The organism is Mesorhizobium sp. Root157 (assembly GCF_001427385.1).
Lineage (GTDB): Bacteria > Pseudomonadota > Alphaproteobacteria > Rhizobiales > Rhizobiaceae > Mesorhizobium.
Window position 1 is genome coordinate 1 of the sequence record NZ_LMGJ01000036.1, and the last position, 55000, is coordinate 55000.

48 protein-coding genes, 1 tRNA gene, 2 rRNA genes and 1 pseudogene (1 of these 52 cut by a window edge) are annotated in these 55000 nt (G+C 62.1%); 13 read left to right on the forward strand and 39 right to left on the reverse strand.

Annotated elements, in window-relative coordinates; genetic code table 11:
• The first annotated feature begins 566 nt into the window (after positions 1 to 566).
• Both ASD64_RS17615 and ASD64_RS17620 read left to right on the forward strand, forming a co-directional pair.
• Entirely contained in the window at positions 567 to 2855 is a 2289-nt protein-coding gene (locus tag ASD64_RS17615; protein ID WP_056107681.1) for an ATP-binding protein, read from the forward strand.
• Between the two features lie 170 nt (positions 2856 to 3025).
• Positions 3026 to 3862 carry a GNAT family N-acetyltransferase gene (locus tag ASD64_RS17620; RefSeq protein ID WP_244480848.1) on the forward strand — a complete coding sequence of 279 codons (837 nt, stop codon included), beginning with the start codon at positions 3026 to 3028 and terminating at the stop codon, positions 3860 to 3862.
• A 12-nt stretch (positions 3863 to 3874) separates the two neighbouring features.
• On the opposite strand, the gene ASD64_RS17625 is transcribed toward ASD64_RS17620, so the two are convergent.
• Both ASD64_RS17625 and grpE read right to left on the reverse strand, forming a co-directional pair.
• Positions 3875 to 4507, reverse strand: a complete 633-nt coding sequence (locus tag ASD64_RS17625) for a trimeric intracellular cation channel family protein (protein ID WP_056107687.1) — start codon at positions 4505 to 4507, stop codon at positions 3875 to 3877.
• Between the two features lie 165 nt (positions 4508 to 4672).
• Positions 4673 to 5320, reverse strand: a complete 648-nt coding sequence (grpE, locus tag ASD64_RS17630) for a nucleotide exchange factor GrpE (protein ID WP_274533369.1) — start codon at positions 5318 to 5320, stop codon at positions 4673 to 4675.
• A 230-nt stretch (positions 5321 to 5550) separates the two neighbouring features.
• Between grpE and ASD64_RS17635 the strand changes: the two genes are divergently transcribed.
• Together ASD64_RS17635 and ASD64_RS17640 are read left to right on the forward strand one after the other, a co-directional pair.
• Complete coding sequence (locus ASD64_RS17635; RefSeq protein WP_056107690.1) at positions 5551 to 5736, forward strand: hypothetical protein; 186 nt, start codon at positions 5551 to 5553, stop codon at positions 5734 to 5736.
• Positions 5737 to 5857: 121 nt separating this feature from the next.
• A complete protein-coding gene (locus ASD64_RS17640) occupies positions 5858 to 6880 on the forward strand; it encodes a fatty acid desaturase (protein ID WP_056107693.1) in 1023 nt (340 codons plus the stop codon).
• A gap of 30 nt (positions 6881 to 6910) precedes the next feature.
• Here the strand turns inward: ASD64_RS17640 and ASD64_RS17645 are convergent, their stop codons facing one another.
• From ASD64_RS17645 to ASD64_RS17700, 12 genes are all read right to left on the reverse strand, one after another.
• Positions 6911 to 7450 carry a DUF934 domain-containing protein gene (locus ASD64_RS17645; protein ID WP_056107696.1) on the reverse strand — a complete coding sequence of 180 codons (540 nt, stop codon included), beginning with the start codon at positions 7448 to 7450 and terminating at the stop codon, positions 6911 to 6913.
• A gap of 171 nt (positions 7451 to 7621) precedes the next feature.
• Complete coding sequence (locus ASD64_RS17650) at positions 7622 to 8386, reverse strand: phosphoadenylyl-sulfate reductase (protein WP_056107700.1); 765 nt, start codon at positions 8384 to 8386, stop codon at positions 7622 to 7624.
• Entirely contained in the window at positions 8361 to 10031 is a 1671-nt protein-coding gene (locus tag ASD64_RS17655; protein WP_056107703.1) for a nitrite/sulfite reductase, read from the reverse strand. The genes ASD64_RS17650 and ASD64_RS17655 overlap by 26 nt, the downstream gene beginning before the upstream one ends.
• 85 nt (positions 10032 to 10116) lie before the next feature.
• Positions 10117 to 10416: a DUF2849 domain-containing protein gene (locus ASD64_RS17660; RefSeq protein WP_056107705.1), complete on the reverse strand. Its 300-nt coding sequence runs from the start codon at positions 10414 to 10416 to the stop codon at positions 10117 to 10119.
• Positions 10413 to 11861, reverse strand: a complete 1449-nt coding sequence (gene cysG / locus ASD64_RS17665) for a siroheme synthase CysG (RefSeq protein WP_056107708.1) — start codon at positions 11859 to 11861, stop codon at positions 10413 to 10415. The genes ASD64_RS17660 and cysG overlap by 4 nt, the downstream gene beginning before the upstream one ends.
• A 165-nt stretch (positions 11862 to 12026) precedes the next feature.
• Entirely contained in the window at positions 12027 to 12776 is a 750-nt protein-coding gene (locus ASD64_RS17670; protein ID WP_056107711.1) for an SDR family NAD(P)-dependent oxidoreductase, read from the reverse strand.
• 188 nt (positions 12777 to 12964) lie between these two features.
• Positions 12965 to 15205 (reverse strand): transglycosylase domain-containing protein, encoded by a 2241-nt coding sequence (locus ASD64_RS17675; RefSeq protein ID WP_056107714.1) that lies wholly within the window; start codon positions 15203 to 15205, stop codon positions 12965 to 12967.
• Between the two features lie 349 nt (positions 15206 to 15554).
• Positions 15555 to 16001 (reverse strand): hypothetical protein, encoded by a 447-nt coding sequence (locus ASD64_RS21130; RefSeq protein ID WP_156460207.1) that lies wholly within the window; start codon positions 15999 to 16001, stop codon positions 15555 to 15557.
• Positions 16002 to 16329: 328 nt separating this feature from the next.
• Positions 16330 to 16980, reverse strand: a complete 651-nt coding sequence (locus ASD64_RS17685; RefSeq protein ID WP_082550048.1) for a hypothetical protein — start codon at positions 16978 to 16980, stop codon at positions 16330 to 16332.
• A 493-nt stretch (positions 16981 to 17473) separates the two neighbouring features.
• Positions 17474 to 18529 carry a tellurite resistance/C4-dicarboxylate transporter family protein gene (locus ASD64_RS17690; RefSeq protein ID WP_244480841.1) on the reverse strand — a complete coding sequence of 352 codons (1056 nt, stop codon included), beginning with the start codon at positions 18527 to 18529 and terminating at the stop codon, positions 17474 to 17476.
• Between the two features lie 412 nt (positions 18530 to 18941).
• Positions 18942 to 19391, reverse strand: a complete 450-nt coding sequence (locus ASD64_RS17695) for a universal stress protein (protein ID WP_056107723.1) — start codon at positions 19389 to 19391, stop codon at positions 18942 to 18944.
• Positions 19392 to 19631: 240 nt separating this feature from the next.
• Positions 19632 to 20057, reverse strand: coding sequence for a hypothetical protein (locus tag ASD64_RS17700; protein WP_056108091.1), 426 nt, complete (start codon positions 20055 to 20057; stop codon positions 19632 to 19634).
• A 269-nt stretch (positions 20058 to 20326) separates the two neighbouring features.
• Here ASD64_RS17700 and ASD64_RS17705 point away from each other — a divergent pair, with 269 nt between their 5' ends.
• Positions 20327 to 20629, forward strand: coding sequence for a DUF982 domain-containing protein (locus ASD64_RS17705; protein WP_056107726.1), 303 nt, complete (start codon positions 20327 to 20329; stop codon positions 20627 to 20629).
• Positions 20630 to 20693: 64 nt separating this feature from the next.
• On the opposite strand, the gene ASD64_RS21410 is transcribed toward ASD64_RS17705, so the two are convergent.
• From ASD64_RS21410 to ASD64_RS17725, 5 genes are all read right to left on the reverse strand, one after another.
• A complete protein-coding gene (locus ASD64_RS21410; protein ID WP_156460209.1) occupies positions 20694 to 20840 on the reverse strand; it encodes a hypothetical protein in 147 nt (48 codons plus the stop codon).
• 22 nt (positions 20841 to 20862) lie between these two features.
• Complete coding sequence (locus ASD64_RS17710; protein ID WP_056107729.1) at positions 20863 to 21117, reverse strand: GlsB/YeaQ/YmgE family stress response membrane protein; 255 nt, start codon at positions 21115 to 21117, stop codon at positions 20863 to 20865.
• 100 nt (positions 21118 to 21217) lie between these two features.
• The gene (locus tag ASD64_RS17715; RefSeq protein ID WP_056107732.1) at positions 21218 to 21427 is read right to left on the reverse strand and encodes a hypothetical protein; all 210 of its coding nucleotides are present in this window, start codon (positions 21425 to 21427) and stop codon (positions 21218 to 21220) included.
• A 53-nt stretch (positions 21428 to 21480) separates the two neighbouring features.
• The gene (locus ASD64_RS17720) at positions 21481 to 22104 is read right to left on the reverse strand and encodes a ribonuclease D (RefSeq protein ID WP_056107734.1); all 624 of its coding nucleotides are present in this window, start codon (positions 22102 to 22104) and stop codon (positions 21481 to 21483) included.
• 7 nt (positions 22105 to 22111) lie between these two features.
• On the reverse strand, positions 22112 to 23497 hold the full coding sequence (locus ASD64_RS17725) for a M20/M25/M40 family metallo-hydrolase (RefSeq protein ID WP_056107737.1): 1386 nt from the start codon (positions 23495 to 23497) through the stop codon (positions 22112 to 22114).
• Between the two features lie 418 nt (positions 23498 to 23915).
• On the opposite strand from ASD64_RS17725, the gene polA reads away from it, so the two are divergent.
• Both polA and ASD64_RS17735 read left to right on the forward strand, forming a co-directional pair.
• A complete protein-coding gene (gene polA, locus ASD64_RS17730) occupies positions 23916 to 26912 on the forward strand; it encodes a DNA polymerase I (RefSeq protein ID WP_056107740.1) in 2997 nt (998 codons plus the stop codon).
• A pseudogene (locus tag ASD64_RS17735) lies at positions 26875 to 27510 on the forward strand (LysE family translocator); the annotation flags it as partial. The gene polA and the pseudogene ASD64_RS17735, both read left to right, overlap by 38 nt.
• A 37-nt stretch (positions 27511 to 27547) precedes the next feature.
• On the opposite strand, the gene ASD64_RS20765 reads toward ASD64_RS17735, so the two are convergent.
• The 12 genes from ASD64_RS20765 to ASD64_RS17790 form a co-directional block, all read right to left on the reverse strand.
• Positions 27548 to 27952, reverse strand: coding sequence for a Fur family transcriptional regulator (locus tag ASD64_RS20765; RefSeq protein ID WP_082550049.1), 405 nt, complete (start codon positions 27950 to 27952; stop codon positions 27548 to 27550).
• Between the two features lie 219 nt (positions 27953 to 28171).
• Entirely contained in the window at positions 28172 to 29200 is a 1029-nt protein-coding gene (mgrA, locus tag ASD64_RS17740) for an L-glyceraldehyde 3-phosphate reductase (RefSeq protein ID WP_056107743.1), read from the reverse strand.
• Positions 29201 to 29252: 52 nt separating this feature from the next.
• Positions 29253 to 30395, reverse strand: a complete 1143-nt coding sequence (locus ASD64_RS17745) for a Gfo/Idh/MocA family protein (RefSeq protein WP_056107746.1) — start codon at positions 30393 to 30395, stop codon at positions 29253 to 29255.
• Positions 30396 to 31151: a sugar phosphate isomerase/epimerase family protein gene (locus tag ASD64_RS17750; RefSeq protein WP_056108094.1), complete on the reverse strand. Its 756-nt coding sequence runs from the start codon at positions 31149 to 31151 to the stop codon at positions 30396 to 30398. It lies immediately after the preceding gene.
• Positions 31152 to 31353: 202 nt separating this feature from the next.
• Positions 31354 to 32979 (reverse strand): copper resistance CopC/CopD family protein, encoded by a 1626-nt coding sequence (locus tag ASD64_RS17755; protein ID WP_056108097.1) that lies wholly within the window; start codon positions 32977 to 32979, stop codon positions 31354 to 31356.
• 57 nt (positions 32980 to 33036) lie between these two features.
• Complete coding sequence (locus ASD64_RS17760) at positions 33037 to 33564, reverse strand: YcnI family protein (protein WP_056108099.1); 528 nt, start codon at positions 33562 to 33564, stop codon at positions 33037 to 33039.
• 38 nt (positions 33565 to 33602) lie between these two features.
• Positions 33603 to 34049, reverse strand: coding sequence for a copper chaperone PCu(A)C (locus ASD64_RS17765; protein ID WP_244480849.1), 447 nt, complete (start codon positions 34047 to 34049; stop codon positions 33603 to 33605).
• Between the two features lie 188 nt (positions 34050 to 34237).
• Positions 34238 to 34618, reverse strand: coding sequence for a DUF2946 family protein (locus ASD64_RS17770; protein ID WP_320410202.1), 381 nt, complete (start codon positions 34616 to 34618; stop codon positions 34238 to 34240).
• A 148-nt stretch (positions 34619 to 34766) separates the two neighbouring features.
• On the reverse strand, positions 34767 to 35954 hold the full coding sequence (locus ASD64_RS17775) for a Gfo/Idh/MocA family protein (RefSeq protein ID WP_056107749.1): 1188 nt from the start codon (positions 35952 to 35954) through the stop codon (positions 34767 to 34769).
• A 51-nt stretch (positions 35955 to 36005) separates the two neighbouring features.
• Positions 36006 to 37064: a sugar phosphate isomerase/epimerase family protein gene (locus ASD64_RS17780; RefSeq protein ID WP_056107752.1), complete on the reverse strand. Its 1059-nt coding sequence runs from the start codon at positions 37062 to 37064 to the stop codon at positions 36006 to 36008.
• A 178-nt stretch (positions 37065 to 37242) separates the two neighbouring features.
• Entirely contained in the window at positions 37243 to 38883 is a 1641-nt protein-coding gene (locus tag ASD64_RS17785) for an acyl-CoA synthetase (protein WP_056107753.1), read from the reverse strand.
• Between the two features lie 105 nt (positions 38884 to 38988).
• Positions 38989 to 40632, reverse strand: a complete 1644-nt coding sequence (locus ASD64_RS17790) for a GMC family oxidoreductase (protein WP_056107756.1) — start codon at positions 40630 to 40632, stop codon at positions 38989 to 38991.
• 300 nt (positions 40633 to 40932) lie between these two features.
• Between ASD64_RS17790 and ASD64_RS17795 the strand changes: the two genes are divergently transcribed.
• Genes ASD64_RS17795 through ASD64_RS17815 form a run of 5 tightly spaced genes read left to right on the forward strand, consistent with a single transcriptional unit; the run spans position 40933 to position 45509 of the window.
• A complete protein-coding gene (locus ASD64_RS17795) occupies positions 40933 to 42138 on the forward strand; it encodes an ABC transporter substrate-binding protein (protein ID WP_056107759.1) in 1206 nt (401 codons plus the stop codon).
• 20 nt (positions 42139 to 42158) lie between these two features.
• Positions 42159 to 42935 carry an ABC transporter ATP-binding protein gene (locus ASD64_RS17800; protein ID WP_056108105.1) on the forward strand — a complete coding sequence of 259 codons (777 nt, stop codon included), beginning with the start codon at positions 42159 to 42161 and terminating at the stop codon, positions 42933 to 42935.
• Positions 42928 to 43635: an ABC transporter ATP-binding protein gene (locus ASD64_RS17805; protein ID WP_056107761.1), complete on the forward strand. Its 708-nt coding sequence runs from the start codon at positions 42928 to 42930 to the stop codon at positions 43633 to 43635. Before ASD64_RS17800 ends, ASD64_RS17805 begins: the two co-directional genes overlap by 8 nt.
• 7 nt (positions 43636 to 43642) lie before the next feature.
• Positions 43643 to 44530, forward strand: a complete 888-nt coding sequence (locus ASD64_RS17810; protein ID WP_056107766.1) for a branched-chain amino acid ABC transporter permease — start codon at positions 43643 to 43645, stop codon at positions 44528 to 44530.
• 1 nt (position 44531) lies between these two features.
• Positions 44532 to 45509, forward strand: coding sequence for a branched-chain amino acid ABC transporter permease (locus ASD64_RS17815; protein WP_056107770.1), 978 nt, complete (start codon positions 44532 to 44534; stop codon positions 45507 to 45509).
• Between the two features lie 85 nt (positions 45510 to 45594).
• Here the strand turns inward: ASD64_RS17815 and ASD64_RS17820 are convergent, their stop codons facing one another.
• From ASD64_RS17820 to ASD64_RS17840, 5 genes are all read right to left on the reverse strand, one after another.
• Positions 45595 to 46524: a carbohydrate kinase family protein gene (locus ASD64_RS17820; RefSeq protein ID WP_056107773.1), complete on the reverse strand. Its 930-nt coding sequence runs from the start codon at positions 46522 to 46524 to the stop codon at positions 45595 to 45597.
• Positions 46525 to 47547, reverse strand: a complete 1023-nt coding sequence (locus ASD64_RS17825) for an SIS domain-containing protein (RefSeq protein WP_056107777.1) — start codon at positions 47545 to 47547, stop codon at positions 46525 to 46527.
• Positions 47544 to 48389 (reverse strand): carbohydrate ABC transporter permease, encoded by an 846-nt coding sequence (locus ASD64_RS17830; protein ID WP_056107780.1) that lies wholly within the window; start codon positions 48387 to 48389, stop codon positions 47544 to 47546. Before ASD64_RS17830 ends, ASD64_RS17825 begins: the two co-directional genes overlap by 4 nt.
• Positions 48389 to 49273 (reverse strand): carbohydrate ABC transporter permease, encoded by an 885-nt coding sequence (locus ASD64_RS17835; protein ID WP_056107781.1) that lies wholly within the window; start codon positions 49271 to 49273, stop codon positions 48389 to 48391. Before ASD64_RS17835 ends, ASD64_RS17830 begins: the two co-directional genes overlap by 1 nt.
• 133 nt (positions 49274 to 49406) lie before the next feature.
• Positions 49407 to 50642, reverse strand: coding sequence for an extracellular solute-binding protein (locus ASD64_RS17840; RefSeq protein WP_056107784.1), 1236 nt, complete (start codon positions 50640 to 50642; stop codon positions 49407 to 49409).
• Between the two features lie 321 nt (positions 50643 to 50963).
• Between ASD64_RS17840 and ASD64_RS17845 the strand changes: the two genes are divergently transcribed.
• Positions 50964 to 52178 carry an ROK family transcriptional regulator gene (locus ASD64_RS17845; RefSeq protein WP_056107788.1) on the forward strand — a complete coding sequence of 405 codons (1215 nt, stop codon included), beginning with the start codon at positions 50964 to 50966 and terminating at the stop codon, positions 52176 to 52178.
• 96 nt (positions 52179 to 52274) lie between these two features.
• Here the strand turns inward: ASD64_RS17845 and ASD64_RS17850 are convergent.
• From ASD64_RS17850 to ASD64_RS17860, 3 genes are all read right to left on the reverse strand, one after another.
• A tRNA-Met gene (locus tag ASD64_RS17850) sits at positions 52275 to 52351 on the reverse strand.
• Positions 52352 to 52482: 131 nt separating this feature from the next.
• Positions 52483 to 52597: ribosomal RNA gene (gene rrf, locus ASD64_RS17855) — 5S ribosomal RNA — on the reverse strand.
• A gap of 75 nt (positions 52598 to 52672) precedes the next feature.
• Positions 52673 to 55000 (reverse strand): 23S ribosomal RNA (locus tag ASD64_RS17860); it runs 482 nt beyond the window's last position.

Genomic DNA, 55000 nt, shown 5'->3' on the forward strand with positions numbered 1-55000 from the left:
CCGGACTTGGGGGCTCATCACCCAGCCGCACACCGTCATGCGACCAATCCGGCACCGACGCTTCCCCTCGATACCCGGTGCGCACCGAGTTTCCCGCAGAAGCGACGGCACGGATTATGGGAGAGGTACAAAGAGAGTGGATAAGGGCGGTGACAGGTTTTTGCTCGAAGTGAGCAGGATCAACGGGTTGGCGGGCGAGATGGGTGGCAGGTAGGTGGATCCATCCCCATTCTCGACCGCGGATGACCACGTTCTGGACCCTGGCACATTGCCGCGAGGTCACGGCATGGATACCGGCTCGCCCTCGCTGCGCTCGGTTGGCCGGCATGACGAAGCCTTAGGGTTTGCCGGCATGACGAAGTTTTACTTTTGACGCCGCGTACCGGCTTCCGGGGTGGCGCGGTTTGAAAGTTCGGGTCGACAATCGATTTCGAGTGCCTCAAGACAGAATTTGGAAGCAAAATTACCGTTTCCGTTACCACGGCAACACGGTTCCCCGCGTGATCGCTAAAATTCGACCGATCCGCCGAAATCTTCTCTAATGTCTGTGTGCCAAGCATTGTGGCATGAATGCACGGCCCACGCTCGAATTGGTGAAGCAGATCGAAAGCAGCGGTGCAAACACGCCGCCGCTGATGCGCCGCCTGCAAGTCGAGCCGCCACCGCAGGCGCCTAAGCTCCCGCGCTACATTCCCCATGCGCTGCCGCTCTTGACCTACACCATCATCCTGGCCCTGTCCGGCCTGGCCCACCTGACCGGCGCATCGCCGCTCGTCACCATCGGCCTGTTGGTGACCGCCGCTTGCGGCCTTGCCATGCACTTGCGCGTGCGCCATATCGAGAACCGTGCCGACCTGATCCGCGACAACAACGTTGCCCGCAGCCGCGCCGAGGTCGAGACGCTGGCCGACCGCATGTGGGAGATGCAGGAAAGCGAGGAGCGCTTCCGCGGCCTGATCGATGCTCTGGGCGACCTCGTCGTTCACCGGGACCGGCAAGGCAACATCGTTTACGCCAACAAGGTGTTCGCCGATCTGGTCGGCGTCGACCCGCACGACCTGCCCGGCATGATGCTGGCCGAACTGGGCATCGATATCGGCATCGTTCCCGATGCCGCCTTTTCCGACCATGACTGCCTCAGTTCCACCGATGTCGGCATCCGCACGCCGAACGGCCAGCGTTGGTTCTCGTGGATCGAACTGTCGGTGCGCGACAAGGAGAGCGGCGCTGTATCGCACCGCGCCATCGCCCGCGACATCACCGACCGCAAGCGCGCCGAATCCTCGCTGATCACGGCGCGGGAGCGGGCCGAATTCGCCAGCCAGGCCAAGTCGCGGTTTCTCGCCACGGTGAGCCACGAGATCCGCACGCCGATGAACGGCATCATGGGCATGGCGAAGCTGTTGGTCGACACCGACCTGTCGCCGGAACAGCGCACCTATGTCGGCGCGGTCTCCACCTCCGCCAGCGCGCTGCTGGCACTGATCGAGGATCTGCTCGATTATTCCAAGATCGAGGCCGGCCGTTTCGATCCCGAGCCGCAGACGATGTCGGTGCGCGAACTGGGCGACAACATCATCGAACTGCTCGCCGCGCGCGCCTATGCCAAGGGCATCGGCCTTGGCAGCCATGTCGCGCCGGACGTGCCGCAGACGATCAGCGCCGATCCGGGCCGGGTGCGCCAGGTGATGCTGAACCTGATCGGCAACGCCATCAAGTTCACCGATGCCGGCGGGGTATCGCTGAACATCACCCGCGTGATCGGCGACGGCACCGACCGCATCCGCTTCTCCGTAACCGATACCGGGCCGGGCATGCGCCAGGTCGACCTGGAGCGCATCTTCGAGGAATTCGAACAGGTCGATGGCACCTCGACCCGCAGGCACGGCGGCGCCGGTCTCGGGCTTGCCATTTCCAAACGGCTGGTGGCGGCGATGGAAGGCACCATCTCGGTGTCGAGCACGGTCGGCAAGGGCGCGGAATTCATCTTCGAAATTCCTGCCACCGCCGCGACCGATGTCTCCCACAGCCGCGACAACATGCTTGCAGGGCGCAAGGTGGTGATCGTTTCGAAGAACACCGTCGAGGCGGAAGCAATTGCCAGCACCGTCCGCGCCTATGGCGGCGTGGCGAGCCTTGCCGAAACGCCCGCCAAGGCAGCAACGCTGGCAGACGACAGCAATGTGCTGATGGTCGACGCCGCGCTGGAGGAAAGCGATGGGCGCGTGCTGCGACAATTGCGCCAGACCGGTTTTTCGGCCTGCGAAGCCATTACCTTGATTGCGCCGACCGATCGCGGCCGGCTCGGCGAATACCGTGCCAATGGCTACGCCAGTTTCCTCGCCCGGCCGGTTCGCGGCGAGACCTTGCTGCGTGTCCTCGTAGCTGGCCAGACAGCGGTGACCGACACGAAAGAGCCACAGAAGCGGGGCGTCGCCCGCGGCAAGGCCCCAGCGCGACGCCGGCCCGGCCTTTCCGTTCTCATAGCCGAAGACAACGAGATCAACGCCATGCTGGCCCGCGCCACCTTGCTGAAGGCGGGACACCGGGTGGAGGTGGTCGGCAATGGCAAGGAAGCGGTGGAAGCGCTGGTCAGGATCGGCCACCGCAACCGCTACGACGTCGTCTTGATGGATCTGCACATGCCGGTCATGGACGGCATGGATGCCATCGCCATCATCCGCCGGCATGAGGAAGAACAGGGTCTGCCGCCGATCCCGATCATGGTGCTGTCGGCCGACAGCCAGGAAAAGACCCGCCACGCGGTGCTTGCCCACGGCGCCTCCGGCTTCGTCACCAAGCCGCTCGACCCGCAGGCGCTGGTCGACGCCGTCCAGGAACAGGTCACGGCCTGAACCCTTTCCGTTTGCCGGCGAATCATTGCTCCCCGCGCCTGATCACGCTACTGTCGCAATCCTGTTGCACCACCATCGTATCCCCGCGCCAAGAGGGATGGCCCGAAGGAGATTCACTCGTGCAGTCAGCGATTCGGCAAGGTGACTCGAAGGCCAAGGCCGGCCCTGCGCTGGTACCAAGGCAGAAACCCGCGACCATCGCGCCGGGCGCGACGCTCGGACGCATCGGCAACCTGGAGGTGCGTCTGGCCCGCAACGAGGCGGAGATCAAAGCCGCACAGGAAGTCCGCTACCGCGTCTTCTACGACGAACTCGGCGCCGGCAAGGACCGCCCGCATCTGCTCGACCAGCGCGATGCCGATCAGTTCGATCCGCTGTGCGACCATCTTCTGGTGTTCGATTCCAGCCTTCCCGGCCCCGAGCATCGCCGCATCGTCGGCACCTACCGGCTGCTGCGGCAAGAGGCTGCGGCCGCCGCCGGTGGCTTCTATTCCGAAGGCGAGTTCGAATTGACCAGGCTGGTCGCGCGCCATCCGGGCCAGCGCTTCCTCGAGCTTGGCCGCTCCTGCGTGTTGCCGCAATACCGCTCCAAGCGCACCATCGAGGCGCTGTGGCAAGGCATCTGGGCCTACATCAACCACTACGACATCGGCGTCATGACCGGCTGCGCCTCGTTCCCCGGAACGGTGCCGGCCGCCCACGCCGAGGCGCTGACATATCTCGCCCACCATTGCCGCACCAACCCGGCCTGGGACGTACAGGCGGTGCCGGACCGCTATTGCTCGATGGAACTGATGCCGGTCGAGGCGGTGAATGCCAAGGCGGCGATTGCCGCCATGCCGCCACTGGTCAAAGGCTATCTGCGCGTCGGCGCACGTATCGGCGACGGCTGCGTCATCGACCATGATTTCTCGACCGTCGACGTGTTCGTGGTGATGCCGGTGAAGGAGATCGGCCAGCGCTACGTCAACTATTACGGCGGCGAGGGCCAGCGCTTCGCGGCCTGAGTTGCGCAAGCGCTATGGAATGTCTTCGGGCTTGCGGCCAGGGCGGCTCTTGTAGGCAGGAAACGACCAGCCGAACTTCAGCGCGCCGCCGCGCACGATAAAGGCCGCCACGAAGCCGCTAAGTTCGGCAGCGAGCGTGGACAGGCCTGCGAGATCGCCGGCCGTGTAGACGCCGGCGCCGACAAGGGCCGCCGTGACATAGACCTCCGGGCGCAGCAGCACCGATGGTTCGCCGGCCAGAAGATCGCGCAATATGCCGCCGAAAGTGGCCGTCAGTATGCCGGTGATGAGAGCGACCAGAGGCGAGCCGGTGATCGCCAGCCCCTTGGCGGCGCCCATGACGGCAAAGGCGGCAAGGCCGATGGCGTCGAGCCACAGAAGAAGCTTGTAGCGGGATTCGACCCGATGCGCCGTGAAGAACACCAGCACGGCGACCGCCGCACAGATCAGCACATAGTCGCCATTGCCGACCCAGAACACCGGGACGTTGAGGATGAGGTCGCGGAAAGTGCCGCCGCCGATGCCCGTGACGCTGGCCAGGAACAGAAAGCCGATGATGTCGAGTTGCTTGCGGGAAGCCGCCAACGCCCCGGTCGCCGCGAACACGGCAACGCCGGAGTAGTCGAAGAGCGTGATCGCGTTCATGGACGCCGCCAGTAGCGAGTAGCGAGTAGCGAGTAGCGAGTAGCGAGTAGCGAGTAGCGAGTAGCGAGTAGCGAGTAGCGAGTAGCAGGAAACGCGTTGATCCGCGACGCGTCAATGCTTAGGCGCGTCGCGGATCAACGGATTCATGCGACGCGCTTTTCGCTTTCAGGCGTCCTTCTCGGCCTGCTCGTTGACCGGGCCGGGTTCGGCAGCGGCGTCGCCGGCAGCCGGATTGGGGCCGCCCCTGGAAACGCCGACCATGGCCGGGCGCAGCACCCGCTCGCCGATCGAGTAGCCGGGCTGAACGACCTCAACCACCGTGCCGGTGGCGACGTCGGGGTTCGGGACCTCGAACATGGCCTGATGGAAGTTCGGGTCGAACTTCTCGCCCTGCGGTGCAAGCTTCTTGATGCCATGCCGTTCCAGCGTGGAGAGCATGCCGCGTGCGGTAATGTCGACGCCTTCGATCAACGCCGTGAAGCCAGCATCGCCCGAGGCCTTGGCCTCGGCTGGAATGGCATCCAGCGCGCGCTGCAGATTGTCGGCCACCTGCAGCATGTCGCGGGCGAAATTGGCGATCGCATAGGCGCGCGCGTCCTGCACGTCGCGGGCCGTGCGGCGGCGCAGGTTCTCCATCTCGGCGGCCGCGCGCAAGGCGCGGTCCTTCAGTTCCTCGTTTTCCTTCAAAAGGCGCATCAAGGCCTCGTAGTCGCCCTCGACGCCACCTTCGGTGCGCTCGGCAGCGGCTTGCGTGGCCTCGATCTCTTCGGGCGCGCGTTCGTCTTTTGCCTGGTCGCTCATCGCGTTATCCATCATCTCAACGGTTTCGGAAGTTGGGCCCGATATCGAGGTTCGGCAGCCAAAAATCAAGGGGTAGCGTCACAGACGGCACCAAGCGTGCGTCCAATTCGGCGGCAGCGCATGTCATTCGGTATTAATTCAAATTTTACCGTACCTGCCGGTGTGATTTGCATTCGTGCGGCAATGCGGGAACCATCTGCGATCACAGGGAGTTTCGAAACCACGCATAAGGATTTGAAACGATGACCCGTACCGCGAGCGAGAAGCAACAAGACCTCGCAAGCACCATCAAGCGCCAGGCAGGCGCGCAAGCAACGCGGCGCCTGCTCCGCTCCATGCCCACCTTCAAGGTCGTGACCGAGATGCCCCGGCATCTTCAAGACCTGCTCGACGAGCTGAACGAGGTGGAGAGGAAGGCCGAGACATAGGTCCTGGTCCGGGCTTGCAACCGGCACTCGGGAGCTGCTTGCCGGCCGCGCGTGACAAAAAGCCCATTTGCCGATTAATGTTTCATCTTGTCGTAGACAGCCTGTCTGTCTAAGCTTTCTGATGAACATGATTTCCCCGGAAGCGGTTGCGAGCAGCAAGCTCGCGTGGCTCAAGATTCTCGCGCGCTACAAGAAGCCTGACCGGCGGCGCAGCGTGATCGAGCTTGCCATCACATTCATCCCCTTTGCGGCCATCTGGGCCCTGACCTGGGCCGCTTATGCCTATGGCTACTGGTGGGGCCTGGTGCTCATCATCCCGGCCGCCGGCTTTCTCGTGCGCTTGTTCATGATCCAGCACGATTGCGGCCACGGGTCGTTCTTCGCCAACCGCCATGCGGACGACTGGACCGGGCGCGCGCTCGGCGTTTTCACCCTGACGCCTTACGATTGCTGGCGGCGTGCGCACGCGGTTCACCACGCCAGCGCGGGCAATCTCGACGAACGCGGCATGGGCGACATCAAGACGCTGACGGTGAGCGAGTATCAGGCGCTTCCGCTGCGCCGCCGGATCGCCTACCGGCTGTACCGGCACCCGCTCGTCATGTTCGGCATCGGCCCGACCTGGCTGTTCCTTTTCGAGCAGAGACTGCCGGTGGGAATGATGAAAAGTGGCTTGACGCCATGGGTTTCCGCCATGGCCACCAACCTTGCCATCGCATTCGCCATTGCCTCTATCGCCTGGTTCGTCGGCCTCGGCGCATTTCTGATCGTCCATGTGCCGATCGTGGTTCTCGCCGGCTCCATCGGCATATGGCTGTTCTACGTCCAGCATCAGTTCGAGGAGACGGAGTGGGCACGGGAGCCGGATTGGGAATTCCAGCATGCAGCGCTTTACGGATCGTCCTACTACGACCTGCCTGCGGTGCTGAACTGGTTCACCGGCAATATCGGCATCCATCACGTGCACCACCTGTCGGCCAAGGTGCCGCACTATCGGTTGCCGGAGGTGCTTCGCGACCACCCGGAACTGCGAACCATCGGCCGCATCACGCTTCTGGAGAGTTTCCGCTTCGTCAAGCTGGCGCTATGGGACGAAACGCGGGGGAAACTCGTGTCCTTTCGCGAAGCGCGCATGGCAAGCTGACGCCCGTTCCATGCGGCCCATCGACGCCGATCAGGCGCCGGGCGTGCGCCGCCAGGAATATTTGCCGCCCGCCGCAGCAGGTTTTGCGGCGGGCTGGTAATGGAGCGGCAAGCCGCCAACATCGCCGCTGGCAAGCCGCTTCAACAAAACCGGGTTGGAAATCTCGAACTCGCTGAAGCCGACGCGCAACATGTGCGGCAACTGGTCGACCAGCACCTGGCCGACGGCGCGCACCGCACCCTCGAAGCCATGGCGGCTGCGCAAAAGCTCAGCCTTGGAATAGCTGCGGCCGTCGGTGAAGGCGGGAAAGGCCAGCGCCACCAGCGACAGCGTGTCGAAGAGGCCGGCGATCGCCTCCAACTGGTCTCCCGGCTGCAAGAGCACGCCGAGCCGCTCCTTGGCCAGTTCGCGCTCCTGCGGATCGAGGTCGAGGAAAACCTGCAACGGAAGGATGAAACGGCCATTGCCGACAAGCGCGTCAGCGCTTTCGGCATGGGTCCACTCATCCTCGCGGAAACCTTGCGGGGTCCAGAGGCGGACTTCTGTCTCCGGTTCTTGGTCCGTGGTCATACAAACGTCCCTAATATTGCTTGCGCATGATCTTGCCCGAAAACCGGTGCCCACTTTTCGGGATCATGCTCCATATTCGCTTGAGCATGATCCTATCCGAAAACCGGTGCCCACTTTTCGGGATCATGCTCCATTATCCGAAAACCGGTGCCCACTTTTCGGGATCATGCTCTAAAGAGATGCGTCGGTCAGCGACTTTTCCAGCCCTGAAAGATGGATGCCGCATTCGGTCTTGGCATGGCCCGCCCAGCGGCCGCTGCGCGCATCCTGGCCCTGCTCGACCGGCTTGGTGCATGGGAAGCAGCCGATCGACAGATAACCGTAGGCAACCAGCGGGTTGGCCCGCAAGGCATGCGCCCGCATATAGTCGGCCTGATCCGAGGTCGTCCAATGGGCAAGCGGATTGATTCGGATGCGCGGACCGACCGCCTCGAAAGCCGGCAAGGCGGCTCGGGTCGAAGCCTGATGGCGCTTGCGGCCGGTGAACCAGGCACGGAACGGCTCGACGCCGCGCGCCATCGGCTCGACCTTGCGCACGTCGCAGCAGGCATCGACGTCGGTTTCATGCAGACGGCCGGCCGCATCGACGCGCGCCAGTGCCGCCGCGTCCGGCGTGACGACGCGGATGTTGGTCAGGCCGAAATCGGCGGCCAGCGCATCGCGGTAGGACAGCGTCTCCTCAAAATGCTTACCGGTATCGAGGAACACGATCGGCAGGCTGCGGTCCACTTGCGCAATCAGGTGCAACAGCACCGCCGAATCGGCGCCGAACGAGGAAACCGCCGCTATTTCGCCGTTGAACAGGTCGGTGATCGACCGCTCGATGATTTCGGCAGCCGAGAAATGGCCATAGAGCGCATCGAGGCCGGCGGCGGCGGCAACAACGCCGGATTCGGCTTCCGCAACGCCATCAAGCGGCCTTGGCTTCTGCTCCATAGAGGACCTCCTTGAACGGCGCCGGGCCAACCCGGCGATAAACGTCGAGGAAGCGTTCGGAATGATCGCTGCGGATGGCGAGATAGGTCTCCACCAGTGCTTCGACCGCATCGACGATCTCGTCCGGGCCGAAGCCGCGTCCGATGATCTCGCCCACGGTGGTGTTCTCGTCCGCCGAACCGCCAAGCGTGATCTGGTAGAGTTCGGCACCCTTCTTTTCGACGCCGAGAATGCCGATATGGCCGACATGATGATGGCCGCAGGCGTTGATGCAGCCCGAAATCTTGAGCTTCAACTCGCCGATGTCGCGCTGCCGTTCCAATGAGGAAAAGCGCCTGGCGATCTGTTGCGCCACCGGAATGGAGCGGGCATTGGCGAGCGCGCAATAATCGAGGCCGGGGCATGCGATGATGTCGCTGATCAGCCCGGCATTGGCGGTCGCCAGGCCGATTTCCACCAGCCCGTCATAGACCGCCTTGAGGTCGGCGCGCGCCACATGCGGCAGGACCAGGTTCTGCTCGTGCGTGACCCGCACCTCGTCGAAGGCGTAGCGTTCGGCCAGATCGGCGATCGCCTCCATCTGGCTGTCGCTGATGTCGCCGGGAGTTTCGCCGATGCTCTTCAGCGAAATCGTCACCGCCGCATAGTCGGGGTTGCGGTGGGTGGTGACGTTCTGGCCGAGCCATTCGCCGAATGAACGGGAATCCAGCCGCGCCACGCGCACGGCCTCGTCGCCTTCCGGTCGGGCGGTCAGGGCCGGCGGGGCGAAATAGGACCGGATGGCGCTAACGTCCTGTTCCGGCAGCTTGAGTTCGCCGTCCTTCAGCGCCTGCCATTCGGCCTCGACCCAGCTTGCCAGTTCTTCGGTGCCGGTTTCGTGAACGAGGATCTTGATGCGCGCCTTGAACTTGTTGTCGCGGCGGCCGTGCAAATTGTAGACGCGCAGGATCGCCGTGACATAGGACAGAAGGTGCTCCTGCGGCAGGAAATCGCGGATCTTCTTGGCCACCATCGGCGTGCGGCCAAGCCCGCCGCCGACATAGACGGCAAAGCCGAGTTCACCCTCGTCGTTCTTCTTCAGGTGCAGGCCGATGTCGTGCGTCTTGATGGCCGCGCGGTCGCGCTCGGCACCGGTCACCGCGATCTTGAACTTGCGCGGCAGGTAGGAGAATTCCGGGTGCACCGACGACCATTGGCGCAGGATCTCGGCATAAGGGCGCGGATCGGCGACCTCGTCGGCGGCGGCACCGGCGAAGTGATCGGCGGTGACGTTGCGGATGCAGTTGCCGCTGGTCTGGATGGCGTGCATCTCGACCGTGGCGAGATCGGCCAGGATCGCCGGCACGTCCGACAGCGCCGGCCAGTGGAACTGGATGTTCTGGCGCGTGGTGAAGTGGCCGTAACCCTTGTCGTAGGTGCGGGCGATATGGGCGAGCATGCGCAACTGGCGCGGATGCAGCGTGCCATAGGGAATGGCGATGCGCAGCATGTAGGCGTGCAGTTGCAGGTAGACGCCGTTCATCAGCCTGAGCGGCCGGAACTGGTCCTCGGTGATCTCGCCGGCCAACCGGCGCTCCACCTGGTCGCCGAACTGCGCGACGCGGGCCTGAACAAATTCGTGGTCGAACTCATCGTAGCGATACATGGTCGTGTTTCCGTGGCCGTTTGTTTGCTGCGTTTCCCGAGCATGACCTTGTCCGAAAACCGGGGCCACTTTTCGGGGTCATGCTCTAGGCGGCTTGTTGGATGCGGGCCTGCTTGCCGAGGTCGTTGCGAATGGTCGGGCCGGCGGCGCGGATACGCTCGCGCAGCCGGATAGGGTGGATTGAGCCGTCGACGATTTCGATGTCGATCAGGTTGACGTCGACGACGAGATTGTCGGCCAGCGCCTGGTTGCCGATAGATTCGAGCGCTTCCTGGCTACCCTTGTCATGGGCGATCAGCGCCTCGGCGATCGTCTCGACCCATTGGCCATCGGCGTACCAGACGGCTTCGCCGTCGCTCAGCCGGTTTGCGGTCAACAGCTTCATGCATCCACTCCTTCGATCCTGGGGTGAGCGTGCTGGAGCTTGCCAAGGGCAAGGGGTTCGGAATGCTCGAAATTGGCGCCGGCGACGGCATCGCCGATGATGGTCATCACCGGGCCGGAAAGATCGTTTCGCGCTTCCAGCGATGGCAGGTCGGCCAGCGTGCCGTGGAACTTGCGGCGATGGCCAAGGCTGGCGTTCTCGACCACCGCGACCGCCGTATCGGAGGCAAGGCCGGCTTCCATCAAGCGCCCGGCAACCTCTGCGGCAACCGAGCGGCCCATATAGACGGCGACGGTGGCGCCCGAGATGGCAAGCTTGGCCCAGTCGGGCAGCGAATTGCCTTTCAGGTCGTGGCCGGTAGTGAACACCAGCGAGGAGGTGACGCCGCGCAAGGTCAGCGGCAACTCGAAATCGGCGGCGGCGGCGAAAGCTGCGGTGACGCCCGGCACGACCTCGTAGGAAATGCCGGCATCGCGCAGCGCAGCCATTTCCTCGCCGGCACGGCCGAACACCAGCGGATCGCCGCTCTTGAGGCGCACGACGCGCTTGCCCTCGCGGCCAAGCTCGACCAGCAGGGAATTGATCTCGGCCTGGGTCTTTGAATGGCAGCCCTTGCGCTTGCCGACCGAGACGCGCTCGGCATCGCGGCGGCCCATGGCGACAACGGCTTCCGGAACCAAAGCGTCGTAAAGGATGATGTCGGCATCCATCAGCAGGCGCTGCGCCCGAAGCGTCAAAAGGTCTTCCGCGCCGGGACCCGCGCCGACCAGCGCGATGTGGCCGGTGGATCGTGTGGTGGAAACAAGCAGGCGCGAGGCCGCATCATGGGCCTCGGCAAGCCGACCGGCAGCGATAGCGCGCGCAGGCGCGCCGGAAAAGAAATCGCTCCAGAAGCGCCGCCGCGCCGCACCCTTGGGCAGCAGCCGCTCGGCGGCATGGCGGAACGAAACGGCAAGCGTTGCCAGCGAGCCGAGCGAAGGCGACAGCAACTGGTCGATACGGGCGCGGATCATCTGGGCAAGCACCGGCCCTGCCCCTTCGGTGCCGATGGCGATGGCGACCGGCGCGCGGTTGACCAGCGCGGGCGTAAAGAAATCGCACAGGTCGAGACGATCGACGGCATTGACCGCAATACCCTGCCGGCGCGCATCTGCTGCAACGCGGCGGTCGAGATCTTCCTCGCCGCTAGCCGCGAACACCATGATGGAACCAGCAAGATGGGCCGGCGCATAGGGTGCAGCGATATGGACAGCACCGTTGGCAGTGATCCAGTCGAGCAGGTCGGCCGAGGCTTGGTGCGCAATGATGCTGAGCCGGGCCGATGACTGGCTAAGCAGCCGCGCCTTGGCGAGCGCTTCCTCGCCGCCGCCGACGATGGCCACGGTCTTGCCCTCAACCCGCAGGAACACGGGGAAAGCATTCAGCTTGGGAGTGTCATGCGCCATTGCGGTAAAACCCTGAACAGGCTGACATTTTTAGCCGTGCTCAGGGAAGATCAGAAGAAACGCACTCGCGCGCCGTTTGACTGAATGCAATCGCTTTTCTGAAAGCGGGGAATGGCGAAGAATAAATTTTCAGGTTGGCGAGCGGCGTGCGCTGGACGCGCAACTTCAGACGTGCTGGCCGCCGTTGATGTGGATTTCCGAACCGGTCACGTAGGAGGCCTGGGTGGAGCACAGGAAGAAGATGATGTCGGCCACTTCCGCCGTCGTGCCGAGACGGCGCAACGGGATCGTCTCGACGATCTTCTCCGTTCCCGGCGACAGGATAGCGGTGTCGATCTCGCCCGGCGCGATGGCGTTGACGCGAATGCCGTGCGGCCCGAAATCGTGCGCCATCTCGCGCGTCAGCGAACCGAGCGCCGCCTTCGAGGTGGCGTAAGCCGTCCCGGCGAAGGGATGCACGCGCGTGCCGGCGATGGAGGTGACGTTGACGATCGAGCCCTTGGCCGTCGCCAGTTCCCGAAACAGGCCGCGCGCCAGCATGATCGGCGCGAAGAAATTGACCTGGAACACGTCGCGCCAGACATGCATCGGCGTGTCGATGGAATTCATGCGGCCGCTGCCGGGAAGTTTGGGTGAAATGCCGGCATTGTTGACCAGCGCGTGGAGCTGGCCGCCATGCGCTTCCAGCCGGTGGCGGATTTCCGATACGGCGACGCCGACATCCTCCTGGTCGGCAAGATCGACCTTGATGTGATCCTCAGGCCCGGCCGGCCACGGGCAATCCTCGGCGAACGCCTGCCTGGAACAGGTAATGACGCGCCACCCTTCGCGCGAGAAGCGCTTGACTGTGGCGTGGCCGATGCCACGGCTGGCGCCGGTCAAAACGATGGTCTTTCTTGCGTCCATATCGGCCATTCGATGTTCTCCGGGGCACACATGTAGCCGAACCGACCGGCACTGGCGAGAGGCACGCGACCTTGTCACAGCCGGCGAGTCGCGGGTGGCCCGAAGAGCGCGAGGGAGCCAGCAAAGTCAAGCGACCGAGCGTCGCCGCTGCCCGTCGCTCATCTGCCTGCCTGCATTCCTGCAGGAAGGCAGACAGATCAGCCGCCGGTGAGCAGGTCGAAGATCGAACCGCCGTTCTTCTTCATCGGCCCGCCGACGTCGCCGGGCGGCACAGGCCGCTTGATCGAGGCGGTCGAACCGCCATCGCCGGGCATCGCCAGCTTGCCGCCGCCGTTTTCGGCCACCGGCACGTTGCGTACCGGCCTGTTGGCGGGAACCAACGGAACGGGATCGCCACCGACATCGGCTGGCGGGGCCTTGCGGATCGCGCCACCGTCGACGACTGCATCAGAGGGCTTCGATTTCCACGTTCCCGGCAATGGCGCGACCGGCACACCTTCGTGTGCTGCGACCATGAATTCATGCCAGGCCTGCGCCGGCAGCGCGCCGCCGGTGACTTTCTTCATGGGCCGGCCATCGTCGTTGCCGAACCACACGCCGGTGGTGAGATTGGCGGTGTAGCCGACAAACCAGGCGTCGCGCGAATTCTGGCTGGTGCCGGTCTTGCCTGCCGACGGCCATGCGAAAGCGGCCTTGCGCGCCGTTCCCGTTTCGACCGTACCGGTCATCATGGCGTTCATCATGCCGACGATCTCGGGCTTGATGACGCGCGGCGCGCTGCCGGCCGAATTCTCGTAGAGCACCTTGCCCTTGGCCGTCGTGACGCGGCGGATGAAATGCACCGGCGGGCGATAGCCGCCGTTGGCGAACGGCACATAGGCGGCCGTCAGTTCGAGCGGCGTGACTTCAGACGTGCCGAGCGAAATGGTGACGTTGTTCTGCAATTCGGACTGGATGCCCATGCGTCGGGCAGCCTCGACCACGGCATCGGGTCCGACCTCCATGGTCAACTGCGCCGCCACCGAATTCAGCGATTTGGCCAGCGCCGTCGCCAGCGTGACCTTGCCGTAATATTTGCCGCCGTAGTTTTCCGGCTTCCACTTGCCGATGCGGATCGGCGCGTCGTTGCGCACGCTGTCGGGCGTGCGGCCCGACTCCAGCGCCGCCATGTAGACGAACGGCTTGAAGGCCGAACCCGGCTGGCGGCGCGCTTCGGAGGCGCGGTCGAACTGGCTGGTCGAATAGTCGTAGCCCCCGACCATTGCCCTGACCGCGCCGGAATTGTCGATCGAGACAAGCGCCCCCTGGCTGACGTCGAGCTTGTTGCCGTTCTCGTCGATCAGCCGGCGGATCGACTTTTCGGCAAGCCTCTGCAGGTTGAGATCGATGGTGGTGTCGACGATGATGTCGCCCTCGACCTCCCCGATCAGGTCGGGCAGTTCCTCCATCACCGTATCTGCGACATAGTTCTCCGAACCGGTCCAGTAGGAAGGCGAGCGCGTTGCCGGCGCGCTCATGGCAAAGGTGAGTTCCTTCGCCGAGATCATGCCTTCGTCGCGCATGGCGGCCAGCACCAGTTGCGAGCGCTCCTCGGCGGCCTTCGGATCGCGCGCCGGCGACAGCCGGGACGGCGCCTTGAGCAGGCCGGCGAGGAGTGCCGCCTCAGGCAGCGACACGTCGCGCGCGCCCTTGCCGAAATAGCGGCGCGAAGCCGCCTCCACGCCATAGGCGCCCGAGCCGAAATAGACCCGGTTGAGATACATTGCCAGGATCTGGTCCTTGCTGTGCTTGTGCTCGAGCCACAGCGCAAGCAACACTTCCTGCACCTTGCGCTCCAGCGTGCGGTCGGGTTTGAGGAACAGGTTCTTGGCAAGCTGCTGGGTGATCGTCGAGCCGCCCTGCGAGAAGCGGCCGTTGACCACGTTGGTCGCCATCGCCCGGGCAAGCCCGATCGGATCGATGCCGAAATGCGAATAGAAACGGCGGTCCTCGATGGCGATGACGGCTTGCGGGATATAGGGCGACATGCCCTTGAGGCCGACCGCCTCGCCGCCGCTCATGCCGCGATTGGCGACGAGCTGGCCATCGACGGAAACGATCTTGATGTTGGGCGCGCGTTCGGGGATCGCCCAGGTGGTGGCCGACGGCATCTTGGCGCCGTAGTAGACCACCAGGCCGGCGCCGGCGATGCCGCACCAGATGGCGAGCACGAAGCACCAGTAGGCGAGCCGTGCGAAAATGCCCAACAGGCCGCGCCGCGACTTGCGGCGGCCACGCGGCGATTTTGCCTTGGTTGCCTTGGCCGGCTTGCGTTTGGCAGAGGTCTTGCGGCTGGGCACGATGCGATCCTCCTCACGCACCGCAAAGCCCAACGACGCGGCACCGCGTGCCGGTTCGTCGAAGCTGGGCTCGATGCGTCTGTCCCTGCGGTTCGCCATGCCCCGATATTGCCCGTCCCCTGCCGATGGCGATCGAGTGGAGGCTAGATGCGGCGATTTAAGGGCGGGTTAAAATCGCGCAATTTAAAGCTATTTGTTTTCAACCGTTTGGGCGGCATCTGTTACCGCTCTGAGCACGGGTGGCCTGACCAGCTTTTTTCCGAAAACCACCGACACGCGTCGTGACACTTGCATCGAAGGTGCTCAATCCGGTTACCGGCGTAGCTTCTTGGTCAGGCCATGCCGCGGCCGTGATATGGGCCCAAGGCGGCCGGCGAAACGGCGATGAAGGGATTGACGCGGGGCGTTCATTCGCAAAACCGCGCCCTACCGAAGGCGGCTGCGCAGATTAATTTGCCGCTTTTTCCATTTCGAGCCTCAGTGCGCGAAGGCGGGCAGTTTTCCGTTCGCGTTCACGGCGCTCTGACAGAATATGTTCTCGCGCAACTCTGTCTGCTCTCGCGTGCCTGTCTTCCGGCCTCTCTCGCTGTGCTGCTATCATCTTTCTTTTCTCCATATTGCATTTCCAATATGGGATTTTTATCTTTGATTTAAAAGTGCGGGCGACGAAAGGTCGCCCCAAAGACCGCAGTAAGACCAGATCCAAAAGGCGCACGAAGGCGCTACGATCTGGCTCTCCGGCAGTATCACTAATTTTAAAATTCAAAACATCCACATGAGAAAACGGAGAAGTTTTTCTTGCGGTTTTGAGAATGTCCTCGACGTGATCTTCTGCCGAGTATTCGGCGTCAACGTCAATTTTTACCGTCAAAGTGACGTGAACGCGCTTTTTCACTTATGCCCCCGCTCCCGAAAGCTGTCCAAGCCAAGCTCATTTGGAAACGCTAATCAAGCGGCTGCTTGATACGGCGATGAAGGGCGTCACGCTCACCGAACGCGCCCATAATGGATTCGACACTTTGGCGCTTTCACAAGCAACTGCCGCGGTACATGCAATACCGCGGCAGCGTTTCGTGTTGCTGAGCCTAGAGCGCGTCGCGATCTTTCAGATTCGCGGGCTGCGCTCCAAGTACCTGTTTCCATGCATGTCGTTATCCCGAAACCGGTTCCCACTTTCGGACGACATGCATTAGCCGGACCCGGGAGAATTCAGACCCGCAGCCTCAGAGCTTGGCCATCTGCAATATCTTGCAAAGCTGGGCCAATTGCGCGTCGTAGCTGCCCGGATTGCCGAGGACATCGATGCACCGCTTGCGCAGCATCCGGACCTGGCTGGGCGACATGTTGGCGATGACGCCGGGGACTTTGCCCAGGCCAGGATTTGTCGGACCCGTCGGCCCGGCTCCCGGGCCGGTCGGTGTCGGTGTGGGCTGGCCAATCCCAATGTTGACGCCGATCCCCGACGGTCCGCCAAGGCCCACGCCGACACGAGCGGAGACCGCTTGCTCGCCGCCGACGCTAAGTCCGGTGCCCGCATTGAGCCCGCTCTTGCCGCCAACCGACGCACCCAGACCTGCCGAAACAGCGCTTGTGCCGCCAACATTGGCGCCAACGCCCGCATTGACGCCGTCCTTGCCGCCGAGAGAGGCCTTGGCGCCGACGTCGAGGCCCTTGCTGGTTCCCACCCCGACGCCTGCATTCAGACCTTTGGAGCCGCCGACAGAGACCCCGACGCCCAGTCCGCCATTCTTGCCGCCGACACTGACGCCAAGATCTTTGCCCCCAATTTCCAGCGCCTGGACCGGGAAGGCCAGAGCCAACGCGAAAGCAGATGCGCAAAGGAACTTTGCCCGTGAGTTGCCCGAGTATGCCATGTTGATGCCTCCGTTACTCTGAATCCATGGATAGATCAGAATCATTGATTCAAGTTAGTGCGAGGCCAGTGTCACAGCTTAGGAATAAATAAACAAGAAAACCTCTGCTTATGTTTTTAGTATAAATTTTATAGTGTGTTAGTATATAAGGTAATACACAAATGAAGCTTAAATACATACAATCCTTATCTACATTAGAGTAGACTAAATATCGCAATTCATGCAACTGAAATCTCGCTCGAATTTTTGAACTTGTATTTTCCCGACGATGCTTCGACGCCGGAGCGTCACGGTCCTGGATCGCCTCCATGCGGGCGCGTGAGGCCCGGCAATCACATGATGTATTCCGCGGGAACGAGCAGGCCGCTCAGACAGCGCTTTGCAACGGTTTAGGTCGTGGACTCATGAACGTGATCGAAATGGCACCTTCCGGCGCTCTTTCTCCGCGTATCCGAACAGATGGCCTCACACCATTTCGACCAGATTTATGAGTTCACGACCTGGCCGGCCGCTTGCGCACCAATCCGTAAAGCATGCCGAGGAAGGTCATGCTCCAGGCGACGATCGCGGCAAGGAGAAAGACCCACGCGAGCAGGCCGAGGAAATAAAATTCCATGGCGCGGTCGATCTGGAAGGTGCAGGCAGCATACATGCCGAGCGGAAACACCGCGCCCCAGTAAAGCGGGTCGTAAGTGACCGGGAACCGCCCATAAACGTAACGCCAGACGCCGAGCAGAAGCAGCATCGGTATCCACCACGTGCCGGTGGCCCAGTAAAGCACGGTAAAGCCTTTGAGGAAGGGCAACAGCGACACCAGAAAAGGCGCGCTCGACGCATTTTCGATCAGGAGGGAACCGGCAAGCGTCGAGATCGCCATGGCGCCCATGTTGATCCAGTAAGGCGGCTCGAGATCGCCGGGTGAGAGCGAAAAGAACGTGTAGCGATAGAAGATCAGCGCCATCAGCCAGATGTAGAGCATGCCGCCCCACAGCCACATCGACAGGGCCAGCAGATTGAGTTCCAGCCGCCAGGGCTGGTCCAGTTGCGCCGCCAGAAGCGCGCTCGACACGGCAACCGACTGGGTCGCGACGACCGCAAGCAGCCAACCGCCGTTGATGCCGGTGCCGAGCGTCGGTTTTTCGCCCTTGACGGTAAGCGCGGTGAAGATCGTGTAGGTCAGCCCGACCCAAAGCACGGCCGTGGCGAGCCATAGCACGGTGCCGACGCGAACATCCTGCGCAAGAATGATGAATTGGCTGGCCAGGATGCCGGTTCCGGCAACCACGGTGAAATAGCCGGGACCGGAAAGGTGGGCGATCATGTCGCCGAAGAAGCGACGCGGATGATACCAGGCGCGCAGGACATACAGCACCCAAAGCACGCCATATTGCGCGACATTGAGGTAAAACAGAGCTTGGGCAAGGCCGGGAAGGCCCATCATGAAGGCCGATAGCGACACAATTCCGGTGGCCATGACCAAGCCGAAATAGCCCGGCGACATGTCCGCCAGACGATCAAGCCAGCCTGCCCCGGTATGCGACGGTATCACTGCACGAATCTCCCCCGTGTTTCCTAGAGCCTTTCATGGCTGCACGGAAGCGTTCTGCCGGCTTGTCGCCTGAGGCAGGCAGGACATCGCCGCCATAGCTTGGCAAAACAGTACCAGGGACCCCTCGGACAGGAGCCTGACGCACCAAAGAAAAAGCCGCCCGAAGGCGGCTAAAGAGGGTTTGGGAGTTGCTGCATCAAGAGGAGGATCAGCAATTTCTGATTATGCATATTTCCTGACAGGAAGCAAGTTTTCATTTCAAGATAATTTTCCAAGCAGAGCCAGCCATTCCGAGAGTGCCATTTCAGGCAAAAAAACGCCATCGCACCGACCTCACGACGCGCGGCAAAACAGGGTTCACCACGCAGGGAAAATCGGCGTCGACCGCTTTACGGGAAACCGACGGCCAGTCCTATCGAACCACGAGGACGGGGATTTTACTGTGCGCGAGAACCTCGGCGGTCTGGCTGCCCAGGATCAGGCGGCCAAGGCCGCGGCGGCCATGCGAAGCCATGACGATCAGGTCGCAATCCCGCGCTTCGGCAACTTCGACAATTGTGTCCGCCGGCCAGCGATCGGCGACATGAAGGGTATCGGCCTTGACGCCTGCCCTGTCAGCAGCCGCCTTGGCCGACACAAGCACGCCCTTGGCAAAGGCTTCCTGGCCCGCTTCGTAGCGGGCGATGTCGTCGGGACCGGCTATCCATCCGCTTGCGGTTGCCCCGGCAAGCAGCGGGAACGGTTCCGTCACGGTCACGATCGTGACCTTGCTCGACAGGGCGTTGGCCAGCGACAGGCCGTGGTCGAACCCGCTCTTCGCGACGTCGGATCCGTCGGTTGCGATAAGGATATGGGTGTACATGGCTTGCCCTCGCTTTCTTGGTCACGAGGAAACCAGAGCCAACCGTTCACGGCAAGCTCGACGCTCCCCAAAAATGGGGCGAAGGTTGATGTGGCGCAAGCATTCAACGACCAAGGGCGGCGCAGGGTGACAAACCTGCGCCGTCTTGCGCCTACCGGACTTCGGGAACCTCGTCTTTGGGCAATGCCTTGATCAAAGTGCCGGAGCGTCCTTTGTGCGTCCATAAAGACGCACGGCGCCCTAGCGGAAGCTTTCCCGTAGTCCTGCGAAGAAGCCACGTCCTGCCACTGACGCCCTGACGGACGCTGCAGCCCTTGAAGCCTGCATCGTCGCGCCGACATGGCAATAGCAGACGATTTCGTGGAGCTGATTGTCGGTCAGCTCGAAGAAGCGCTTTGCCTCGCCATAGGTGTCGTCCTGCAACCCTTGATCGCGCAAAAGCTTGTCCTCGAAGGCAACCGAGATCGGCGAGTTGTCGCTGCGCATGGCATCACGCTCCAGCGTCGCCCGATACTCTGTCCCGGTAAGCGCGGTCAGCAATCGCGCAGGTTGGCAGTCAAGAAGGTCCGACCAGCGGTTGAGGCGCTGGGTACGGTCCAATACCGGTATCGGATCAATGTGGACCTCGGCTACCGCATGCAGCTGGTCCATCGTTTGATGTCTCATGGCGACCTCCTTTCGAAAGGTGGTGGCCCCAAGTCCATGGCTGAAAGTATAGCGCGAACGCGCCGAAACGTCATCAGTATTGGCGATCACATTCAGCTTCCCCTGCGTGCGGAGCGCTGGCGCAGGCGACGTCCGACCTGTCTGGCGGGCTGCCAGCGGCCACGTACTATTTTTGCCATTAATCGGCTTTTGATTGGAACCTACGGACGACCCTGGCGTTATATCGGGTTACCCATCGTATCAGTGTCGGTTACCGAAGGAGGTGTTGGATGGATCGCCTGCAATTCTTCTCGCCTGTGCGCGTGTCGCGGGATCACGGGCATGCCGTCGAGGAGATCGATAACGTCGCCGAGGCCATGGTGTTTTTGCGTGAATGGCCGGTCGGCCGGCGCGGCCCGGTCTATCGTTGCGCATTGAATTGCTGTTCGGCGGCAATGGCGGCCCAGATGAGCGCCGAAGAGGCGAGAAAGTCATTTGCCGGCTTTGCCCGGATCACCGGGCTTCTGGTGGATGGAGGGCCATCGCCAGTCGTGGCCGAAAGACATATGGCGCCGCGTCGGGCGGCAAATTAAACTCTGCAAATCGCGCTTTGATGCGCGTGCGACATCGCCGTCCCAAGGGACGGCGATGTCATTTTCAGTTCTGCTCGATTGAAATGCCGTTGTTGTCGATCTTGAGTTCGACGCCAGCCGGCTTGGATTCTTCGCGGTAGACGTAGACGCCGAGCGCGATGACCGCGACGACGAGCGCGCCAATGATGAGGTATAGCGTATTCCGGTTCACAGGCGCGCTCCTTGGCGAAAAATCAGGCCGACTTCACCAGCCGGATAAGGAAGAGCAGGATCACCGCCCCTAAAGTGGCATGAATGATCGAGGCCACTATGCCGCCGCCGAAAGCCAGGCCGATCACCGGGAACAGCCAGCCGGCAATGAAAGCACCGACGATACCAACGACGATATTACCGAGCAGGCCGAAGCCGAAGCCCTTGACGATGAGACCGGCCAACCAGCCGGCGATTGCACCGATGATAAGGAAGACAATCAGACTTTCCGCACCCATGGCATTCCCTCCGTGCAACGGTTGAAGCGAAGCAGCACTTCGAATCAACCTCCAGTTTCAACGAACACAAGGTATGAGAAAGCGGCCAGTGCCGCCAGCACTACTCTTCCTCGTCATCGGAAGAAGCCGGACGCCAACTTGTCGGCTCGATTTTCTTTTGCGTCCTGCTGTCGGTGTAGGCCCACCATGCCCGATCTCCGGCATCCCAGCGCGCCAGGGATTCGTTCATGACCCCATCGCCATCCGTCCAATAGACGGTGACCCGGGAACCATCCTTGGGCGCGGTTGTAATCGGCTGACGTTCAGGCATGGTCCCCCCTCTTGTGACCGGCATAACGCTGGCGGGCGAAAGAAGTTCCGCCCTCAACTATGCGCGAAGATGTCCTGTTCGTCCCAGCCCATCAGGTCGAGCTTTGCCCTCGTCGGCAGGAAGCGGAAACAGGCTTCCGCCTCCCTGGCGCGACCGTCCCGGTCCAGCCGTCCGGCCAAAACGTCTCGCAGCCGGTGCAGATAGAGCACGTCGGACGCGGCATATTCGAGCTGTTCGGCACTCAGCGTCGCCGCCGCCCAGTCCGACGACTGCTGCACCTTGGACAGGCTGACGCCGATGAGTTCGCCGCAGATGTCCTTCAGCCCATGGCGGTCGGTATAGGTGCGGGTGAGGCGCGAGGCGATCTTGGTGCAGAACACCGGCTCCGGCATGACGCCGAAGGCATGATAGAGCACCGCAAGGTCGAAGCGGCCGAAGTGGAACAGCTTGGTGATCTTGCGATTGCGAAGCAGGCTGACGAGGTTCGGCGCACGCTTCTGCCCGGCCTCGATCTGGATGACGTCGGCACTGCCGTCGCCCGGTGAAATCTGCACCACGCACAAACGGTCGCGATGCGGGTTCAGCCCGAGCGTCTCGGTGTCGATGGCGACGGCATCGACGTTGTAGTGGCCGAGATCGGGCAGGTCGTTCTTATGGAAACGGATATTGCTGCTCATGACGACCTCAGCGTGTCAGCGCATCAAGGATGCGCGCCCAGGAGCGTTGCCCCTTGTGGAAAGAAGAAAGCTCGTACTTCTCGTTCGGCGAATGGATGCGATCGTCGGAAAGCCCGAAGCCGACCAGCAGCGACTCCATGCCGAGATAGGTCTGGAAATCGCCGACGATGGGGATCGAGCCACCCATGGCGATCATCACGGCAGGCTTTGGCCATTCATCCGAAAGGGCCTGCTTGGCCTTGGTCAGGAAGAGCGAATCGTAGGAAAGCTGGATGGCCGGCGAGCCGCCATGTTTGTGGAACTCGACCGAGCAGTCGGCCGGCAGCCGCTCTTCGACGAATTTGCGGAAGGCGGCGCGGATCTTGTCCGGGTTCTGCTTGTGGACGAGCCGGAACGACACCTTGGCCGAGGCCTGCGCGGCAATCACGGTCTTGAAGCCCTTGCCGGTGTAGCCGCCGGTGATGCCGTTGAACTCGGCGGTCGGCCGCGCCCAGACCAGTTCCAGCACCGAACGCCCCTTCTCGCCGGCCGGAACCGACAGGCCGATGGGGCCGAGGAAGTCGTCGGCGGTTTCGCCAAGCGATTCCCATGATTTCAGCACCTGCGAGGGGGTTTCCTCGACACCATCATAGAAGCCGGGAATGGTGACGCGGCCGGTCTTGTCATGAATATCGGCAAGGATCCTTGCCAGGATGCGGATCGGATTGGCGGCGGCGCCGCCGAATTCGCCAGAATGCAGGTCGCGGTCGGCGGCGTGGATGGTGATTTCCTCACCGACCAGCCCGCGCAGCGCTGTGGAAATGGCCGGCGTATCGCGGTCCCACATGCCGGTGTCGCAGACGAGGGCGAAATCCGCCTTCAGTTCAGCCGCGTTGGCTTCAAGAAACGGCTTCAGCGACGGCGAGCCGGACTCTTCCTCGCCCTCGAACAGAAGCGTGATCTTGCACGGCAAGCCGCCATGAACGGCCTTCCAGGCGCGGCAGGCTTCGACGAAGGTCATCAACTGGCCCTTGTCGTCAGCCGAACCGCGACCGGTAATGACTTTGTGACCGGGGCCGACTTCCTTGATGGCTGGCGCAAACGGGTCGCTCTCCCACAATTCGATCGGGTCGACCGGCTGCACGTCGTAATGGCCGTAGAACAGGACATGCGGACTTCCGGCAGGGCCGTCATGATGCGCAACCACCATCGGATGGCCGGGCGTGTCGCGCACGCTCGCCTCGAAGCCGATCGTCTTCAAATCGGCGACCAGCCATTCCGCGCCCTTGCGGCATTCGGCGGCGTAAGCCGGATCGGTCGAGATCGACTTGACCCTCAAGAGGTCGAACAAACGCTCGAGGCTCTTGTCCAGTGACTGGTCGAGGCGATCGAGGACGGGAGAGAGTACGGACATTTTGGAAAAGCCTTTCGATTCTGCGGCGGCACCCTAGATCGGCGCGACTAAAACGAAAAGCCCGCTCATGCCTGTGAAGCAGCGGCGGCAGGCACAGCGCAAAAAAATGCCGCCGTGGCGGAGGGGGAACCACGGCGGCTTTACTCAAACGGTGCGGCAGCCCGGAGAGGGGGATAGGCTGCCGCATTGTCCGGTATCGGCGGGGGACGGGCCTAACTCCGGACTTCGGCGAAAATTGCCGATGCAATCTATCTGTGGATTCGAACATGGCGATTCAAGGGCACGAAGATTACAAGTTTGTAACATGCGCGTGAACGCCTGCGGGATGGCGAAGCCGGTGTCAGGGGGTTGACGGAACGTTGCGGCAAAACCGCCTTTGCCATGGACCGAAGGACGGAGGCACGCTATCCATTCGCGCATGAAAAAAGGCGATCATCTCTTCCTTGTCGACGGCTCCGGCTACATCTTCCGCGCCTATCACGCCCTGCCGCCGCTGACCCGCAAGTCGGACGGGCTGCCGACCAATGCCGTGCTCGGCTTCTGCAACATGGTGTGGAAGCTGATGCAGGACGCCCGCAACACCGATGTCGGCGTGACGCCGACGCATTTCGCCGTCATCTTCGACTATTCGTCCAAGACTTTCCGCAACGATCTCTACCCCGAATACAAGGCCAACCGCTCGGCGCCGCCCGAAGACCTGATCCCGCAATTCGGCCTTATCCGCCACGCCACGCGCGCCTTCAACCTGCCTTGCATAGAAATGGAAGGTTTCGAGGCCGACGACCTGATCGCCACCTACTGCCGCATGGCTGAAGAAGCCGGTGCCGACGCCACCGTCATCTCGTCCGACAAGGACCTGATGCAGTTGGTCACGCCGACAATCTCCATGTACGACCCGATGAAGGACCGCCAGATCGGCATCCCCGAAGTGATCGAGAAATGGGGCGTGCCGCCGGAAAAGATGATCGACCTGCAGGCGCTGACCGGCGACTCCGTCGACAACGTGCCCGGCGTGCCGGGGATCGGGCCGAAGACGGCGGCGCAATTGCTGGAACAGTTTGGCGACCTCGACACGCTTCTGGCCCGCGCAGCCGAGATCAAGCAGGAAAAGCGCCGCCAGTCGATCATCGACAATTCCGACAAGGCCCGCGTCTCGCGGCAACTGGTAACGTTGAAGCGCGATGTGCCGGTCACCGAAACTCCCGACGACTTCACCCTTGAACCGCCGAACGGGCCCAAGCTGATTGCCTTCCTGAAGGCCATGGAATTTTCCACCCTGACGCGCCGCGTTGCCGAGGCGACGGGCACCGAGGTCGGCGAGATCGAGGCGGCGAACATACCGGTTGAGCGCGCCGACGCAGCGCACGGGCCGGATGTGGGCGCGGGCGCAACACCCCCCTCCGGCCTGCCGGCCATCTCCCCCTCAAGGGGGGAGGTTGGTCAATCGCCAACGTCAACGCTGCCGATCTCTCCACCCGAGGGGGAGATGGCCGGCAGGCCGGAGGGGGGTACAACCCCTTCGCTGCTTTCAGCGCTTCGCGCCGAAGCGGCGGTTGCCGCGAAGATCGACACCAGCGCCTATCACTGCATCCGCGATCTCGACACGCTGAAGGTCTGGATTGCCGACGCCATGGAGACCGGCCTCGTTGCTTTCGACACCGAGACGACGTCGCTCGACCCGATGCAGGCCGAACTGGTCGGCTTCTCGCTGGCGACCAGGCCCGGCCATGCCGCCTATGTGCCGATCGGTCACAAAAACGGCCGGAACGATCTGCTCGGCGGCGGGCTGGTGGAGAGCCAGATTCCAATTCGCGAAGCGCTCGCCGTATTGAAGCCGCTGCTGGAAGACAAGTCCGTCCTCAAGATCGCGCAGAACCTGAAATACGACCTCGTCATCATGAACCGCTACGGCATCGAGGTCACACCCTATGACGACACGATGCTGATTTCCTACGTGCTCGATGCCGGCATTTCCGGCGGTCACGGCATGGATGCGCTGTCGGAAAAGTGGCTCGGCCACAAGACGATCGCCTTCAAGGACGTGGCCGGATCGGGCAAGAGCTTCATCGGCTTCGACCAGGTCGATATCGACAAGGCGACCGCCTATGGCGGCGAGGATGCCGACGTGTCGCTGCGCTTGTGGCAGGTGCTGAAGCCTCGCCTTGCCGCGAAAGGCCTGGTTTCCGTCTACGAGCGGCTTGAACGACCCCTGGTGCCGGTTCTGGCCAGGATGGAGCAACGCGGCATTTCGGTCGACCGGCAAATCCTGTCCAGGCTTTCGGGCGAACTGGCGCAAGGTGCGGCCCGGCTGGAAGAGGAAATCTACGAGCTGATCGGCGAGCGCATCAATATCGGCTCGCCCAAACAGCTTGGCGACATATTGTTCGGGCGCATGGGCCTGCCGGGCGGCTCGAAAACCAAGACCGGCCAGTGGTCGACCTCGGCGCAATTGCTGGAAGACCTCGCCGCCGAAGGTCACGAGCTGCCGCGCAAGATCGTTGACTGGCGACAGTTGACCAAGCTGAAATCGACCTACACCGACGCCCTGCCCGGCTTCGTGAACCCTGAGACCAGGCGCGTCCACACATCCTACGCTCTGGCTGCGACGTCGACGGGACGGCTGTCCTCATCCGACCCGAACCTGCAGAACATTCCGGTGCGCACCGCAGAGGGGCGCAAGATCAGGACCGCCTTCGTCGCCGACAAAGGCAACCGGCTGATCTCGGCCGACTACAGCCAGATCGAACTGCGCGTGCTGGCCCATGTCGCCGATATTCCTCAACTCAAGCAAGCCTTCGCCGATGGCGCCGACATTCACGCCGCCACCGCGTCCGAAATGTTCGGCGTGCCGGTCGAAGGCATGCCCTCGGAAGTGCGCCGCCGCGCCAAGGCGATCAATTTCGGCATCATCTACGGGATTTCCGCCTTCGGCCTTGCCAACCAGCTTTCCATTCCGCGCGAAGAGGCGGGGGCCTACATCAAGAAGTATTTCGAACGCTTCCCCGGCATCCGGGACTATATCGAGACGACCAAGACCTATGCCCGCGAAAACGGCTACGTCGAAACCGTGTTCGGCCGGCGCATCCACTACCCTGAAATCCGCTCGTCCAACCCCTCGGTGCGAGCCTTCAACGAACGCGCCTCGATCAACGCGCGCTTGCAGGGCACGGCTGCCGACATCATCCGCCGCGCCATGGTGCGCATGGACGCGGCGCTCGCCAAGGCGGGCTTGTCGGCCCGCATGCTGTTGCAAGTGCATGACGAACTGATCTTCGAGACGGCACAAGCGGAAGTCGAGGCGACAATTCCGGTGGTGCGCTCGGTGATGGAGAATGCGGCGATGCCTGCCGCATCATTGTCGGTGCCTTTGCAGGTCGATGCCCGCGCCGCCGACAACTGGGACGAGGCGCATTGAGGCCAGTTTGCTAGCAGTCTCGCCGGAAACCCTTGCCTCCTTTGCACTGGCGTCATTCCTGATCGAGCTGACGCCGGGGCCGAACATGACCTATCTGGCATTGGTGTCGGCGCAGGATGGCCGCCGCGCCGGCTTCGCGACCGTGGCAGGCATTGCGCTTGGTCTAGCGATCATTGGCGCGATTGCAGGTTTCGGCGTGGCCGAACTGATCCAGGCATCAAATCTCGCTTATGAGACGCTGCGCTGGGCCGGCGTGCTGTTCCTGCTCTACATTGCCTGGGAAGGCTGGAGCACGGGAACAGATATCGTCTCGGCAAGCAGCGTCGATCGCGAGCGTTATTTCATTCGCGGCCTGATGACCAACCTGCTCAATCCAAAGGCGGCGGTGTTCTACGTCGCGGTGTTGCCGACCTTTGTCGAGGCGGGCAAGCCGGTGCTGGCCCAGACCGCCATGCTGACGGCGATCTACGTCGCGGTGGCAACAATCGTTCACGCCGTGATCGTCATTCTTGCCGGCTCGCTGGAGCCCTTCCTCAACGATCCGAAGCGCGAACGCATCGCGCGGCGCGTGCTGTCGGCACTGCTGGCCGGTGTCGCTTTGTGGTTTGCGTGGACGACCGCACGCTCAACGGCCATCAGGCAGCGGCCTTCTGGCATTTGGCGCAGGTGCCGCGAAATTCGATCACCGCCTTCTTGGCGGCGAACCCGGTGGAGCGCACCCAGTCGTCGAGCTTGTGGCCGACATCGTGGTCGGAAAATTCGGTGACCTGGCCGCAAGTGTCGCAAATGGCGAAGGCGGTCATCGAATGGCTGTGGTCGTGCGGCTCGGCGCAAGCGACGAAAGCGTTGAGGCTTTCAAGCCTGTGCACCAGCCCTTCCTTCATCAGCGTATCGAGCGCCCGGTAGACCTGTAGCGGCGCACGGAAGCCGCGCTCGCGAAGCTGGTCAAGCAGCATATAGGCGCTGAGCGGCGCATTCGCTGTCTCGAGCTTTTCCAGCACGCAGAGCTGGTTCTTTGTCAGTGCATTCCTTGCCGCCATGATCCTGCCTTCGACCCCAGCCGCATCGCACAAGGCGTTATGGCTACCCCTGACATAACCATTCACAGCCCTTTTTGCTACCGTTTCCAAGCCAGGCAACTTGCTGCTTTTCCGCGCACGGATCTCCGATATCGCCGTGACGGATGCAGAATGGCGATCCATCTCCTTGGTGAGCATCGGATTGTCCGGAATCCGGATTCCACTTTTCGGTCTGATACTTTAGCGCTCTGCCGACCGCGCCCACAGATTGATATTGGCATCGCGGGCATAGGTGTCGATCTCGGCGAGCTCGCTATCGGAGAATTCGAGATTGGCCAGGGCGGTGACGCAATCCTCGATCTGCTCGACCCGGCTGGCGCCGATCAGCGCCGAGGTGACCCTGCCCTTGCGCAACACCCAGGCCAGCGCCATCTGGGCCAGCGTCTGGCCGCGCCGGCCGGCAATCGCGTTCAGCGCCTTGATGTTGGCAAGCGTCTGTTCGTTGATGAACGCCTTACGCAGCGACTTGCCCTGGGCGGCCCGGCTGTCTTGCGGAATGCCGTCGAGGTATTTGCCGGTGAGCATGCCTTGCGCCAGCGGCGAAAACACGATCGAGCCGACGCCGAGCCCCTCCAGCGTATCCAGCAAGCCATCGTCCTCGACCCAGCGATTGAGCATCGAATAACTGGGCTGGTGGATGAGGCAAGGGGTGCCGAGCCGCTTGAGGATATCGGCAGCTTCGCGCGTGCGCTGCGAATTATAGGACGAAATGCCGGCGTAAAGCGCCTTGCCGGAACGCACCGCCTGATCGAGCGCGCCCATCGTTTCCTCCAGCGGCGTCTCGGGGTCGAAACGGTGCGAATAAAAGATGTCGACATAGTCGAGCCCCAGCCTTTTCAGGCTCTGGTCGAGGCTGGACAGCAGGTATTTGCGGCTGCCCCATTCGCCATAGGGGCCGGGCCACATATCGTAGCCCGCCTTGCTGGAGATGATCATTTCGTCGCGGTGGCGGGCAAAATCCGTGCGCAGGATTTCGCCGAAGGCACGTTCGGCCGAACCGGGCGGCGGGCCGTAATTGTTGGCGAGGTCGAAATGGGTGATGCCGAGGTCGAAGGCCTTGCGCACCAGCGCCTGCTTGGTGCGATGCGGCACGTCATCGCCGAAATTGTGCCACAGGCCGAGCGAAATCGCCGGCAATTTCAGGCCCGAGCGCCCGCAGCGATTGTAGATCATGGCGCTGTAGCGGCTTTCAGCGGGGGTATAGGACATGGAACTCACCTTTGAAATTTGACGCGGCCGTCGATTTCGAGCGCGGGGCAGCTTATCCGGTTTTCCTGAGCAGCGCAGAGGCTTGCCTGACGCCAAGTGCCGCGGGGCGCTCGCAGCTTGTCTGCATGGCAACGAACTTGCCGGTTTCACCGGACTTCAGCAGGCCGGTCATCACCTCGACCGTGTGCAGCGCAAGCTCCTGCGAGCAGCGGTGCGGACGCCCTTCGATGATGGCCAGCGCCATGTCGGCCAGCCCGGCCGTGCGATAATTGGCCATCATGCCATGCGGATGCCGTTCGTTGGCGATGCCAAACGGATGAGCCCATTTCGGCAACGCTTTCACCGGCCTTTCGCCCTTCGTGCAGACCACATCGCCGCCGAAGAAATTCGGGTCGGGCACGTAGAGGCTGCCGGCCTCGCCGTAAAGTTCCATCGGCGCGTGGCCGTGGCTCCACACATCCCAGCTCGAATCGAGCGACACCACCGCCCCGTTCTCGAACTGAAGGATGCCGTGCACGGTGGTGGGCGTATTGACGGGGATCTTTTCGCCGGCGCGCGGCTTCGACATGATGGTGCGCTCCTTGGCCGAGATCGAGGCCATAGCCACCACCTGCTTCACCGGGCCGATGAGTTGGACAAGGTTGGCGATATAGTAAGGCCCGAGATCGAGCACCGGACCGGCGCCGGGCTGGAAGAAGAAATCCGGGTTCGGATGCCAGCTTTCCATACCGTGGCTCATGACATGGCAGGTGCCGCTGGTGATGCGGCCGACCTTGCCGGCATCGATGAGGTGGCGCACCAACTGGTGCGAGCCGCCGAGAAACGTATCGGGCGCCGAGCCGATCCGCAGGCCCTTCTTTTCGGCCCTCTTGTTCAGGTCGAGCCCATCCTTGACCGACAAAACGAACGGCTTTTCCGAATAGACATGCTTGCCGGCATCGAGGATTTGCCGCGACACCTCATAGTGCACGGCGGGGATGGTGAGGTTGACGACGATGTCGATGTCTTCGGCGGCAAGCAGGCCATCGACCGTCTCGGCCCGCAGGGAGAATTCCCTGGCGCGCGCCTTTGCCGCCGCCATGTCGAGGTCGGCGCAGGCTCTCATTTCGATGCCGCGAAACAGCGGCGAGAACTTGAAATAGGTCGCCGAGATATTGCCGCAGCCGATGACGCCGACGCCAAGAACCTTTGCCATTCAAGCCTCCCGCCAGGCCTTGGCCGCTTCGATCGAGCGGCGCGCGAAACGCCCGATGTCGTTCGGATTGTCCTGTTCCATCACATAGTGGCGGGCCTTGGTGCCGGACCGCAACGCAGCAAACAGCGATGGCCAGCCGAGCGTGCCGTGACCGACATCGGCCCAGCCGTCTTCGTCCAGCCCCTTGCCCGGCCCAGCCATGTCCTTGACATGTACGGCCACGATGCGCGCGCCGTGACGCGCGATCCAAGGCAGCGGATCGATGCCGCCGCGTGCCACCCAAGCGACATCCATTTCCCAGCCCATGCCGGGTGCGGCAGCCAGGATGTGCTGCATCGGCGCGGAACCGTCCGCCAGGGGGGTGAATTCGAACTCATGATTGTGCCAGGCAAAATCATAGCCATGCCGCTTGGCCGTTTCGCCAACCTTGGCCAGCCTTTCGCCAAATGCGTGCCAGCCGGTAGCGTCAGTGGGCCGTTGACCGGCTTCGAGGTAAGGGCAGATCAACAGCCTGATGCCGAGCGTATCGGCAATGGCGCGCACGCCATCGAAATCGCCTTCCAGGGCCTCAATGCCGAAATGGCCGCTTGGCATGGCAAGCCCGTTGCGGTCCAGCGCGGAGCGGAACGAGGACGGTTCGTCATAGACGCCGCCATAGCCTTCGACCTCGCGGTAGCCGAGACCGCCGAGCAGATCGAGCACCTTGTCCCACGGCTGGAAGTTGCGGGCGCTGTAGAGCTGGAACGACCAGGCAATGCCAGACCCAGCCCAGCCTTGTTCGGCTTTTCCCATCATGACCTTCATGTCCCGCAACTGCCGATTGAAATGTTCGGGAAGACATGATTGGACCCGCCGGCGGCCATCGTCAACACGTCCAAGTGGTCGCCCACCACAAATTTCAATCGATTAATCCATCTGGATCAATCGCATTTCGCGCGATCCTGTTGGCTGGAACCTCTCAGGGACGGATGTCAATCGGACCTTCGACCTTGGTCATTTCGAAGTCTGAAACAAGGATGTCGATGCGCGCGGTCCATGTGCCGGCGAGCGGAATGACGAGATCATCCACCCGCCAGGTGCCGTCGCCGGGCTTGGTCGCCGGCCGCTTGAGCGGTTCGATCCCGGCGTCGGGCTTCGACAGGACCAGCGTCACTTCCTTGGCGTCGAGTGGACCGAAATTGCCGTCGAACATCAGGATCGAGGCAGCGACCTGGCCGGTGTGACCCGGCGTGATGGTGAGTTCCGCCATCGCCTCCGGCGTATGGAAATGGGCAATCGCCGGCTGCGCCGCCGCAATGGCCAAGGCGCGCGGCGGCGGCGTGAAACGCCAGCCGGCAGCAACGCCAAAGATCAGCAGCACAAGCAGCGTTTCCACGCAGATGGACCGCGCAAGACGAGCACCGGCCAGCCCGTCACCGCTCGCGGCGGGAGCGGTCAGCCGCCAGCGATTGAAGGCGGCGATCGCAAGCAAAAAGGCAAGCAGCGCCAGCTTGGCAAGAAGCAGGCGTCCATAGGCCGTGTCGAGCAGCGCCGATGGCGTTTCGACCTGGATGACGGCCAGCACGATGCCGCCAACGACCAGCAGGGCAAACACCGGCAGGATCGAACCGGAAAAGCGCTGCAGGAAGGCGCTAGCCGCAAGGGCCTTGCGCCAGAGCGCCAGACCGAGCGGCACCAATGCGCCGGCCCAGAAAGCAATGCCGACGCCGTGCAGGAACACCATTGGCCGCGTCAGCCATTGCGGCTCGGCAGCACTAGCATGCCCGCTTGCCGCCAGCGCAGCACCCGCCCCGGCAAGCGAAAGAACCGTCAGCGGCCTGGCGGCGCGCGGTAGGATCAGCGAGAAAAGGGCCAAGACCAATGCAGCCAGCGCGATGACCGCGGTCCAGCCGAAGCTGGTCGCGAAGCCGGTTTCCCACACCGCCGGCAGGACAAGGCCATGCAGTCGCGCCCCGAGCGCATCGAGGCCTTGCAGGCCAAGCGAAGCCGGAGCAGCCGCCAGCCCGAGAAGAAGTGCAATCGCTGCAAAGCGGGCACCGTCGCGGCCGCCCTTGGCGAGCCACGCGATCGCAAACGCGCCACCGATGCCGAGGAACAGGCCGATATAGAGCGCCACCTTCGCGCTCCACAAAAGCGAGCGCACCAGCCAGTCGACCGGCTCGGCAGCCTGCGGCGCGGCACTTGGCGCACCGACGGAAAACAGCAGAGAACCGGCGACCGGATGACCGTCTTCCGACACGACGCGCCAACTCAGCACATGCGTGCCTTGTCCGAGCGGCTGCGGATTGTCGATCTCGACGGTCTGGCCATCGAGATGCGACGAGGTCAGCGGCAGCGAACTGCCGTCCGGCCGCACCAGGGTGAGGACCAGGGGCGACACCGGCTCGCTGAACGTCAGCGAAAACTTCAACGGGCTCGTGGCCACCACAGTGCCGTCGACCGGCTCGGCCTTGACAAGGGCGGCGTGCGCCGCGGCCGGGTTTGGCGAGACGAAAACCGCAAACAGCAGCAGCGAAGCCAGCAGCCAGGCGAAGACCTGTGCGGGCGACATGGCAATTGCGGTTGGCCGTAGCGGTGTGATCATGATGCGTTGACCGATAAAGCTGCGGCGCGCCGTTTCCAATGGCGCGCCGCGCAAAGACTACTTCCTGGGCAGGAGCTTGATCCCCGGCGCCGGGAATTCAAGCGCATGTCCATCCTCGCCGGCCTTGGGAACCTCGATCCAGCGCTCGGCCTTGTCGCCGCATTCCTGCACGACCGGGAAGTAAAGCGTCTCGCCGGCCGGCAAGCCAGCCGTCAACTGCCCACGTAGCACGAACTCGTCATAGAATTCGTCGGGCAGTTCGCCGCCGCTCCAGACGACTTCCTGCACGCCTTCGGAAATCGCGTCTCCGTGAGAATCATAGGACCGGGCATATTTGCCTTTCACGGTCTCGAGTTTCCAGCCTGACTTCGGCATCGGTTTCACCGAGATGAAGCCTTCCGGGATCTTGATCTTGACGGCCGTTGTCGGCGCGCCTTCGCAGCCGTGCGGAACGCGCAAGACAGCCTTGTAGGTCGAGCCGACGGCCGCTTCCTGCGTTTCAAGGGTGATGTGGGCGAAGGCCGCGCCGCTGCCGAACAGAACGAAGGCACCGAGCGAAACAAAGCGGATGATGCGATTGGACATGAATGCTCCCATTGGAAAGATCGTGAGGACGGAAAGGGTCAATGTTCGCCGGCGGAGCCGAGCGCTTCGACGGCAAACTTGACCTCGACGCTGCCGGCCTTCTCGAAGGTCAGCGTGGCGGAAAAGCTCTCGCCTTGTTTCGGCTGCCGCTTGAGGCCCATGAACATCAAATGATAGGCGCCGGGCTTCAGCTCGACCTTGCCGCCGGCGGGGATTTCCAGCCCGCCCTCGACATGGCGCATGGTCATGACGCCGTCCTTGACGGCCATTTCATGAACTTCCGCCTTTTCCGAGATTTCGGTAACGATGGAGACGAGCCGGTCCGGCGTGCTGCCGTTGTTGACGATCGTGAAATAGCCGCCGCCGACCTTGGCGCCGGCGGGCGCGGCGCGCGACCACGGATGTTCGATTTCGAGATCGCCGACTTTGAACCCATGCGCCGCAGCCATGTGCGAACCGGCAAAGAGCAGGACGAAAGCCAGCATGAAGGCGCAGAATGCGGCACCTGCGTTGAGATGGAAGAATGACACGCGCGGTTGCGCCGCGTGCACGGCGCCAAATGATCTGGACATGGGATTGCTCCACGATAGGGTGTGCGCCGTTTGAAGGGCTGCGACAATTCAATGTTTGGATGAGTGCGCCGGCGGAAAGTTCCGGCCTGCGCCAATTCGGCTCAGGCTTGAGCCGGCGGTGCGCGCGGATTGGATGGCGAGCGGGGCCGCTCGAAAGCCAGATGATCGGGCGCGGCAGGAACGAAAGCCACAGCCTCGAAGGCAAGTTCGACCGAGAGCGCGGAGGCTGCCGGCGGTCCGGCCAGAACCGAAGCGGCAAGGTTGCAGCCGAGCACGCAGCAGGACGGCACGTGCTTCTGCTGCGGGCTGTCGGGCAATTCCCCGATGGCGCCATGCGTACAGATGACATTGCCGAAAGCGTCAAGTTGCGCCGACTGGGGACCGGCTGCCGAGGCGAACGCTCCCAACACGGATTGCATGACGAGGAACCAGGCAGCGGCAAGCGCTACCGGCAGGCTCCATCGTCTGTCACGACCGTGCAAGTGCAGTCTCCCGACCCTCGGCTCCACAACACCTATCATGGAAGCGGCCGCCGGCAAGCCAGACAAATTGCCGCCGCGAACGCCTATCGCGCGGCCATACGCGCACTGGCTGTCCGTAACTTGTACCACCGCAACCTGCGGGTGAGGATCAGAGCTTGGTCCAAGCCCCGTTCCGTTTCGAGGATTTCACGCAAGCCTCGATGAAGGCCATGCCTTCGACGCCGTCCTGAACGGTCGGGAAGATGACGCCCTTTGGAGGCTTGCCACCCTTTCCGCGTGCCGCACGGATGGCGCGCGCCGCCTCCTGGTAGATATTGGCGAACCCTTCCAGGTATCCCTCCGGATGGCCGGCGGGCACGCGGGTGAAGCGCGAAGCAGCTTCAAGCGAACCGGCACCGCCACGGGTAAGCAGCCGTTTCGGCTCGCCGAACGGCGTGTACCAAAGGTAATTCGGGTCGGCCTGCACCCATTCCAGCCCGCCTTTGGAGCCATAGACCCTCAGCTTCAGTCCGTTTTCATGCCCCGGCGCGACCTGGCTCGCCCACAGCATGCCCTTGGCCGGCGGCGCCTCGCCTTCGGCCTTGAAGCGCAACAGAACCTGAAGATTGTCGTCCAGCAGACGCCCCGGCACGAAGGCGTCGAGGTCGGCGGCGAGGCTGTCCAGTTCAAGCCCGCTGACGAAGCGAGCAAGGTTGTAGGCGTGGGTGCCGATATCGCCGGTTGCTCCGCCGGCGCCCGCCTGTTTCGGATCGGAGCGCCAGGCCGCCTGCTTGTTGCCGCTTGCCGACAAATCATCGGTCAGCCAGTCCTGCGGATATTCGACATGGACGACGCGGATGTCGCCAAGCTGGCCTTTGGCGACCATCTCGCGCGCCTGCCGCACCATCGGATAGGCCGTGTAGTTATGTGTGAGCACGAACACCTTGCCGGTCTTTTCGACAAGTGCGGCCAGTTTCTTCGCTTCCGCCAGGGTTGCCGTCAGCGGCTTGTCGCAAATGACGTGGATACCGGCCTCGAGGAAGGCCTTGGCGGCAGGAAAATGCACGTTGTTGGGGGTGACGATGGCGACCGCCTCGATGCCGTCGGGACGCTTCGCCTCGACCTTCGCCATCTCGGCAAAAGAGGCATAGCTGCGCTCGGGGTCGAGGCCGAGTTCCGCTGCCGAGGCCTTTGCGCGTTCCGGGTTCGAGGACAGCGCACCGGCAACCAGCACGAACTCGTTATCGAGACGCGCGGCAATGCGATGGACGGCGCCGATGAAAGCGCCCTGCCCGCCGCCGACCATGCCGTAGCGGATCGGGCCGCCTGCGATCTGCAATTTCGATGCGCCAGCCATTTTGTCCCTTCCTGATTGTCTCGAAGTCGAACTGCTCTTCGACTTTAAAGCCTATTCAATCCCCATCATCTTGCGCAGCGCGGCCCTGTCCGTGGTACCGCCGGCAAAATCGTCGAAGGCTTTCTCGGTGACCCGGATGATATGGCTTTCGATGAAGGGAGCGCCTTCTGCCGCGCCGTCCTCGGGATGCTTGAGGCAGCATTCCCATTCCAGCACCGCCCAACTGTCGTAGCCGTACTGCGCGAGCCTGGAAAAGATCCCGGAGAAATCGACCTGCCCGTCGCCCAGCGAGCGAAAACGGCCGGCGCGGTTCAGCCAGCCTTGATAGCCGGAATAGACCCCTTGCCGCCCGGTGGGATTGAACTCGGCATCCTTGACGTGGAAGGCCTTGATCCGCTCGTGGTAGATATCGATGAAGGCGAGATAGTCGAGCTGCTGCAAGAGAAAGTGTGAGGGATCGTAGTTGATGGCGCAGCGGCTGTGGCTGCCGACGGCATCGAGGAACATCTCGAAGGTCGCGCCGTCGAACACGTCCTCGCCCGGATGAATCTCATAGCCGACATCGACACCGTTCTCGTCATAGGCATCGAGGATCGGCTTCCAGCGCCTGCCGAGTTCGGCAAAGGCTTCCTCGATCAATCCTGCCGGCCGTTGCGGCCAGGGGTAGAGATAGGGAAAGGCCAGCGCGCCGGTAAACGTCACCGATGTGCTCAAGCCGAGATTGCGCGAGGCCTTGGCGGCGAACTTCATCTGTTCGGTCGCCCATGCCTGCCGCGCCTTCGGGTTGTTGTGCACCTTCTCGGGCGCAAAGGCGTCGAACTGAGCCTCGTAAGCCGGGTGGACGGCGACAAGCTGGCCGATCAGGTGGGTTGAAAGCTCGGTGATCTCGACACCGGCATCGGCGCAGATGCCCTTGACCTCGTCGCAATAGGCCTGCGAGGTTGCCGCCTTCTCCAGATCGAAAAACCGGGCGTCCCAGGCCGGGATCTGCACGCCCTTGTAGCCGAGCCCCGCTGCCCATCTGGTGATCGGGGCCAGCGAATTGAACGGAGCCGCATCACCGGCAAACTGTGCCAGGAAGATCGCAGGCCCCTTGATGGTCGTCGGCATGGCATTCTCCTTCGCGCCGGCATAGGCACGGCATATATCGCCGAACGCGGCTTCACTTCAAAGCCGAGCCGGCCATTTCAATCGGTTCATAACAGGCTTTTGCCGTCAGTCGAAAGAGAACGTCTGTGCCAGGCCGGGTGTGATAACGGGCTGGCCTGTCGATTCCGCAAGCAATCGCTTACTTGATCTTTGCCGCCGCACGCAGGTCGACGCGCCGAATCTTGCCCGAGATGGTCTTGGGCAAGGCTTCGACGAACTCGATTTCGCGGGGATATTTATAGGGTGCGGTCAGGTTACGGCAGAAATCCTGGATATCGCGGGCCAATTCGTCGGACGGCTGGAAGCCCTTGGCAAGCATCACATAGGCCTTGACGATCTCGCCGCGCGTGGCGTCCGGCTTGCCGACGACAGCGCTTTCTGCGACCGCTCTGTGTTCGATCAACGCGCTCTCGACCTCGAACGGGCTGATGCGATACCCCGCTGACGAGATCAGGTCGTCGGAGCGGCCAACGAACCACAAATATCCGTCCTTGTCGCGCCGGGCCGTATCGCCTGTGTAGTACCAGCCATTGCGGAACGAGGCGGTATCCGGCGCTTCGCCGGTGTAGTAGCCGCGGAAAAGCCCGTTCGGATACGGTTCGGTTATCTTCACCGCGATGTGGCCGACCTCGCCTTCGGGCTGGCGGTTGCCGGCCTCGTCGATCACGTCGACATCGAAGCCCGGCACCGGCTTGCCCATCGATCCGTAGCGCACCTCCTCGCCCGGAAAATTGGCGACGATGTTGATCGTCTCGGTCTGGCCGTAGCCGTCGGCAATCACCGTTCCCGTCACGTCTTTCCATACGCGCATGGCTTCGGGATTGAGCGGCTCGCCGGCGCTCAGCGAACGGCGCAGGCTGGAAAGGTCGTATTGCGTGAGGTCCTGCTGCGCGAAAAGGCGGAAGACCGTCGGCGGCGCGCAAAATGTCGTAACCTTAAGCTTACCAATCAGGCGCAGATGCATATCGGCATTGAAGGCGGCATCGCCATTATAGAGCACGGTCGGCGTACCAAGCAGCAATTGGGGAAACAGGATGCCCCAGGCCGCCTTGGCCCAGCCGGTATCGGTGAGCGACCAGTGGACGTCATCGCGCCTGAGATCCATCCAGAACAGCCCGGTCGCCGCATGCGCCAGGCCAGAACCATGGTCGCGCGGCACCATCTTCGGCATCGAGGTGGTGCCGGAGGTGAAATAGGCCATCATCATGTCGGTGCTGCGGGTGTTCGGAAACGCAGCGCGATCGAGATCAGGCGACGCTTCGGCCAACAGCGCCTCGAGCGACAGCCAGCCATCGCGGGCGCCATCGACGACGATGAAAGTGTTGAGCGACGGGCACTCGGCCCGGATCGAGTCGACCTTGGCGCAATGTTCAGACGTGACCACCACGGCGCGCGCGCCCGAATGATTGACCCGGTAGGCGATGTCATGGGCGGTGAGCAGGTTGGTGCCCGGCATCGACACCACGCCCGCCTTCATGCAGCCGAACAGCACAGTGTACCAGGCTGGCACCCGCCCAACGACGACGCAGGCGAAGTCGCCCGTCTCAAGCCCCAGCGTGCGCAACGCATTGGCAAATCGGTTCGAGCTTTCGCTGAACTGCGAATAGGAAATGCGCTCGACCGTTTCGCCGTCGCGCGACACCGCAATGACCGCCGTGTGATCGTCCCGTTTCGCCCAATCGTCGATGACATCGAAGCCGAAGTTGAAATAGTCCGGCATGGGCAGTTTGTAGCTCGTCCGTGCCTTGCCGTAGTCGCGTTCGACCGACGAAAAATCCATCCTGATGCTCCCGATCGGAATGATGTATGCGCTGCACTACCCCTGTATGCGACGCTGCGCCTTGCGGCACACGGCTATATCACGACAAACAAGGGGAAGGCACGCTCAAGCGGTTCCCAGGATCATGTCCGACGCCTTCTCGGCGATCATCACGGTCGGGGCATGGGTGTTGCCCGACACGATGGTCGGCATGACCGAGGCGTCGACCACGCGCAGCCGCTCGATGCCATGAACCTTCAACTGCGGATCGACCACGGACTGGGCATCGCTGCCCATTCTGGCCGTGCCGACCGGATGGAAGATGGTGGTGGCGATATCGCCGGCGGCGCGGGCAAGTTCTTCGGTCGTGGCGAGATGCGTGCCCGGCTTGAATTCCTCCGGCCTGAATTCGCTCATCCGCCTGGTCGCCATCAGCCGCCTTGCATGCAGCACCGACTGCGCCGCGATCTCGCGGTCGCCATCCGTGGAAAGATAGTTCGGTGCGATCGATGGCGCTTCGTGCGGGTTGGCCGAACGGACGCGCACATGGCCGCGCGATTCCGGACGCAGATTGCACACCGAAACGGTGATGGCAGGGAAGGTGTGCAGCGGATCGCCGAATTTTTCCAGCGACAGCGGCTGGACATGGAATTCGATGTTGGGCGTGTCGAAGCGCTCGTCGGAGCGCATGAAGATACCGTACTGGCTTGGCGCCATCGACATTGGCCCCGAACGCTTCAACGCGTATTCCAGCGCGATGCCGGCCTTGCCCCAAAGGCTGGCCTGGCGCTCGTTGAGCGTGCGCGCGCCCTGGATGCGGAAAGCGGTACGGATCTGCAGATGGTCCTGCAGATTTTCGCCGACGCCGGAAAGTTCGTGCACGACATCGATGCCGTTGGCCTTCAGGAGGGCGGCGGGGCCGATTCCTGACAGTTGCATGAGTTGCGGCGAATTGATCGCGCCTGCCGACAGCAACAATTCGCGCCCGACCCGCGCCTTGGCCAGGCGGCCATCGGCGCCGCGATAGAGGATCGCGCTGGCGCGGCGGCCGTCGAAGACGATGCGCTCGGCAGCCGCATGCGTGGCGATACGCAGGTTCGGACGATTGCGCACCGGCTTGAGGAAAGCGCGGGAGGCGCTGAACCGCACGCCGTTCTTCTGATTGACCTCGAAGTATCCGGCGCCTTCGTTGTTGCCGGTGTTGAAATCGTCGGTCGAAGGAATGCCGAGTTCGGCTGCGGCTTCGGTCACCGCATCGAGGATCGGCCAACTCAGCCGCTGCCGCTCGACCCTGAGCGGCCCGCCCTGCCCGTGGCTGGCATCGTTGCGGCTAAAATGATCTTCGGAGCGACGAAACAGCGGCAGCACGTCGTCCCAGCCCCAGCCGGGATTGCCCATCTGGCGCCACTGATCGTAGTCGCGCGCCTGACCGCGCATGTAGATCATGCCGTTAATCGAAGAGCAGCCGCCGAGCACCTTGCCGCGCGGATAAAGCAGCGAGCGGCCGTTGAGGCCCTTTTCTTCATCAGTGTTGTAGCACCAGTCGGTGCGCGGATTGCCGATGCAGAAAAGATAGCCGACCGGAATGTGGACCCAGTGATAGTTGTCGCTGCCGCCCGCTTCGAGCAGCAGCACCCGGTTGCGCGGATCGGCGCTAAGCCTGTTGGCAAGCACGCAGCCGGCCGAGCCGGCTCCCACGATGATGTAGTCCCACTCGCCCTGGTCCACGGCGTCGACACCGCCATGGCCGCTCTTCGATCCACTGCCCATGACGAACTCATGGTCGAGAATGGCGTCTCCCGCAATCCGACTTAGGTTAAAGCCGAGCGCCAATGTAGCCAGGGTAACGCAGCGTGTTAGACAAAAGTCAGCGTTCTCAGAGGTCCAATGCGGATGCTACCATCGTGTTGCACGCATATCGACACGGTCGCCATCATGCGGGTTCCGTTCGCGGAACGCCTATAACAACACAGGCTCTTCCGTGACGACACCACGATTGGACGACTATTTTTGGCATATCGGCAAGCATCGGCATTTGCCCGTCTGTTTGCCAAGAGGGAGGTAAGTTAAGTGAAAATTTTGTCTCTGGTAACGGCAGCGCTATTGGCTGCCACTGTGATCCCTGCTTCAGCAGCCGAGATTTCCGACGGCAAGGTCAAGATCGGCATTCTCAATGACCAGTCCGGCGTCTATGCCGACTTCGGCGGCAAGTGGTCGTTCGAAGCCGCCAAGATGGCGGTCGAGGATTTTGGCGGCACGGTGCAGGGCGCGCCGATCGAGGTGATCACCGCCGATCACCAGAACAAGGCGGACATCGCTTCCAACATCGCCCGCCAGTGGTACGACACCGAACAGGTCGATTCCATCATGGAACTGACGACTTCGTCGGTCGCGCTGGCCGTCCAGGGCATCTCCGCCGAGAAGAAGAAGATCGATCTCATCACCGGGGCTGCAAGCAGCGACCTGACCGGCAAGGCCTGCTCGCCCTACGGCTTCCATTGGGCTTATGACACCCATGCGCTCGCCGTCGGCACCGGCGGTGCGCTGGTCAAGCAGGGTGGCGACACCTGGTTCTTCCTGACCGCCGACTACGCCTTCGGCTATTCGCTGGAAGAGCAGACCTCCAACTTCGTCAAGTCCCAGGGTGGCCAGGTTCTGGGCGCCGTGCGCCATCCGCTCGGAACGACGGACTATTCGTCCTTCCTGCTGCAGGCGCAGTCTTCCGGCGCCAAGGTCGTTGGCCTCGCCAATGCCGGTCTCGACACCGCCAACGCCATCAAGCAGGCCGCCGAATTCGGCATCGTGGCTGGCGGCCAGCGCATGGCTGCCCTCCTGTTCACCCTGGCGGAAGTCCACGGCCTTGGTCTTGAGGCTGCCCAAGGGCTGACGCTGACGGAAAGCTTCTACTGGGATCGTGATGATGAATCGCGCAAGTTTGCGCAGCGCTTCTTCGAAAAGACCGGGCGCATGCCGAACATGATCCAGGCTGGAACCTATTCCGGTGTGCTTCAGTATCTGAAGGCGATCGACAAGGCCGGCACGGATGAGACGGAAGCCGTGGCCAAGCTGATGCACGAAATGCCGGTCGAGGACGTGTTCGCACGCGGCGGCAAGGTTGCCGCGAACGGGCGTCTGATCTCCGACCTCTATCTGCTGGAGGTCAAGAAGCCTTCGGAAAGCACGAAGGACTGGGACTACTTCAAGGTCCTTGCCACCGTTCCCGGCGATGAAGCCTACATCAAGCCGGCCGAGAGCGGCTGCCCGTTGGTCAAGTGACGGCACCGACAGGCACGACAGTGGCGCCTGTTGCCAATCAAGAACAGCCGCGGGTGGTCCTTTCCGCCCGCGGCCTGCGCCGTGATTTTGCCGGCTTCGTGGCCGTCAACAATGTCGATCTCGACATCCATCACGGCAAAATCCACGCCTTGATCGGCCCCAACGGGGCCGGCAAGACCACCGTGTTCAATCTGTTGACCAAGTTCCTGCAGCCGAGCGCCGGCAGCATAGAACTCATGGGGCGCGACATCACCAGGACCTCGCCCGCCAAGGTGGCGCGCTTGGGCCTGGCACGCTCCTTCCAGATTTCGGCGATTTTTCCCTTCCTCAGCGTCCTCGACAATGTGCGCGTCGCCTTGCAACGTCCCAATGGGCTTGGCGTTCAGTTCTGGCGCTCGCTATCGGCATTGGACCGGCTGACGCCGCGGGCGGAAGAACTGCTTCGCTCCGTCGGGCTCGACGATGCCAGGCACAAGCTGGCCGGCGACCTTTCCTATGGCCGCAAGCGCGTTCTGGAAATCGCCACCACGCTGGCTCTCGATCCGAAGGTGCTCCTGCTCGACGAACCGATGGCCGGCATGGGCCACGAGGATGTCGGCATGGTTTCCAACATCATCCGCTCCGTCGCCGGCGACCGCGCCGTGCTGATGGTCGAGCACAACCTGACCGTGGTAGCGAATTTGTGCGACTGGATAACTGTGTTGCAACGGGGCGAGATCCTGGCCGCCGGAGACTACGCGACGATCAGCCAGGATGAACGCGTGAAAGTTGCCTATATGGGGACGGAAGATGACTGACGCCCCCCTGCTTTCCGTGCGCGGCCTTAACGCCTGGTATGGCGAGAGCCATGCGTTGCATGGCGTCGACCTCGAGGTATTCCAGGGCGAGACGGTGACGCTGCTCGGCCGCAACGGCGTCGGCAAGACGACGACGCTGCGCGCCATCATGGGCTTGATCCGCAAGCGGACTGGCGAGATCTCGTTCGATGGCAAGGATCTGATGCGCATGCCGCTGCATCACACGGCCCGCGCCGGACTGGGATACGTGCCGGAGGAACGCGGCATCTTTGCCACGCTAACCGTGGACGAGAACCTTCTGCTGCCACCCGTCGTCGCGCCGGGCGGCATGAGCGTGGAAGAGATTTTCGACCTGTTTCCCAACCTGAAGGAACGCCGTAACAGCCAGGGCACCAAGCTTTCCGGCGGCGAGCAGCAGATGCTGGCGATTGCGCGCATGCTGCGCACCGGCGTCAAGATGCTGCTGCTCGACGAACCGACGGAGGGCCTGGCTCCCGTCATCGTGCAGCGCATCGGCGAATTGCTGGCCACCTTGAAGAGGCGAGGCATGACCATCCTGCTGGTCGAGCAGAATTTCCGCTTCGCCAGCCGCATTGCCGACCGCTTCTACCTGATGGAGCACGGCAAGGTCATGGCCGGCTTCCCGGCTGGCGAATTGTCGGACCGGACTGAGCAACTTCACGAAGTTCTGGGCGTGTGAGGCCGACATGACAATGATCTTTGGCATCCCCGTTCAGGCGTTTCTCGGCCAATTGCTGGTCGGCCTCATCAACGGCTCTTTCTATGCGATGCTGAGCCTAGGCCTCGCCATCATCTTCGGCCTGCTGCGCGTCATCAACTTCGCCCACGGCGCCCAATACATGCTGGGCGCCTTCGTCGGCTACCTGTTGCTTGTCCATCTCGGCATCGGCTACTGGCCGGCCCTGATCATCGCGCCGATCATCGTCGGTATTTTCGGCATCGTCATCGAGCGGCTGGCGCTGTCGAAACTCTACGACATCGACCCGCTCTATGGCTTGCTGTTCACCTTCGGCCTCGCCTTGGTGATCGAGGGCGTGTTCCGTTATTACTACGGCGTTTCGGGAAACCCTTATTCCGTACCGGCACTGCTGGCCGGCGGCACAAACCTCGGCTTCATGTTCCTGCCCAACTATCGAGGTTGGGTCGTGGTGGCTTCGCTGGCCGTGTGCCTCGGTACATGGTTCGCCATCGAGAAGACCAGGCTCGGCGCCTATCTGCGCGCAGCAACGGAGAACCCGCGCCTCGTGCAGGCATTCGGGGTCAACGTGCCGTTGCTGTTGACGCTCACCTATGGCCTCGGCTCCGCGCTGGCCGGCCTTGCCGGCATTCTGGCCGCCCCCGTCTACCAGGTCAGCCCGCTGATGGGTTCGAACCTCATCATCGTCGTTTTCGCAGTCGTCGTGGTGGGCGGCATGGGTTCGATCATGGGCGCCATCGTCACTGGCTACATGCTTGGCCTTGCCGAAGGTCTGACCAAGGTCTTCTATCCCGAGGCCTCCAGCATCGTGATCTTCGTCATCATGGCCATCGTGCTTCTGGTGCGCCCGGCCGGCTTGTTTGGAAAGGACGCCTGACATGGCCGAGATGACGCTCAGCGAAGCACGCGTAAAGACATCGGCGCGCCTGGAATGGGTGCTGATCGCAATCGGCATCGTGGGACTGCTGGCCGCACCGTTCTTCATCTACCCGATCTTCATGATGAAGATGCTGTGCTTCGCGCTGTTTGCCTGCGCCTTCAACCTGCTGCTCGGCTACACCGGGCTGCTTTCATTCGGCCATGCCGCCTTCTTTGGCGGCGCGGCCTATTTCACTGCGCACGCGATCAAGGTCTGGGGTTTGCCTCCGGAAGTAGGCATTCTGGTCGGCCTCGTCGGCGCTGCCCTGCTCGGCCTCGTCATGGGCTTCTTCGCCATCCGCCGCCAAGGCATCTACTTCGCCATGATCACGCTGGCACTGTCTCAGATGTTCTTCTTCTTCTGCGTGCAGGCGCCTTTCACAGGCGGTGAGGACGGCCTTCAGGGCGTTCCGCGCGGCATGCTGTTCGGCCTTGTCGACCTGCACGTGCCGCTCAATATCTATTACTTCGTGCTCGGTGTTTTCCTGATCGGCGTGTTTGCCATCTGGCGCATTGTCAATTCGCCGTTCGGCATGATCCTGCGCTCGATACGCGAGAACGAGAACCGCGCCACCTCGCTGGGCTATTCGGTGGCGAACTACAAGCTGGCCGCGTTCGTCATGTCCGCAGCGCTGTCGGGCCTCGCCGGGTCGCTCAAGGCCATCGTCTTCCAGTTCGCCACGCTGACCGACGTAGCCTGGCAAATGTCGGGCGAAGTCATCCTGATGGCCCTTCTGGGCGGCATCGGCACCATGGTCGGGCCGATCATCGGCGCCGGTCTGGTGGTGGGCCTCCAGAACTCGCTTGCCACCTCGGATTTCCCGGTGACGATCGCCACCGGTCTGATCTTCATGGTGTGCGTGCTGATCTTCCGCCGGGGTATCGTGGGCGAACTCTATGCCCGCGTGCTCAATCCGGGTGGGTCGGACAAGGGCTGAGCAGAAAAACGCGGTTTCGGTCCGCATCGGCGCCGCCAGTCGCCCGAGCAGTCACGTTAGCACAAGCTCGGTCCCGGCGGGCCGATCAGGCGCGCCGGGCAGCGGCATCCGGAACTTCGCCATAGGAGCGGGGCAACGTGGAAATCGCGCGCGAGGCGACTTGGCTCCCGTCCGCCAGGCTTGCGGCGAGCGTTTTGCCTTGGGCGAGCCCTGCCAGAAACGCCGCATTGAAGACGTCGCCGGCACCGATGGTGTCGACGACATCGACCGCCGGAGCCGAGGTTGAGAACAGCTTTCCATCCGAGCCCACGGCCTGCGCGCCTTGCGGCCCACGCTTGACCACCACGGTCGCCCCCTCGATCATGGCCGAGCGGATTTCGCGCGCCGCCTCGACCGGATCGCCGATCCCGGCAAGCGTCGTCGTTTCGATCTCGTTGAACAAAGCGATACGGCAACGTGAGAGCCAATGGCGGGTGATCGCCTTGTTCGCGACCGTCCAGCCTTCAGGCGGCCAGCCAGTATCAAGAGCCACCGAAATATCGTGGCGGTCGGCCCAATCAAACAGCGCATCGTATTCGCGGGCGATTAGCGGCGTAAGGAACGACCCGCAAAGCAGGAGATAACCCCCGGCAAGCCGGTCGCCATCAAGGACGCAGAACGCATCTGCAAGGCTGAAGCGCGGCAAATGGCCAAGCGTCGTGAAGAAAGTCCGCTCGCCGTCCGGATGGGTGATGCCGACCGAAATCGTCGTGCCTTCCCGGCAGGTTGGCCATTTGTCGGCATAGCCAGCGAACGCACCTCGCAACCACAGGCCGAACTGGTCCGCGCCGATGTTGGAGGCGATGTCGAAATCGACGCCGAGGGCCTGCCAGGCAAGTGCGGCATTGCCAGCCGCACCGCCGACGCGCAATTCATCGTGCTCGACGATGATTTCGGTTCCCGACTGCGGCCAGGGCGCAACCGGTCCCATGATAAGGTCGACATTCACATTGCCGATCACTGCCAAAGGCCGCATCTACTCGCTCCGTGTGATCTTGGTCGAACGCACGGGCGTGCCGGCGTTCTCGACGCGCTCATCGGCAAAGGCGATCATCAGGCGCTGCGCCACCGGCAGCATGGCAAAGATCGCCGCCAGGCCCGACGCAGGCGAAAAGCGCAAGGTAACGGCTCCATCGACCGGCGCGCCGGACGATGAATCGAACAGGATGAGCGGCGCCCCGGCCTCAAGCACCGACGTGGCCATAGCGGTCACCAGGCCGGCGGTCGGATCGTCGCCGCGAAACAGGATCACGCCGATATCCGGCCCAAGCATTTCCATCGGCCCATGACGCAACTGGCCTCCCTCCAATGAGAAGCAGGGCCGGCGCGACAATTCGACAAGTCCGAGCGCCAGCGCCTCGGCCACGCCTTGCAGGCGGCGGCCGGACGTGACGACCGTGGCAACGTTGCCGAGCGCCTTGAGCGCGGCATCGATATCGATTTCCGGCGCAGCTTCCAGCGCGGCGAGCGCCTCGGTCGGATCCTGCCCAAGCGCGGCCAGAATTGCGAGATGCAAGGCGAAGGTCACGGTCAAGCTGCGGGTCGCCGCAAAAGCGCGTTCCGTTCCACCGGTTCCGACCAGGCAAGGCGCTGTGCGGGCCAGAAATGAGCCGCCTTCCAAAGTCAGGCCAAACGTGTCGGCGGTGCCGCCGGTCTCGGAAAACCAGCGCACGACCTCGGCACTTTCGCCCGATTGAGAGCTGATCAGTACGGTCTTGCCTTCGAGCAGCATGGGTTGGCCGAGCTGTTCCGACAATGGCAGCGCTACGGCATCGATGCCGAGGTCCCGATAGAGCGGTTCGACGGCCCGGTTGACGGCGTGCGAGCCACCCATGCCGAGCAGGAGCGCCCGGCCCGTTTTCCTCAGCGAAGCGGCCACCTTTGCGGCGGGCGCGGATGATTGCCGGTATGAGGCCAGCGCATCGTCGCGCTGGCGCGCCATTTCGCGATCGATGGCGGCGAGCCCGGCCGGCCTCGCTCTTGTTGTCGTTGCCGTCATCCCTTGACGCCTCCACTGGTCAGGCCGGAAATCAGGGCGCGCTGCATGACGAGCCCGATGAAAACTGGTGGCAGCGCCGCAAGCACGCCCGCTGTGGCGATCAAGCCGTAATCGGCGATCCTTCCGCCAGCGAGGTCGGCGATGGTGACCGTCAGGGTCTTGGCACGCTGGTCGGAGGTAAAAAGCAGGGCGTAGAAAAATTCATCCCAGGCAAGTAGGAAGGCAAACAGCGCCGATGTCGCAACGACGGGCATGGCCAGCGGCAGCGTGATGCGGCGCAGCGTCTGGAACAGATTGGCGCCATCCATCATCGCCGCCGCCTCGATTTCGCGTGGGATGGTGTCGAAGCCGGACTTCATCAGCCAGGTGGTGAACGGCGCCAATATGGTCAGATAAACGAGCGCAAGGCCGAACACGCTGTTGAGCATGCCAAGATGTGCAAGGCCCATATAGAGCGGCACCGCCAGCGCCACCGGCGGCAGCATGTAGGTGGCGATGACCATCGACAACGACCAGCCGACCGAGGGCGTGCGCGACACAGCCCATCCGGCGGGAATGGCGACTGCAAGTGCAGCAAGCGTCGCCATGCCGGCAACCACGATGCTGTTGCGAAGCGCCGCCGTGAAGGCCGCCCCGGCGCTGTTCTCCAGCGTGGACAACAAGAGCTTGTAGCGCGAGAAATCAGCCTGCTGCGGCCACCAGTGCAGCGGCTTGGCCGAAAGATCGGCAGCCGGCGAGATGCTCATGACGAACAGCCAAACGACGGGTGCGAGGATGACGACCGTCAGCAGCAGGGCGCAGGCATAGACAAAGACGGTGAAGGCAAGGTTGCTGCGGCCCATCAGCGTGCGCTCCCGGCGGTCTTGCGCACCAAAACTGCGTAGCTGGCGGCCAGCACAGAGACTAGCAACGTCACGATCAAGGCGAGCGAAGCGCCAGAGCCGGCACGCTGGAAGGAGAAGGCTTCCTGGTAGACGAGGATCGACAGCGTGCGGGTGCTGTTGGCAGGTCCGCCGCGCGTCATCACCCAGATGATGTCGAAGACCTTGAAAGCCTCGATGGTGCGCAACACCAGCGCCACCATCAGCGGCCCGACGATGAAGGGCAGCGTCACGAAGCGAAAGCGCGCGAACGGCCCGGCGCCGTCGACCAGTGCTGCAGCCTTGATGTCACGCGGAACCGCCTGCAGGGCAGCCAGAGCAATCAGCGTGACCAGCGGAAAATTCTTCCAGGTATCGGCAACGATGAGCGCGGTCATCGCGGTCGCAGGCTCACCCAGCCAGGACCGGTAGGAATCCAATACCCCTATCTGCGTCAGTGCTGCATTAAGCGCGCCGTATTCGGGATTGTAGATCAGGCGCCATAGCGTGGCGTTGACCACAGTGGGCAATGCCCATGGCAGGATCATCAATGCGCGCAGCACGAAGCGGCCATGGAACTCCTGGTTGAGCAACAAGGCTGCGAGCACGCCGATGATCATTTCGGCCGTGACCGAGACGATTGCGAACCATGCGGTCGTGTAGAGCGTGCGCTGGAAGTTCGAACTCGACAGCATCTTGGCGTAGTTGTCGAAACCGACGAAGCTCCCGCTCGTGCCGACGAGCTTGGCGTCGGTGAAGGAAAGACCGACCGTGGAGACGAGCGGCCAGCCTATGACGGCGACCATGACCGCAAGCAGCGGCAGCATCAGGAGCCACGCGCGTGTTGTCATGAAGGGGCCGGACATCGATGCTTGGTTCCTTTGCGGTAAAATACGCCGGCCGGATGGAGCGCTGCCGCGCGTACGATCCGGATCGGATGCTTTTCGATAGAGGAATTCCGTGACGGCGGGTAAGCCGCCACGGAATGTAAGCGGTCTCCTACAGACCGCTATTCTCGGCTGCGGTCTTCAGCGCGTCTTCGGGGGAAGCCTGGTCCAGCAGCGCTTCCTGGATTGCCTGTTGCAAGGCCGTCGACAACTCCTGGTATTTCGGCGTGGTCGGGCGCGGATACATTGCCGCCAACCCTAGCTTGGCTGCCGCGATCAGGTCTTCCTGCCCTTTGGTCACCGCCGCGTCTTCATAGGACGAAGCCCAGATCGGCAAGCTGAGCTTGGCATACTCGTTCTGGGTGGCTTGCGACGTCATGTGGACAACAAATTTCCAGGCCTCATCCGGATGCTTGCTGGTGGTGGTGACACCAAGGCCCATCGACCCGTTCATCGCCGATATTTCGCTTTTTCCGGCAACCCCGGGCGCCGGCACGATGCCGACCTTGCCGGCGACCTTGCTCTCCTTCGGATCGTTGGCAAGATTGTACATGTAGGTCCAGTTGAGCGCGAAGGCGGCTTCGCCGTTCTGGAACACCTTGCGCACGTCCTCTTCCAGGAACTCCTTCGAGTTGGGATTGGTGAGGCCCGACTTGTAGCTCGTCACCATGTAGTTCAGCGCATCGAGCCCGCCGCCGCTCTGGAACGCAGGCTTGCCATCCTTGAGGAATTCCCCGCCATAGGCGCTGACCAGCGTGGTGTAGTCGCAAATGGCAGCCTCCGCCTGAGCCCAGCTCCAGACGATCGGCGTGGCAAGCAGCCCCTTGTCCTTGACGATCTTGGCCTGTTCGGCCAGTTCGTCCCACGTCTTAGGCGGCGCCGTAATTCCTGCCTTTTCAAGGATTTCCTTGTTGTAGAACAGATACTTGGTATCGAGAATCCACGGCATCCCATACGACTTGCCGTCATATTGCACCGTGGTCCAGGCGCCCGGAAGGACGCCCTTCTTCATCTCGTCGGTGATGCGCGAGGAGATATCGACCAGTATGTTGTTGGTTGCATATTCGGCCGGCCAGATGACATCGAACAAAACGACATCATAGCCGCCGGAACCCTGCGCAAGAACGGTCTTGTCGTGCAGGCCTTCGTAAGGGACGAATTCGAGATTGACCTTGATGCCGGGATTGGCCTTGGTGAAAGCCTCCGTCATCGCGCGGACATCGTCTTCGCTATACGCCGCCTGCGCCATGAAAAGCGCATTGAGTGAGGTTTCCGCAAAAGCGTGCGGGACCATGAAGCCCCCGGCAAAAACCACCCCCAACAGTGTTCTACTGATTGATTTTAGCATTTGTGTTCCTCCCGTTTCAGACATTGGTAAGCTAGGCCTTCCGAATCGATCCGCAGCGCTGTCCATCCAACCAGATGTATGGCGAGCGCTCTAACGCCTTGATCGAGCATCGAAATAAACCGGAGATCGGTTCCCACTTTCGTGGCGACATGCTTTAAACGTCGATCCCGGCACGATGACTGTGAAACTTTGCCCTCCTGGCGAGGCCATGACCACCGGGTTTGACAATCGGATCGGGGTCGTCGCCCTCGTTATTAAGTCAATCCACTTGACTTAATATGTTCCGCAATCCTTTACTGGGTGTCAAGGGAAATTCCAGAGGTGGCTGAAATTCGCGAGATCAAGGCAAAAGGCGGCAGCAACCAGGAAGGCACGAGCGCCCATAATCGCCGCGTCATGATCGAAGCCTTGCGGCTGAACGGCACGCTTTCGCGGGCCGATCTTGCCAGGGCGACAGGACTTACGAAGCAGGCCGTTTCCAACATCATCGAGGAACTCGAAGATGACGGCTTCGTCGCCGCGCTGGAGGCCGTACGCAAGGGGCGCGGCCAACCGTCGACGCCTTACACTCTCGTCCCGGAGCGGGCCTTTGCCATCGGCCTGCAGATCGACCGTTATGTCACGCGCGCGCTTGTCGTCGACCTCGTCGGAAATATCCTTGTCCGTGCACAAGAGCCGCTGCCGCCGAACCCGGCCCGTGGCGTCGCCGTCATTCTCGACCTGATCACATCGGTGCGCCGCCAACTGGCGGCGATTTCGCCACAATCCGAGCAACGGCTTGTCGGCCTCGGCGTAGCCATGCCCGGGCCATTCGGTCTTGCAACGGCCGGCGACGATACGTGGTCCATGGAAGCCTGGCAGGCCTACCCGCTGCTCGAGACGCTGGCCGCCGGAACCGGCCTCAATGTAGGCTTGCAGAACGATGCCGCAGCCTGCGCGACAGCCGAGCGGCTGGTGGGTGCGGCCAACGGTGTCGAGCATGCGGTCTGTCTTTATATCGGCTACGGCATCGGTGCCGGCCTTATCCTCAACGGGGAATTGTATCGCGGCGGAAATGGCAATGCCGGTGAAATCGGCATGGCTTTGCTGTCTCCCGTAGGTTCCGGCCACATACCGCTTGAACACCAGGCCTCGCTGGCTTCGCTTTACAAGCAGGCGGACCTCGATCCCGCCGACCCCGATCTGAACAAGAAGATCCTGGCAATGGTGGCCGCACAGGACGCCAGGCTCGAAACCTGGCTCGCTGCCGCAGCGGCCGATCTGCGCTGGAGCATCCATCTTGTCGAAACCATCTTCGACCCCGACACCGTGATCGTCAGCAGCGCCGCGCCCGAAATCCTGACGAATCGTCTTTTCGACGCGATGCATCCTCTGATCCCGTCGATCGCCGATCGGCGGAACCGCATCCAACCCAGGCTGCAGCAGGGAATCGCCGACCCATGGTCCATTGCACTTGGCGCGGCCGCAGATCCGATCAGCGGCGAATTCGACCCGCGTTTTTCGGCAATGCTCAAGCCACGCAGCGACAGCGCATAGAAAACCGGGTCGGGAAGAAGGAAAAGCCGGCTTTCAGAAAGTCAGGGCTCGAAAACGAAAAACCCCGGCCATATCGACCGGGGTTTTTCGAAAGTTTGGTTGCGGGGGTTGGATTTGAACCAACGACCTTCAGGTTATGAGCCTGACGAGCTACCGGGCTGCTCCACCCCGCGCCAACATGTATGTAAGCATACACCTACATAATTTCGAAAGCTCGCCAAATGAAAAGGCCGCTTGCGCGGCCCAAAGTCCCGTTTGGCGCGCCTCATCGTAAGGAGAAGATTTCAAAACGTGCGTTTGGCAGACCTGGCAGCGACTTACTCTCCCGCGTCTTGAGACGAAGTACCATCAGCGCTGGAGCGTTTCACGGCCGAGTTCGGAATGGGATCGGGTGCAGCCGCTCCGCCATAACCACCAGGTCGGCAAAACGCACGTTTTCGAGAAGCTGTTTCTTTGTGCCGTCCTCGCTTTCACGATAGACATTAGGAATGAGAACGATCAAGCCGATCGAACTATTAGTACCGGTAAGCTTCAAGCGTTGCCGCTCTTCCACACCCGGCCTATCAACGTGGTCGTCTTCCACGGTTCTCAGGGAATACTCGTTTTAAGGTGGGTTTCCCGCTTAGATGCCTTCAGCGGTTATCCCGTCCGTATATAGCTACCCTGCAATGCGGCTGGCGCCACAACAGGTCCACCAGAGATACGTCCATCCCGGTCCTCTCGTACTAGGGACAGATCCTTTCAATATTCCTACACCCACGGCAGATAGGGACCGAACTGTCTCACGACGTTCTGAACCCAACTCACGTACCGCTTTAAATGGCGAACAGCCATACCCTTGGGACCTGCTCCAGCCCCAGGATGCGATGAGTCGACATCGAGGTGCCAAACAACCCCGTCGATATGGACTCTTGGGGGTCATCAGCCTGTTATCCCCGGCGTACCTTTTATCCGTTGAGCGATGGCCCTTCCACGCGGGACCACCGGATCACTATGACCGACTTTCGTCTCTGCTCGACTTGTCAGTCTCGCAGTCAGGCAGGCTTATGCCATTGCACTCAGCGAACGATTTCCGACCGTTCTGAGCCCACCATCGCGCGCCTCCGTTACTCTTTAGGAGGCGACCGCCCCAGTCAAACTACCCACCATACATTGTCCCGGACCCGGATAACGGGCCGCGGTTAGACATCCATAGTAATAAGGGTGGTATTTCAAGGTTGGCTCCACCAAGGCTGGCGCCCTGGCTTCAAAGCCTACCACCTATCCTACACATGCCACTACGAATGCCAATGTAAAGCTATAGTAAAGGTGCACGGGGTCTTTCCGTCTAACCGCAGGAACCCCGCATCTTCACGGGGAATTCAATTTCACTGAGTCTATGCTGGAGACAGCGGGGAAGTCGTTACGCCATTCGTGCAGGTCGGAACTTACCCGACAAGGAATTTCGCTACCTTAGGACCGTTATAGTTACGGCCGCCGTTTACTGGGGCTTCGATTCAAAGCTTGCACCTCTCCTCTTAACCTTCCAGCACCGGGCAGGCGTCAGACCCTATACGTCGCCTTGCGGCTTCGCAGAGCCCTGTGTTTTTGATAAACAGTCGCTACCCCCTGGTCTGTGCCACCCTCATCTACTTGCGTAAACAAGGGTCACGCTTCTTCCGAAGTTACGCGTGCAATTTGCCGAGTTCCTTCAGCATAGTTCTCTCAAGCGCCTTGGTATACTCTACCGGACCACCTGTGTCGGTTTCGGGTACGGTCTATAAGGAGGAGCTATTTCCTGGAACCACGCAGCAGCCTGACCAATCCGATAAGGTCAAACTACATTGATGATCCGTCACTACCTCCAGGCCCACGAATATTAACGTGGTTCCCATCGACTACGCGTTTCCGCCTCGTCTTAGGGGCCGGCTAACCCTGCTCAGATTAACTTTAAGCAGGAACCCTTGGTCTTTCGGCGGGGGAGTCTCTCACTCCCCTTACGTTACTCATGTCAGCATTCGCACTTCTGATACCTCCACCGCCCCTCACGGGTGCAGCTTCATCAGCTTACAGAACGCTCCGCTACCGCTTGGCCCTTGCGGACCAAACCCTAAGCTTCGGTGTATGGCTTTAGCCCCGTTACATTTTCGGCGCAAAGACCCTTATTTAGACCAGTGAGCTGTTACGCTTTCTTTAAATGATGGCTGCTTCTAAGCCAACATCCTGGTTGTTTTGGGATCCTCACATCCTTTCCCACTTAGCCATAACTTGGGGACCTTAGCTGTAGGTCAGGGTTGTTTCCCTTTCCACGACGGACGTTAGCACCCGCCGTGTGTCTGCCGACTAGTACTCCTGGGTATTCAGAGTTTGCTTAGGTTTGGTAATCCGGTGAGGACCCCTAGCCCATGCAGTGCTTTACCCCCCAGGGTATTCGGTCGACGCTCTACCTAAATAGATTTCGCGGAGAACCAGCTATTTCCGAGTTTGATTGGCCTTTCACCCCTAGCCACAAGTCATCCCAAACTATTGCAACAGTTATGGGTTCGGTCCTCCAGTAAGTGTTACCTTACCTTCAACCTGCTCATGGCTAGATCACTCGGTTTCGGGTCTAATGCGACGAACTGAACGCCCTGTTCAGACTCGCTTTCGCTGCGCCTACACCTACCGGTTTAAGCTTGCTCGTCACACTAAGTCGCTGACCCATTATACAAAAGGTACGTAGTCACCCAGGACGAACCTTGGGCTCCTACTGTTTGTAGGCAATCGGTTTCAGGTACTATTTCACTCCCCTTGTCGGGGTGCTTTTCACCTTTCCCTCACGGTACTAGTTCGCTATCGGTCAT

Coding starts and splice junctions, on each gene's coding strand:
- ASD64_RS17625 (WP_056107687.1), bottom strand. CDS start 4,507: ATGAACGCGATCACGCTCTTCGACTACTCCGGCGTTGCCGTGTTCGCG.
- ASD64_RS17810 (WP_056107766.1), top strand. CDS start 43,643: ATGACAATGATCTTTGGCATCCCCGTTCAGGCGTTTCTCGGCCAATTG.
- ASD64_RS17725 (WP_056107737.1), bottom strand. CDS start 23,497: ATGTCCGTACTCTCTCCCGTCCTCGATCGCCTCGACCAGTCACTGGAC.
- ASD64_RS17790 (WP_056107756.1), bottom strand. CDS start 40,632: ATGGGCAGTGGATCGAAGAGCGGCCATGGCGGTGTCGACGCCGTGGAC.
- ASD64_RS17615 (WP_056107681.1), top strand. CDS start 567: ATGAATGCACGGCCCACGCTCGAATTGGTGAAGCAGATCGAAAGCAGC.
- ASD64_RS17765 (WP_244480849.1), bottom strand. CDS start 34,049: ATGCTGGCTTTCGTCCTGCTCTTTGCCGGTTCGCACATGGCTGCGGCG.
- ASD64_RS17805 (WP_056107761.1), top strand. CDS start 42,928: ATGACTGACGCCCCCCTGCTTTCCGTGCGCGGCCTTAACGCCTGGTAT.
- mgrA (WP_056107743.1), bottom strand. CDS start 29,200: ATGTCCTATACCCCCGCTGAAAGCCGCTACAGCGCCATGATCTACAAT.
- ASD64_RS17640 (WP_056107693.1), top strand. CDS start 5,858: ATGAACATGATTTCCCCGGAAGCGGTTGCGAGCAGCAAGCTCGCGTGG.
- ASD64_RS17785 (WP_056107753.1), bottom strand. CDS start 38,883: ATGGATTTTTCGTCGGTCGAACGCGACTACGGCAAGGCACGGACGAGC.
- ASD64_RS17825 (WP_056107777.1), bottom strand. CDS start 47,547: ATGACGGCAACGACAACAAGAGCGAGGCCGGCCGGGCTCGCCGCCATC.
- ASD64_RS17715 (WP_056107732.1), bottom strand. CDS start 21,427: ATGCCTGAACGTCAGCCGATTACAACCGCGCCCAAGGATGGTTCCCGG.
- ASD64_RS17720 (WP_056107734.1), bottom strand. CDS start 22,104: ATGAGCAGCAATATCCGTTTCCATAAGAACGACCTGCCCGATCTCGGC.
- ASD64_RS17635 (WP_056107690.1), top strand. CDS start 5,551: ATGACCCGTACCGCGAGCGAGAAGCAACAAGACCTCGCAAGCACCATC.
- cysG (WP_056107708.1), bottom strand. CDS start 11,861: ATGGCGCATGACACTCCCAAGCTGAATGCTTTCCCCGTGTTCCTGCGG.
- ASD64_RS17655 (WP_056107703.1), bottom strand. CDS start 10,031: ATGTATCGCTACGATGAGTTCGACCACGAATTTGTTCAGGCCCGCGTC.
- ASD64_RS17685 (WP_082550048.1), bottom strand. CDS start 16,980: ATGGCATACTCGGGCAACTCACGGGCAAAGTTCCTTTGCGCATCTGCT.
- ASD64_RS17670 (WP_056107711.1), bottom strand. CDS start 12,776: ATGGCCGATATGGACGCAAGAAAGACCATCGTTTTGACCGGCGCCAGC.
- ASD64_RS17675 (WP_056107714.1), bottom strand. CDS start 15,205: ATGGCGAACCGCAGGGACAGACGCATCGAGCCCAGCTTCGACGAACCG.
- polA (WP_056107740.1), top strand. CDS start 23,916: ATGAAAAAAGGCGATCATCTCTTCCTTGTCGACGGCTCCGGCTACATC.
- ASD64_RS17815 (WP_056107770.1), top strand. CDS start 44,532: ATGGCCGAGATGACGCTCAGCGAAGCACGCGTAAAGACATCGGCGCGC.
- ASD64_RS17755 (WP_056108097.1), bottom strand. CDS start 32,979: ATGATCACACCGCTACGGCCAACCGCAATTGCCATGTCGCCCGCACAG.
- ASD64_RS17840 (WP_056107784.1), bottom strand. CDS start 50,642: ATGCTAAAATCAATCAGTAGAACACTGTTGGGGGTGGTTTTTGCCGGG.
- ASD64_RS17710 (WP_056107729.1), bottom strand. CDS start 21,117: ATGGGTGCGGAAAGTCTGATTGTCTTCCTTATCATCGGTGCAATCGCC.
- ASD64_RS17830 (WP_056107780.1), bottom strand. CDS start 48,389: ATGGGCCGCAGCAACCTTGCCTTCACCGTCTTTGTCTATGCCTGCGCC.
- ASD64_RS17780 (WP_056107752.1), bottom strand. CDS start 37,064: ATGCCGACGACCATCAAGGGGCCTGCGATCTTCCTGGCACAGTTTGCC.
- ASD64_RS17695 (WP_056107723.1), bottom strand. CDS start 19,391: ATGTACACCCATATCCTTATCGCAACCGACGGATCCGACGTCGCGAAG.
- ASD64_RS17775 (WP_056107749.1), bottom strand. CDS start 35,954: ATGGCTGGCGCATCGAAATTGCAGATCGCAGGCGGCCCGATCCGCTAC.
- ASD64_RS17835 (WP_056107781.1), bottom strand. CDS start 49,273: ATGTCCGGCCCCTTCATGACAACACGCGCGTGGCTCCTGATGCTGCCG.
- ASD64_RS17645 (WP_056107696.1), bottom strand. CDS start 7,450: ATGACCACGGACCAAGAACCGGAGACAGAAGTCCGCCTCTGGACCCCG.
- ASD64_RS17660 (WP_056107705.1), bottom strand. CDS start 10,416: ATGAAGCTGTTGACCGCAAACCGGCTGAGCGACGGCGAAGCCGTCTGG.
- ASD64_RS17745 (WP_056107746.1), bottom strand. CDS start 30,395: ATGGCAAAGGTTCTTGGCGTCGGCGTCATCGGCTGCGGCAATATCTCG.
- ASD64_RS17705 (WP_056107726.1), top strand. CDS start 20,327: ATGGATCGCCTGCAATTCTTCTCGCCTGTGCGCGTGTCGCGGGATCAC.
- ASD64_RS17760 (WP_056108099.1), bottom strand. CDS start 33,564: ATGTCCAATCGCATCATCCGCTTTGTTTCGCTCGGTGCCTTCGTTCTG.
- grpE (WP_274533369.1), bottom strand. CDS start 5,320: ATGGATAACGCGATGAGCGACCAGGCAAAAGACGAACGCGCGCCCGAA.
- ASD64_RS20765 (WP_082550049.1), bottom strand. CDS start 27,952: ATGGCGGCAAGGAATGCACTGACAAAGAACCAGCTCTGCGTGCTGGAA.
- ASD64_RS17650 (WP_056107700.1), bottom strand. CDS start 8,386: ATGGAGCAGAAGCCAAGGCCGCTTGATGGCGTTGCGGAAGCCGAATCC.
- ASD64_RS17700 (WP_056108091.1), bottom strand. CDS start 20,057: ATGAGACATCAAACGATGGACCAGCTGCATGCGGTAGCCGAGGTCCAC.
- ASD64_RS17820 (WP_056107773.1), bottom strand. CDS start 46,524: ATGCGGCCTTTGGCAGTGATCGGCAATGTGAATGTCGACCTTATCATG.